The sequence below is a fragment of the Mucilaginibacter rivuli genome, assembly GCF_019391655.1.
GTDB classification, from domain to species: domain Bacteria; phylum Bacteroidota; class Bacteroidia; order Sphingobacteriales; family Sphingobacteriaceae; genus Mucilaginibacter; species Mucilaginibacter rivuli.
The window spans coordinates 115,343-173,013 of record NZ_JAHXPQ010000004.1 but is presented as its reverse complement, the minus strand read 5'-3'; the positions used below and the strand labels follow the sequence as shown (position 1 = coordinate 173,013).

Sequence of the window (57,671 nt, the reverse complement as noted above, 5' to 3'; positions counted from 1 at the left end):
AAAACAGTTTATTAACGATGGTCGCTTTTTAGAAGCCAAGCGTTTGGAAGAGCGGGTGAACTACGATCTGGAAATGATACGCGAATTGGGTTACTGCTCGGGTATTGAAAATTACTCCCGCTTTTTTGATGGGCGTAAACCGGGTGCCAGGCCATTCTGTTTGCTGGATTATTTCCCTGATGATTACCTGATGGTGATTGATGAGAGCCACGTTACAGTGCCGCAAATACGGGCGATGTATGGCGGCGACAGGAGTCGAAAAATATCACTGGTTGATTATGGTTTCCGCTTGCCTGCGGCTTTGGATAACCGCCCGCTCAACTTCCAGGAGTTTGAAAACCTTGCGCCGCAAACCATTTACGTAAGCGCAACCCCCGGTGATTTTGAAATGGAGAAATGTGATGGTGTTTTTGTGGAGCAGGTAATTCGCCCGACAGGATTGTTGGACCCGGTTATCGAAGTCCGCCCGGTAATTAACCAGGTGGATGACCTGCTGGACGAAGTAGACAAAACCATCAAACTGGGCGACCGCGTATTGGTAACCACCCTTACCAAACGCATGGCCGAAGAGTTGGCAAAATATATGGACAGGTTGGGGATCAAGTGCCGCTACATCCACTCGGAAGTAAAAACTTTGGAGCGGGTGGAAATTCTGCGTGGCTTACGTTTAGGCGAGTTTGATGTGTTAATCGGTATCAACTTATTGCGTGAGGGATTGGACTTACCCGAAGTAAGTTTGGTGGCTATTCTGGATGCCGATAAAGAAGGTTTTCTGCGCTCTGAACGTTCGTTGATACAAACTATAGGCCGCGCCGCCCGTAACGATAGGGGCCGGGTAATTATGTATGGCGATAAGGTAACCGATTCGATGCAGATAACGATAGACGAAACCAATCGCCGTCGCGATAAGCAAATAGCTTACAATACCGAACATGGTATTACGCCAAAAACAGTAGGCAAAAGCAAGGAGGGCATTATTGAGCAAACATCAGTAGTCGATTTTAAAGGTGGTGTACAGCGCGAATACATTGAGAGCAATGCCGCGGCAACAATTGCCGCCGACCCGATAGTGCAGTACATGACCAAGCCCGAACTCAAAAAATCTATCGAAAACACAAAAAAACAAATGCTTACCGCAGCCAAGGATATGGACTTTTTACTGGCTGCCAAACTGCGCGATGAAATGTTTGTGCTGGAAAAAATGATGGAGGAAAAATTTTCGTAACAAGTGCGCTATACGTTTAAGTTTAGCGATAGATTGTTTCAATAATTCATGCTATTTTCATTTTGATAAGGGTACTTTACACCAAAACCCGGTAAATGCCCTTATCATGAAAAATTACTTCAAGTACTTTATTACCACTTCGGTAGCTATATTGATTACTGTTGCCTTGCTGTTGCTCCTTATTATGGATACACATGCGCAAGGTAATAACCCGCAAATACAAAAAGCACCTGATAATGTTAGCGTTGATGGTTCGATAAAAGAATGGGGCGATTCGCTGGCTTTATACGATGAAAAAACCAAGCTGAATTATGCGATAGCAGATAATGATTCCGATCTGTATGTGGCCATATCAGCAGCCGACAGGCAAGTGATACATAAAATTATGGCAGGCGGCATTACGGTTTCGGTTAACCCGGATGGTAAAAAAAGCAAAAAGTATAACCTTACATACCCCATTCCCGATAAGAACGCCATATTTACCCGTCCCACAGCAGACAATGATGACAGTCAGGAACTGAACAGGCCGCCATCGCTCATACAATCAACCAGCATAAAGGTATCAGGGTTTAAAGATGTGGAGAGCGATGTGATAACCACAGCTAATACCTATGGCTTTAAAGCCGCTGTTAAGTTTGATGATAAACACAACCTTGGCTATGAGATAGCTATCCCACTCAAATTCTTATACTTAAAGTCCAATAAAGCCAACGAATTAGCCATCAATATATCAATTAATGGTATGGAGAAACCCAAAAAAGATGGCCGGCCGGAGGGCGGTGGCATGGAAGGCATTGGCGGCTCGGGCGGTGGTGGATTTGGTGGTGGCGGCGGACGAATGGGTGGCGGCGGCCGTAGAGGCGGCCGTCTCGGTGGTGGCAGTCAGGATCAGCAAAATAAATCGGATATGAACCAGTCTGAAGATTTTTGGGTGAAACTTACCCTGCCTGCTATTAAGCAATAGTTTACTTTTCGTCATTTTTGTAACTCAATAGCCAACCTCCATAACATAAACAAACAATTATGCCGTTATGCACTTAATAAGTGTGGCATTGTTATGTTCCGCCTGTTTTTACTTGTGGAATTAATTTATGTAATTTTGAGCTTTACAATTTAACAAATGGAATTTATTGAATTTTTAGTAACCGCCATTGTTGTGCTGTATTTTATACGGATGCTTATCCGTTTGTTATTGCCTATGCTTTTTCAGCGTGTGGTTAATAAGGCGCAGCAACAGGCCGGTCAGCAATATCAGCAACAACGCAAACCCGATAATAAAGTGCATGTAGACTATGCGCCAAAGACAAAGGCATCTATACCTGATTCTGAAGGTGATTTTATAGACTACGAAGAAATTAAATAACTATGCTTCCCGAAGAAGTATTTAAACGCCGGCACTTTAATACCCCCGAATCATTCTTTTTGATAACGGCTAACTATGTTACGGTTGCATTAGCCATCCAGTTTTGGGCCATGTGCAGCCATATCGACTGGTTTTTTTGGGTGGTGATAGGCGGCCTCGCGCTATATAACGCCTACCAGGTACACCGCGAGCGCGAAATGTATGATAAGGTACGTACCATTGCGTATTGCATCAGCTTAGCCGGTTTGGTTTTATTGTTTTTTGTGCTCAGGGCAGGTACCCTGAAGTGTTAAGGCTTTAAAACCAATTTAAAATTTGTATTCCCGCTCAATTTCATATTTTTGAACATCATATAATCAACTTAATGAACAATTGGTTTAAAAACAATGGCATTCATTTGGCCATTATCGCGGGTTTCTTTGCAATCTGCTTTTTCTATTTTACCCCTGCTTTCCAGGGCAAGGTACTTGGCCAGGGCGACGTTTTACACGCCCAGGGCACACAGGCCGAAATAAACAAATACAAAGAAAAAGACACCACCATACTTTGGACAAACCAGCTTTTTGGCGGTATGCCTGCCTTCCAGATCTGGGTACCTTATCCCAATAACATTACCAGTTATGTGGTTAAAGCTTTAAAGGCGACTTTCCCGGTACCGGTTGATACGGCTTTGCTGTACCTGCTTGGCGCTTACCTGTTGTTTTGCGTTTTAAAACTGAATCCGTGGCTATCGGCAGCTGGGGCTATCGCTTTCGCGTTTTCATCTTACAACATTATTTTGCTGGGGGCGGGGCATGCCAACCAGGCCTTTGCCATAGCCTTTTTTGCGCCTATACTGGCGGGTATTATACTCACTTTGCGTGGAAGGTATTTGCTGGGGTCGGCATTAACGGCTTTCTTTTTGGCGATGGAGATCCGTGCCAACCACATTCAAATGACCTATTACCTCATGTTTGCCATTTTGATTTTGGTAGGCGTTGAATTGTACCAGGCCTTCAAATCAAAACAATTAAAACCATTTGGTACTGCCATAGGCTATCTTGCCGTGGCTACTTTACTGGCGCTTGCCGTAAACGCATCCATGCTATGGTCAACCTTTGAATACGGACAGGAAACCAACCGTGGTAAATCAAATTTAACACAACATACTACCGAACCAAGCACCGGCTTAGGTAAAGATTATGCTTACCAATGGAGCCAGGGTGTAGGCGAGTGCTTAACCTTTTTAGTGCCTAACATTTATGGCGGAGGCGGTGCTACTACTTTAGACCAGGATGCTAAAACCGTACAGGTATTAACCAGCAAAGGTGTTGACCCAACTCAGGCCCTAAATTTTGCACAGAACATGCCGTTCTATTGGGGAGAAAAGCCATTTACGGGTGGACCATTTTATTTTGGCGCCGTGGTTTGCTTCCTTTTTGTATTTGGTTTGATCATTGTTAAAAACCCGATCAAATGGTGGCTGGTTGGTACTATTGTATTAACCATGCTGTTATCATTCGGTAAAAATTGGCCTTTGGTATCCGACTTTTTCTTCAACCATTTCCCAATGTACAATAAGTTCAGGGCGGTTGAATCTATTCTGGCTGTAGCCCAATTGTGTTTCCCTATATTGGCTTTCTTTGCCGTTGGCGAGATCATCGCTGCGAAAGACAAAGGCCCTATCCTGAAAAAGCTATTACTGGCATTTTATATTGTTGGAGGCTTAACGCTGATATTGGCTGTTATGCCCGATTTGTTCCTGTCGTTCAGGGGCAGCAACCAACAAGGTTTAATAGCGCAGTTAACACAACAGTTTAATAACGATAGTGGTTTAGCTACTGCCTTTGGCAATGCTTTAGTGCAAGACAGGATCTCACTGGCTCGTGCCGATGCCTTCCGTTCGCTGATATTTGTGGTATTGACCTTTGGTTTATTATTTGCCTTTATCAAACAAAAGGTAAATGTTACCGTGGTTTCATTATCGTTATTGGCATTAACACTGGTTGACCTTTGGACCATTGACAAACGCTATGTGCGCGAAGATAATTTTGGCGCCAAAGAAGACATGCAGCAACCTAAACCAAGGGATGTTGACCAGTTTATTATGAACGATAAAGATCCTGATTTCAGGGTATTTGACATGAGTTCGGGCGATCCGTTCACTGATGCCAATGCGTCGTTCTTCCATAAATCTATCGGTGGTTATCATGCTGCCAAACTGAAACGTTTTGACGAATTACAGAGCAGCCAGTTTAGCAAAAGCGTAAACCAGGATGTGTTGGATATGCTGAATACAAAATACATTATTACTGCTGACCCTAAAACACAAGGTGTAACCATGCACCGTAATGCTACAGCCTGCGGCCATGCCTGGTTTGTTAAAAATGTAAAATTCGCGGATAATGCGGATTCGGAGATGCAGGCCATCAGCAGCTTTAGTCCGAAGAATGAGGCCATTGTTGACAAACAATACACCAGCCTGATAGATGAGAAGCAAACCGCTTTAGACACCTCCGGTAAGATAGAGTTAGTAAGCTATAACCCTGATCATTTGGTATACCAAAGTGGTTCTACAACACCACAGGTAGCGGTGTTCTCTGAGATATACTACAACAAGGGATGGAAAATGCTGTTGGATGGTGCAGAAAAACCATATTTCCGTGCAGATTACCTGCTGCGTGCCGCGCAGATACCGGTAGGTAACCATAAGATCGAATTTATATTCCACCCTAACTCATACTACACAGGCGAGAAGATCTCGTTAGCCGGATCGGTATTACTGGTACTGGCTTTAGGCGGGGCTTTCTTTGTAGAGTTGAGAAAGAAACCTGTTAAGGAAGCTAAAGGTTAAAAGTATAAAGTTGGAATATAGAAAGAGCGATGGGAGGTAACCTCATCGCTCTTTTTTTGTTATAAAAAACCGTCATTGCGAGGCACGAAGCAATCCTAAACTATTCATTAACGCCAATGCATATTGCTTACCTGCCTATCGAAGATTGCTTCGTTCCTCGCAATGACGTAAAGGGATAATGTGTGTTAAATTTTAATTGATCAGCTTCCCGGTAATATCCACATCCCTGCCAAAGGGGTTAAAATATTGATTGGCCAGTATGGCAAATTCACGGCGGGTAACAGGTTTGCCCATATCAAAATCGTTAGTGAACTTGTATTTACTTTTCCAGAGTTTTTGCAGGTTAAGCTGCAGGGTATGCGGGTCGGCCAGGGTCATTTCGCTAATGAATGACAATAGGTTGCCGATGGTAAATACATCCCCCGGTTTGTTTTTATTGAACCAGATGAATGAGCGGGAATAGATCTCCAGCATTACCGGCTTGATCTCGCTCGTCATTACCACAGAATCGGGCATAAAGTAAACCGCGGCAGATGATTTGCCTGTTGATTTCTGAATGCCTCTCAGCATCCCTGTTGCACCCACTTGTTGTATGGCACGGAAGTATGGGTCTGTCCAGTTCTCGTCAACAAAGGGCATTAAATAGCCTTTATAATCTAAAAGTTCAGTTTGTATCTTACGTACGTTCAGCTTTTTGGTGGTGGTTTTAAAAAAGGCGCAATATGCGGCTATGGTGCCAACACCTTGGCCCAATGTCATTTGTACTGACGGATAAAAGGTACTCGCATTTACCAGGTGCGTAGTTGATACCGCTTTTTCGGTCACTAACAAATTGTCAATATCCCGTAGAATAACGCTGCCCAACGGAATGCTATATCCCGGGAACGGGGGGTAATTGATGTTAACTGCCTTGCTTCCTGCCTCATAATGCTGCCCCGGCATTGCATCGCCAACAGCAATGGAGGTGCGGTACAATTTCGAAGCACGGTCATACGGGATAAAAATATCATCGACTACCATCCTGATCTGCCCTTGCGCCCGTTTATCCTCACGGATATAGGGTATCATCGGCAAATAATCGTCTGTATTAAACTCCTGGAAATCGGGCGCAAGGTTTTTAAAACCAAGCTCGGTTTGCAAATAATAAACTAAACCTAAAGTATGCAGGCGGCCTTTTTTATAAAACTCGTCGCGGTTTTCGGGTTCAAGGTCTTCGCTGGTGGTTGGTGTTGAGCATTCGGCCCATTTTATCATGTACTTATCGCTGGGCAGTTTTACATCCGCCAGCATTTTTTTAATGTCTTTGCCTTTTAGCCCGGCGTATAGCTTAGGGTCATAGCCTTCTGGTTTGGCAATGGTGCGGTCGGCGGCGCGGCCATAATCTTTCACCACGGCTATCCAGGTAACCTGTTGTATTTGGTTGATGGCATTATCGGGCGCAATTTTTTCGCCGGTATTTTTATTACTGTCAAAACCTATATCAAATTGCGCGCCTGCTTTGGTGGCCACATCGCCGGTTTCGGTGCCATCAATTACTACCTGGGCGCGGATGAGTACATTCTCATTCTTCTCGCGGATGGTTACTATCCAGCCATCACCATCTTTTTTAATGCTGGTCCATGGTGTATTCAGTTTTACCGTGAGGCGTTTTACGGTATCGGTTATGGCTTTTAAAATGGCAGCGCCGGTATAAGGCTCAAAGCGTAATTGGGCATTAACTGTGGTATCATACCCAGGTTCGTTTTTATAAAAATCGCGTACATGTTTACGGAACTCGCCATATATCCCCGATGGTAAATTACGGTTGGCCTCTACTATACAATTACCACCGGCAGTCATGCTGCCACCCAGCCATGGGCCGGGTTCAACCAGTATAGTTTTAACACCGCTGCGTGCGGCCTGTATACCTGCCGCGGTTCCGGCGGCACCACCGCCAATAACAATAACATCGGTTTTAACTGTTTGTGCAACAGATAGTAGTGGGATTGTAATAAAAAACGCGAACAGTACTTTCTTTATCATTCGGGATGTAAACATATATGCAACAATACGCTAAATTAGGGCAAAGGTTTGATGTATTTGACACATCAGCTACAGAAACATAAAAAAACTCATTATATTACATACATAACTGAAATACCTCAAAAATAATTGTCACGTCATGAATAAAATCTTTACTAAAAAACGACTGGGCCTTGCTGCCACCTGCAGCCTGAGCTTTGTATTTGGCGCCTTTGTTTGGCACCAGGTTGATACAAACCTGATCACGACAGACGTAGTGAGAGAAGCGCAGAAAGTGATAGGCATGGAGTTTAGCCCTTCGCAGCAGGATTCGATGCTGACCGCGTTGAACGGCATGGCAAAAACTTACCAGGAGTTGCGCAAGCTTAACCTGCCGAACAGCACCGTACCGGCTTTGAATTTTAACCCCGTGCCGGTTGGCTTTACCAATCCCGATAAGGTGAGCGGGTTTAAGCTATCTAAAATTGAAGCGGTGAAGATGCCAGCCGATAAGAATGAACTTGCTTTTTATACCGTAAGGCAATTAGCCGAATTGATCCGCACGAAGCAGATCACATCAGTTGAGTTGACCACTTTCTTTTTGGACAGGCTGAAGAAGTACAACAGCAAGCTATTATTCGTGGTGAACTTCACTGAAGAGCATGCTTTAAAACAAGCCGCCCAAGCCGATGCGGAGATTGCGGCAGGCAAATACAAAGGCGTATTACATGGTATACCTTTCGGGGTGAAAGATCTGCTTTCATCGGCTGATTCGAAAACTACTTTTGGCGCTACACCATATAAAGAGCAGGCTTTTGGCATTGATGCCACTGTAGTGAAGAAACTGGAAGACGCGGGTGCGGTGCTTATAGCCAAGCTAACTTTAGGCGAACTTGCCCAGGGCGATACCTGGTTCGGCGGCAAAACCCGCAACCCCTGGGATATTACCCGTGGCTCGAGCGGTTCTTCTGCCGGGCCGGCTTCGGCTGTTGCTGCAGGTTGCGTACCTTTCGCTATTGGGTCGGAAACGTTGGGCTCTATTGTATCGCCATCAACCGAGTGTGGGGATACGGGTTTACGCCCGTCATTTGGCAGGGTAAGCAAATATGGTGCGATGGCTTTAAGCTGGAGTATGGATAAGCTTGGCCCGATATGCAGGAGTGTTGAGGATGATGCCATTGTGTTTAACACGATACAAGGCACCGACCCGAACGACCCGAGCACCATTGCCGCCCCATTTAAATATGATGGTACGGTAAAAGACTTGAAAGGCTGGAAAATTGGTTACCTGAAAGCAGCTTTCGACTCGCGCCGCACGCAAAACCATGTGAACGATTCACTTACCTTAGTGAAACTGAAAGAGCTTGGCGCCGAACTTGTACCAGTTGAGCTGCCAAAAATGTCGGCAGGGCCGTTAACATTTGTATTGAATGCTGAGGCAGCGGCGGCTTTCCAGGAGTTGGTATTGAACCATAAAGACGATATGCTGGCACAGCAACGTAAGGGCAGCTGGCCAAACAATTTTAGGTACGGCCAATTTATACCTGCGGTAGAGTACATACAGGCAAACCGGGCACGTACCATACTGATACAGCAATGGTATGAGCAGTTAAAGGGGCTCGACTTGTATGTAGCACCTTCATTCAGCCAGAATTTGCAACTTACTAATTTAACAGGAAACCCTTGCGTGGTATTGCCAAACGGATTGAACGTAAGAGGCTTGCCGGCAAGTATTACTTTTATGGGCCAGCTTTTTGGTGAGGGCAAAACGCTGATGGCAGCCAAAATTTACCAGGACGCTACAGACTTTAATAAAAAACATCCAACCTTAAACTTTTAATTATATGAGCACAGCAGAATTAGATGCCCTACGTTTCCCGATAGGTAAATTTACGCCGCCATCATCTTATACAGAACAGCAAATGCAGCAATGGATTGCTGATATAAAGGAGCTGCCTGCAAAACTACGGGTAGCTACCATGTCGCTTAGCGAAGCACAACTGGATACACCCTACCGCCCCGGTGGATGGACTATAAGGCAGGTTGTTCACCATGTTTCCGACAGCCATATTAACGCGCTGGTGCGTTTTAAGCTTGCGCTGACGGAAGACAACCCTACCATTAAACCTTACGAAGAAGCCGACTGGGCCTTACTGGCCGATTCAAAACTACCCATTGAACCATCTTTACAATTGATAGACGCTTTACACAACAAATGGGTAGCGTTATTAGAGAGCCTGAACGAAGAGCAATGGGATCGCACGTTTGTACATCCCGAAAGCGGTGCAACAACGCCATTGCGCCGAAACCTTGGTATGTATGCATGGCACGGCAACCACCATTTGGCCCATATTACAGGGGTTAAGTTTTAAGTATTACAGGGAGCGAAATATTACCTGCACTGTGTTCTTTTTTAAGGATGGGTGCAGGTTTTTTATTTTAAACTAAATTAACATTACATTTATAAATTCTTTTTAGCTGTAGCAACCTAAATGCAGCTATAATACGTAAATGTGGATATACCCCTGATATAATGTACGGCAGACGGGCTAAACTATGGTTGAGGTTTTTTTTATTGAGTTTTGGAGCTATGATAGCTGCATTGACTGTAATAAGTATGGCCTTGTATCATAATACCGTATGGGATGGTTTGCAGGGAAGTTTTATCCCAAGTATTGGTTCGGCACTTATTTTTTCGATGGTGGTTTTTTTACGGCCACAAACCTGAAGCAATTTGGGCTATTGATAACGGGCTTCAATATAAGCCAGCGCTTTCTGCATAATTTCAAGATCGGTAGCACTGCGGAATCCGCTGAAACCTACAAACAATTTTTTTCCGTTTTTTAGGTGTAGGGCTTGTCCGCCCTCCCAACCAATAAGGTCAGGCGCTTTAATGCCAAAGCTGTTTACATTGCCGAGGTCGTTAAAATACATTTTTTCAAAATTGCCGGTGTTAACACCTGTTATATGTACCTGGCTGGCTTTGGTCCATGCTATGCGGTATAATTCGCGGGTACGTATTTTATCGGGGCCCATAAACTTTCCGGATACATTGCCATCTTCATCAATAATACAAAAAGCCACATTTCCTTTTGATCGCTCCTGGTCTTCAGTGTTTTGCATGTAAACCGGTATCAGGTTTTCAACAGCGGCTATCAGGTCGGTAATTATATTTCGGGTAGTTAAGGTATCCATATTTTGTTTTGCAATTATATTAACTATTATACGTAGTAGATAAGCAAATGGCTTGGTTTTTGTATTTTTTTTCGAAACAAAAATTATGCCCGAAGGACCGTCCATCAGGATATTAAGAGAATTACTTGATCCCTTTACAGGCGATACCGTAATGAAGGCATCGGCAATTGCCAAAGGTATTGATGCGAAATGTTTGGAAGGGCAAAAAATAACTGCTTTTAAAACCTGGGGCAAAAACCTGCTGATCTGTTTTCCTGAATTTACGATCAGGATACACCTGATGATGTTTGGAATGTACCGGGTAAACGAGCATCGCGATAAGCCGGCAAAACTGGGATTGTATTTTGACGATGGCGAGATCAACTTTTATGCCTGTGTAGTTGAGTTGCTTGAGCGGCCACTTGATGAACTGTATGATTGGCAGGCCGATGTAATGAACCCGCATTGGAGTACGGCTAAGGCGATAAAAAAACTACGCGCCAAACCCGAAATGCTTGCATGCGATGCCCTTATGGACCAGCATATATTTGCAGGCGTTGGTAATATTATTAAAAACGAGGCACTGTTTAGGGCAAGGGTACACCCTGAAAGCAAGGTAGGTGATATGCCGCCCGCAAAACTAAAGCAATTGATAGCCGAAGCGGTACATTACAGTTTTGATTTTTTGAAGTGGAAAAAAGCAGGCATATTAAAAAGGCATTGGGAGGCTTACGATAAAAAAACCTGCCCGCGCGACCATGTGGCTTTACATGAGGAGGTGCTTGGCAAAAGTAAACGCCGTACTTTTTATTGTGATGTTTGCCAGAAATTGTATGCGTAACTGTTACTTACAATTAAGCAATTACCAGGTATGGCGGGCGCTGGTTACGTTATAATTATTATTTAAGAGTATACCTATCATCAACTCGTGGCTGCCGTTACTCACATTGTTAAGGTTTGATGTAGTATAATCATATGCATAACCTACGGTTAAAAAAGCGCCCAGGTTAAAGCCAAAACTACCCGAAACGGCATCGTTTTTACGGTAAGCGCCACCTATCCAAAAATTATCACGGAAAGCTACTTTTATGTTCGCGTCAAAATTTAGCGGGCCAATATCATTGGGTTTAAAAACCAGCGAGGGCAGTAGGGTAACATCATCACTGGGGTAAAGCTTAAGCCCTGCCGATAAAAAATATTGTGCATACGTTTTACTTTGCGATGAGTAGGACGTGTTGGAGCTAAAGCTTATAGTTTGCGGTATAAGTTGTTGTGCCGATGCGCCTATAAAAAATGATTGCCCGTAAGCATATAAACCCAAGCCTGCTTCGGGTTTTAGCTGGCTGCCCGCACCCTGTGTTATGGCCGGATCGAGCGGATTAGAAAAGTTCAGTTCGGCAGTGTTAAGGCTGATGTTGTTGATACCAAAAGAAGCACCCAGGGCAAGGTTAAATGATTCGCTCATGCGGATATGATAGGCATAATCAATATCGAGGTGGGTTTGTTTAAACGCACCGGCTTTATCGCTTACCAGGTTAAGGCCAATGCCGCTGTGGCTTGCCGGTGCCGAATAGCCATTGCTGTTGCCCATGGGGTTATCGGCATTGCTTAGGATCTGGGAGTAATCATACAGTGAAAAGTTTTTATTAAGCGGGATGCTCATGGTTAGATAGGCAGTTGTTGGCGCGCCTTGCAGGCCTGTCCACTGGCTGCGGTAGCCGGCTTTAAAATCCCAATAGCTTTCAACGCCGGTAACCGCGGGGTTAATTAGTAATTGGTTAAAGGTGTATTGCGTGTATTGCGGGAGTTGTTGAGCGCTTGCACCAAAGGCAGTTATAATTAAAATGAATGATATAAATTTCTTCATTGCAATGTGCTCAGACAGTAATAAGGGGTTTTCAAATATAGGAAAGACCCCTGCGCCAAAATTAAGGACTTGTTAACACCCTGTTTAAAACCCAACGCAAGTACAAACTTATCAAAGTAGCGTAAATAAAGGAATAGGGAGGGGAGATTTACAATAATGCTTCCGCCAATACTTCAGCCGGTTTGCTTTTAACTACCGAACTGTAAATATTCAGTAACATCTCCCGGTTTTTTTCAGGAGTATAATTATCGGCATAAGAGCTTTTGCAGTTATCATAAAAGCGTGCTTTTTCCGCTTCGGGTAAGGCGGTCCAGGCATCCAGTTTCTCTTTAAGGTCGGTTGAGTTATGAGGCTCAACCAGTAAGCCATTGTATCCGTTAGTAATAATGGAGGTCATTACCCCTAACCGGGTAGCTATAACCGGGGTACCCGCAGAGAGCGATTCGAGCAAGGTCATGGGCATGCACTCATACCAAATGGAAGGGAATATCAAAGCCGCGCAGGTGGTCATTTCTTTTTCCACCGCCTCTTTTTGCAAGGGGCCCATGTACTGAATGTTTGCAGCATGGCTGCAGGCTTCCAGCACATCCTTTTTCATGGGGCCGTCACCGGCTATTTTAAGTACATGGCCGGAATTGCTAAATGTATCCAGCAAAAAGCGTATTCCTTTTTCTTCGGCCAACCTCCCTATAAACAGAAAGTGCTTTTCACGAAATGCAGCACCGCTTGTACTTACAGGCTTTACAAAATTGGGCTTTACTGTAAACTGTTGTGCGGGGAGGCCAAATGAAGAATTGGCATAAGTTTCTTTTGCAAAAGAGGTGTGCACGGTATACTGATCGATCATTTTCCAGGTGCCTGCCTTTTTATGAAAGTAATTGATAACAGACAACCAAAAGGTAAGTATTGCCGAATTACGGAATACCTTATTTCTTACCGCAGCCCATGGAAAACCTGCGTGTATACTGTTGGTAAAAAGCTCCTTTTTGTTAAGCAACGTACCCGAAGGGCATAACAAACGATAGTTATGCAAGGTATAAACCATAGGTACGTTCAATTTTTTTACCGCCCTTATCACCGCAGGGCCGGCCGCATAATGCAAATTATGGATATGGATAACATCGGGGTTAAATTGGCGGATGAAATTTTTAGCCCTGCGAACAGAAAAAGGATTCCAGATAGAGATAATGAATTGCAGGAGGCCCATAGCCCCGCCTGCGTTTCTGAATATCAGGCTTTGAACGGCGCACTCTTTTGAAATAAGGGCCGATTCCATTTCGAACACAGCATCTTCTCCGCCTTTATCCTGGTAATAAGTATGTATGATCCCAACTTTAAGCGCCATGTTTTACTGCATAGGTAATGATATACGTTATTTAACACACTTTAGATGTTAAATAAATTAATTATAACCCACTGTTAATGAGTTGCTTTTAAAGATACTTCAAAAATTTCAAAATCGATGCTATTCCGCGCAAAACAGCAGTAAATGTGCTTGTTTATTGGTCACATACTAACAAACATGCTGTTTTAACTGTATTTGCCTCAACGGATTATCGCTCAATTATATGAGGCTATTAGCCACCGCATCTTCTATGCCCTTTGCAGCATTTGCGGGATTATATTGCTGCACGGATATTACTGCATTAACCGAAAATTGCTGTAACAGCTTTTCATCAGTTAGCAACTGTAATGCAGCGTTTGCCCAAATTTCGGTCTCTAATGGTAAAACATAGCCATTGTACCCATTAATGATGAGGTCATCTGCGGCGCCCGAATTTTTGCATGTAATTACCGGTACCCCCGAAGCACAGGCCTCGTTGGCTACAATACCCCACGGATCACTTTGGGTTGGGAAAAGGAAAATTTTTGACCGGTTATAAAATACAGGGATGGTATCTGGCTGTACAAATCCGGGGTAATCATAATCTATCTTATCTTCTTCCAATTTGGCCAGCACTTCATTGCGTAAAGGGCCATCGCCCAAAATCAGTACTTTGCAAGTGCCGAGTTTTTGCTTTACCTGCTTAGCAACATCAATAAAAAAAAATGGCATTTTACGGTCTATCAACTGGCCCGAAAACATCAGGTCATACTGTTTAGGAGGCGGATCGCTTAGTTTATACAGGCTGTTCTCCACGCATAAATGGCTGATGAATATCCTGTCTTTGGATATTCCATAACTTTCGTACAGGTCAACCCCTCCAATCCCTGTGGTGATAAATGCCGCCGAAAACCTGAAAACAATAGTACGTACTAACTTATGTATAACAGAGAATGTAGACTCAGAAAATAAGGTACCATCATTAAAAGGGATAAATTTTTTGCCCTTAAATATACACCATACAAAAGCATACAACATTGTGGGGTTAAAGCCGGTACTTATTACCACATCGGGTTTATACCCTGCCAGGTGTTTAATAACTGAGCGGTTGTTATGTATCAGCGATGTGGCCTCTTCTTCCATGTAAACCTTATCGTAATTACCCTCTTTCAATTTCCATTGCCTGTTGGGTTCGGTTTTAGCACAGTACACCACACGGTAGGTTATTATACCATGTTTTGATGCCAGTATCTCATGCATCTTTTCCCGGTACGGAACCGGTATATTGGTGAGGTATAAAACCTTAGGTTGTTGCATGCCTTTTAGTTTTTAAATCTGTCCCACAAAAATGGAAATAATGTTTTGGCCCACAATTTTACAAAAGCAACCGGGTAATGCTGTGGCAGGTGCTTTTTAATAAGATAAAGATACTCGTTATAAGCAAGGCCTTTAGGGCTTTTCAAATATTTTATCCGCTCCTTCAACGTCGTATTTGCCGATTTCCAGTTGTTGCCATGGTCGTCAGAGCAGGTGCCGAGTATGCCTGGCGCCACCATTACATTTATCCCGGCCTCAACGGCGGTAAGGGTATAATCATAATCGGCAATACCGTGGGTATACTTGTCCGACAGGATACCTATCTTGTCAACCACACCTTTGGGCACCAGCATAATATTGGCATTGCCCAGGTCGCAGTTTAAAAATTCGGTATTACTAAATACCATCTCCTTTTTAAAGTTCAGTTTGGATGTTATTACCCGCCCTCCGTATGATAGTTTGCCATCCTCAGCAGTACTGCCTACCACTATGCCGGTGGCCTTGTTTTTATAGTATGACAATAATACCTCCAACACGTTCGATGTTAAAATGGTATCGTCATTCAACAAAAAATAATAATCGTAATTTCCCTTTACCGCTTCGCCCCATGATTTGCGCATGCCGCCTGCCCAAAACAACGAGCCGCTCCCGATAAAGACATTCGCTTCAGGATAAATTACCTTTATGGCTTCGGGCGTACCATCTGCCGAGGCGTCATCGGTAACATAAATATCTATGGCAACGGGTACAGTGGTTACCTGCCCTTTCAAGCTTTTTAAACAGGCAATGGTTTTATCCCGCCTGTTAAAGGTTGTCAGTAATACGGCAATGGCTACCTGCTGCATTTTATTGATTATATATTGCTATGATCTGATCGATATTGTTAACACTATGCTTATCAAAAACGTATTGTTTGGCTTGCTGCGTCATGCTGCTATAACTCTCAGGATCTTTACAAATTTGCAAAATCCTGTCGGCAATGGTTGCTGTGTCTAAAAAATCGCCTACAAAACCACTTTTGCCATCCTGTATCAAGTTGTTCAGGCCTGGGGCATCGTTTACAAAACAAAACAGCCCCGCTGCCATGGCTTCTAAACAGGCTATGCTAACCCCCTCAAAAGTAGAGGGCATTAAAAAGAAATTGGATGCGGCAAGGTATTTTTCAACCTCATTGGTACTGCTGATAAAGTTGACCATGTGCATGATGCCGTTATCGTCGGCCCATTTCCTTTCTTCAGCTTCCAAAGGGCCGCTGCCTATTTGTATGTGCCGGCATGCAATACCTTTATCATCCAGGTGTTTTACCAGTTTCAACACATCAATATGCCTTTTCTCGGCCAGGCATTTACCAACGGTAATAAACCTGAGTTCGATGGTATTATCGGCAGCGAGGTGTGGTAACTTTTCTTCGCTGAACTTGTTAACGTCTATCCAGTTATGAACCAGCGTTGTTTTGGTATTATATATATCGCGCTCTGTTTTTTCTACACTATCGCCAATGGATATAAACTGAACACCCAATAATTTATCGGCCAACTTGTGATGAAACCTTCGCCTTTTGGTCAGGTACTCATCAAACAGGAAATTATTATGGATGTGGCCGAGTATCTTTTTTGCTCCTGCAAGGCGGGCTATGGTAGCAATATAAATAAACGAACCTTCGGTGTGTACATGTACAACATCAAAGCCATTAATTTTTATAAACCGGTATAACTTTTTAAAAAAATCGAGGTTTTTCCTTAAGGGGATATGGGCTATCTGCCAGCCGGGTTCTTTAAGGTATTTGGCAAATATACCTTCGTTCTCACCTGTCGCTAAAACTGTGGTTTGAAGGCCTGCATTGTTCAACCTGCCCGACGCGGTATACAACATCAGTTCGGCACCCGAAAACTGGAGTTCTGATAAGATGTGCAATACCTTCATAAATCAATTAGGATGACTAAAGTAAAAAATTAGTTACAAATAATAATTATAAATAACCATACGGACACTTAAACACCGTATCAGGAATTTTCAGAAAGAATGCGTTCATAAAATTTCAAATACTTGTTGATCACTACTTCTTTCGAAAAACGCTCCAACGCCACCCTTCTCGCATCTGCAGATGCTTTGGCATATTGCCCGGGCTTTACTATTTCCAACAGCGAGCTGTTTATCTTTTGTGCTGATGTAATATCTGTTAGTGCCCCGCCACCATCTTCAAGCATCCAGGGGATGCCACCTGCTTTTTCGCCTGCCACCACCGGTATACCCATTGCCATGGCTTCTATAAGCACCATTGGGCAGGATTCTTCGAGCGATGTATGCAAAAAAATATCAGCCTGCGATAACGCGTTTATCACATCGGCAAATGGCATTTCGCCATGAAAATTAATATTTCCGCTGATGTTATTGTCCCTGCACCATTTTCCCGCATCGCCGTTCTCCGTATTATCGGCACCATAAAGGTTGAGCACTGCGGTAGGATGGCTTTTTTTAAACTCGTTAAATGCCAGTATACCTTTGGCTACATTTTTACGACCATGAAAACCATTATTTATCATGGCGATGTTGATGTTATCGCTGATAACCCTTCCCGGCTTATATAAGGCAAAGATATTATCCGGCTCAAAGTTGGGAATGACAGTGACAGGTACCTTTGTAAAAAAACGCTGCCCAATGGCTGTGTATGGCGATACCCCGGTTAAATATTTCGCTTTTTTTAAGGTGATGGCAGCAACTACCAAACGTATGGCACGGTACAGATCGGTTTGAGCGCCAAGTACTTTTAAAGGCGCATCATGGCAGGTAAGTAAAGTAGGTATCTTTGAATCGAGAGCGGCCCAGCCAAACTCGTACTGCCAGTGGGCATGTATAATATCCGGCATTATCTCCAGCATTTTCGCCTTCAAAAACTCACGTTCGTTTTTGTAAAGATCGGGCGTACGGTGGCGTGCCCTGCGCCTGAAGGGCCCGGCATATATGTGCAGTTTATCGCCATGCCATGTGCGGCTGTCGCCGGGCAGTATTTCGGGTGTTACGGTAAATAAATGTACCTCGTAGCCCCGCTCCAATAAAGCGATGATCTGGTGATTTACTGGTGTGCCGCCTGTGCCTTTTACATCTACCTTTTGGTCCGGATGCAACCAGGGCTGCAACATCGGGAAAAAAGCGGGGCCGCTGATGCCAATTTTCATATGCTGAATTATATGCTTTTAGTGTTTTATTATACTCTTGCCGCGATAGCTGATTGGAATATACGATGTATTTCGTAATTCAGTTTAACTATCACTCAATGGCTTCCTGTTTTATCTCGTGTATTAAACTACTGTACATGATCAGCAAAATAAATATCATAACTGCGTAGTTTGATTCGCGTAAAAAAATGATCTTATATTGATTGATCAAAAAGAAGATAAAAAGAATATTGAAACCCAATAACAGATCCACTTTAAACGGCGAAGCTTTGTTTTTATACTTTCGGTAAGTGGTAAACCCCCAAAACAGGGTAACTATAAAAAGCAGGGTAAAACTTACAGCACCGCCATACCCCCAAAAAACAACCATCCCCAGATACAGGTTGTGGTAATCGCCTATGATAGGGTGCGGTATATCAAAGTGAACGGTACTATAGTCGGGCTGGTTGGTAAAATACCCTTCGCCAATTACGCCTTTTGTACGCGCTATTTTTTTAAAGGCGAACGCGAAGATGTCGCCGCGATTGATCTCGCTGCCCGATGTAATATCTGACAGGTGGCTGATCTGCATTTCTTTACTCCGCTCAATAAAGGTGCTGAAATCAATAACAGGCACAACCATATTTAACGCTATACCAATGGCCAATACACCCAAAAAAGGCATAACCGATTTTGCTTTTATACGACCAAATTGACTAATCACAATAAAAATGACAGCTAAGGGCAGCAGGAAGAACGATGACCTTGTTACCGAAAGCACAATGGCAAAAACCGACATAAATATAATGCCTACAGCAAGGCTGTAAAACCATGTGCCTATCTTTTTGAATGATCCCGAAAGAATACCCGGCAGTAGTAAGATGATCATGGAAAGAGAATATTCGGCATAGGCCTCAAAATTGAAAAAGGTGCCCGTACACCTGAAAATATCGTATTGAAACTCCGCGTCCCTGTCCCACGTAGGTACTAATGCCAGTTGGATGGGCATAAAGCTGTATTTTTGATTGAGGGAAACAATGAGATTAAATGCGGTGAACAAAAACAGCACCTGGAAAAACCGGATAAAATCAATTTCCCTAATCCTGATCTTCGACATCTGGAACAAGAGCGTTGTTAAAGCCAGGAAGATACACATGGAGGCTATTTTGGATGATGTTTCGGCCCTGAAATTGTTGAGCAGGCTAAGCATCTGGCAATAGATGAGCACCATTATTAAAAAAGTGATCAACTTACCGAAAGTAGATTTGCCTTTAAACAGCGGCGCTTTTTTCCAGAACCAATTGTAGCCCAACATGGCTAAAAGTGCAGCTAAATTGAATAAGCCCCCTTTATCATTACCAAAAATGTAGTGATTGCTGAAAAACACAATGATAACAAAGGCAAAATAATCTTCGTTAATGAGCAGGTTAAGAAAGATTAGCGCGATACAGCCCAGTGCCGCCATATTTACAACGGATGGGTAAACGGCCAAACATAAGGTGCCTAATGACATCACCAGCAAAAGCTTGCCCACAATTAACAACAAGGCATTTTTGCCATCAGGATCATAAACGGTATTTAAACCAAATATCTTCATCTGAATTGTGTTGTTAATTAAACGCCGCTTAAATAAAGCTTTTGATAAAAAATTTTAAACGCTGCTTAAAGGTAGTATCGCGCAAAAAGAAATTGCGGATATGGTATTTTTCATAAGCAATGTTAGGCTCAACTTTAACTGCTATGCTTTCGTCTTCGGCCCAGGTACCTGTTTTGCGGTTAAACGATGATACATCGGTGTCATCCACCTTGGTATGGGCGCCCAACTCGCCAATGTTGGTGATGAGGTTTTCTTTCGGAACAGTAGAAAGGCCTTTGTTTTTAAACAGGGTGTATTGCCACTGGTAATCCCAGGTATGGTTGGTTGAGGCTATGTTTTTAAAAGTATCAACAAAGCAATCCACCCAAAACTGGTACAATATCCTGTCGTGGTAAATATCGCGTACCATTTTACGGTCGTGTTTTTTTACCCAGGTGCTCATGCGGTAATCGTACAGTTTCCAGGCGCGTTTCCAGGTGGCCCAGCCCCAAACATGGCCCACGGTGCAAAAAAAGTGGTCGCCTTTGCCTGCATCAAATTCTTCGTTCCAGCGCGTGCCGGCAACATGCATCACTTTTGGGTCGTTCTCATATTTGGCCAGCATGGTTTCGCAATAATCAAAAAACGAAAGATCGGGCACACAGTCATCCTCTAAAATTATCAGCTTTTCAACGCTTTCAAAAGCCCAGGTTATGGCGGTTTTTACGCCCGGCCCACAACCCATGTTAGCGGTAGCAAAGTGCTTATGCACTTCGCAATCCCAGGTAAAATTGGCATCATCAAACAGGGCCCGGCATTCGGCAACTTTTTCGGCTTCTCCCGCTTTTCCAGCCCTCGGCGCATCCGAAAAAATAAAGAGTTGCTTTGGCTTTAACCGTTTTATTTTATCAAAAACCTGCTGCGCGTAAGCGGGCCGGTTAAAGGTGACCATTAAAACAGGGATATCGAATTTAGCTTCCATGAGATTAATATTAAACAAAGCTACAATGCCTGTAAGGCACGCTCACGCTCCCTGCGGTGTGCCTTTAATTTTGAATAAACAAATAATAACTGCAATATAAGCAATAAGGCCCAGTTGATATCGCACGCTACGGCTATACCCATAGCACTGAAATATTTACTGGCTATGGTATATATAATTATGCTTAGCGTAGCCACTACAATGTTGATGTACAAATGTACTTTGGTTTCTTGCCAGGCCATAATTACGGCATCAAAATAGGCGAAGAAAATATTGAGGCAATATGAAATAGCCAATACGTTAGAGTATTTTAACGCGGCGGTGTATTTACCGGCTGTTAAGTATTGGATAAGATATGGCGATACCAGCCAAAACGACACCAGTGCCAAAGCGGTAATGCCAAAGATGAGGAAGCCTATCCGTTTTAAACTTTTATGATCTTTTAGCGTGGCATGCTTATAAATATCAGGCTCAAAAGCCTGGAAAAATGGGTATAAGGCCGTATATAAAAACTGTGATATGTTTTTACCGATATTATACAAACCTAATTGCTTAGGCTGGTTCATCCGCTCGAGCGCGATATTATCAAAGCTGAATATGGTGATGAAAAGTAAAGAAGCAGGAAGTAGCGGCGCAATCTTTTTTAAAGCTACCCGCATTACAGCCATATCAATCCTTATCTTTTGATTTTTGCAGGTGAGGTAAAGGGTAACTACAAAGAAAAATACCTCTACCAGCAGTATCCCGATAAGCCTCCCCATCAGGTGCATTTGTGGGCCGATAACAAAATAGAGCGATACTAAAATGGAAGCCACCCTAAACCCGGATACCCAGATCAGAAAAAGCACCGGCTTTTGTTCCATCCGGAAGTTTACCTGTACAAAGCCCTTTGCTATACCCAGCACAGTGCCACTTAAAAGCAGCAGCGCGTAAGGGTAAAAAGGCGTAATGGAATGCGAGTATTTGAAATACAGGTATAGGCCCGCATACGCTATGGGGAAGAAAAGCAGGTTCCAGGCCATAGTGAACAGGATGAGCGAAACCAGCGTTGACTTACGCTCGCTCTCCGACTCCCTGAAGTAAACCGACATATAATAGGTTTGGAACGAGAGGCTATAAAAAACCAGTAAATAGCCTGATAAGGTATTGTAATAGCCAAAGTATCCAAACTCCTCAACTGTAAGGTACTTTGCAAATATGGGCGATGTAAATACCGAGAACGAAAAATTGATGATAGGCACTAATAAATAAAGCCCTGTAGTTTTTACCTTGGCTAACAAATTGGCTTTGTTGGCGATAAGTGTATCTACAAGTTTATTATTAAGTAACGATATCTTCATGCCTTATCAAAAAGTTATATTATGGTAACGTTAATAAACGGGCTGGTACACCTATTTGCTGCCTATGGCCTTGCAGTCGTTTATGATCACGTTTATTTTTGGCAAAATACCCTCACGGTAGGCATTATCAAGGTTTTTTAGTTTTGCTTTTGATGAATAGTTTTGGCGAACAATATATAGCGTAAAGCTTGCATAAGCGGCCAATATTTCGGCATCGGTAACCAGCCCCACCGGCGACGAATCGACAACGATATAATCATAAACTTCCTGAAGTTGCCCCATTAGTATCTTCAACACAGGTAACTGTAAAAGCATGGTTGGATTAGCAGGTGCTTCGCCTGCGCAAAACACATCGAAAAAATAATCAATGCCGGCTTGCTGAATGTAGGGTTCCCAGGTATTTGCTTCTTCGGCAATGTAATTGGTAAAGCCAATATTTTGCAGCCCCAGGGCGGTGCTCAGGTTAGGGGAGCGCAGATCCAGCTCCAGCAGCAATACTTTTTTATGAGATAAAGCCAGTGTTTGCGCTAAATTGATGGCTATAAATGATTTGCCTTCGCCATGCCCCGATGAGGTTACTAATATGGTTTTATTATCATCGCCGGGGAAGGCGTAGCGCAGGTGGGTAACAAGCCCCCTCAACTTTTCGGCGGTGAGGGTTTTAGACTCAGCACTGATGGCAAAAATACTGTGCTTAGGTTTGCGGCCAACGTGCGCTATAATAGGCGCGATGGTATCGTCATAAATATCATCCACCGTATTTACCCGGTTTTTAACCTGCGATATGCCAAAACTGAAGCCGAACGGTAATACTAAACCAACCAAAAGCCCGGTAAATAAAATTATGGTTTTACTCGGTTTAAAAGGGCCATGTTCAGAATGGGCGTAATCTATAATGCGGGTGGTGGCAATGTTTGATGCTTTAGATACTGCCGACTCTTCACGTTTAGTTAACAAATAAATATACAGTTCCTGTTTTATCGATTGCTGGCGGGCATAATCTTGCAGGCGCCTTTCTTTTTCCGGAACACTGCTTATCTGCGACTCATAATTTGTTGAATACCTGCCCAGTTTATCAATGCTTGTTCTGAGCCCTCTTACTATTGATTCGATACTGCTCAGTAAGTTTAACCTCAGGTTACGTAATTGCTGGTCTATCGTAATAATAGCTGGGTTATCGGTTGTTTGCGTCATCAGCTTTTTATCCCGTTCCAGTTGCAGGTCGTTATAACTTTTTACCAGTGCAATAAAGTTCGGGTCGCTCATGGCCAGCGATGATGGTACGGTTTTGCGGTCATTCACATTATCTTTTAAAAACGACTGCAGGTTTTGCATTACCGAAAGCTGTACCTCTAATTGTGTTGCCCTTTCAGAGTTCCGGCTGTCGCTCTCTATCAATAAATTAGACTGTTGCTTTAAATCGGCAAGGTTATTTGAGCGTTTAAAGTTCTCAATATTGCTCTCGCTGCCCGACAGCTCTTTTGATACCAAAGCAAGCCTTTCATCAATAAAAGCTATGGTACCATCGGCAATACGGTTTTTGTCTTCCAGGTTCTCTTTTAAATATTGCGTAATAAATTCGTTCAGTATGGTTTCGCCCTTGTCGGGAAGGCTTTCAACTATGGTAAGGTTAATGATACTTGTTTGTTTATTAGGGAGCTCGGTTGTTAGCACGCCCATGTATTTTTCAACTGTAGCCTCAAAATCGCTCATGGAGATAAAAAGCGAGTTTTGCGAATCCCAACTTGCAAATCCGGGTCCCCTTGTAATTCTTACCAATCCTTCGGGTAACAACAGGCTGTCGCCTAAACTCCCTTTATACGTTTTGCCCGGTTTAAATAAGCTAAAGGTTTTAGCTGCTGTATCTACCTTAACTTCATAACTGCCATTATTGGCAGCGGTTATCAGCGGGTACCCGGTAAACTGTACGTTTATTGGCCTGGTACTATAAATTTCGGTTTTTTTGAGTTTGGCTTTTTCAAAGTAGCTTATAAACAGTTGCAATTGTGCTACCGTTTTAGCCATAGGTGTACGGCTTTTTAATACCAGTAATTCGTTATCGGCATTGTTTTGAACACCAACACCGCCCAGGTCTTGCAGCGCGCTGGCTCTGCCTATCCTATCCGAGGCACGTTTCTCATCCTGAACCAATACCGTAGCGTGGATTTTATATTGCGGCGTTTGCTTCAGGAAATAAAGGTAAGCCAGGCCTGTACAAAAAGTTACTGAGAGAATGATCCAATACCAAAGCTTAAGTAATTTGATAAACAGATCTTTTATCGAAAACGAGCTTCCCGAGGTGTTAACCACGCGCGATTCGATATGCTGATTTTTATTGTACTCCATCTAATAAATTATGCTGCCCTGTTGTTTTCTATTTTATAAAAATCAAACTAATTCCTTGTTAATATCAATGTTATAATGGTGGCTAAAACAGAAATTGCGGTAGTAACAATGGTAAGGTTTCTTGATTTAACTGCATCGTTGCCGCTTGGTTTGGTCTTTTTGGCCTCAACATAAACCACATCGCCCTGGTGCAGGTAAAAATACCGCGAAGCCAGTAAATTTGAACTTGTTAAATTGAAACGGGCAAAAACTTTGATATTTGATGAGTCGCGCATCAGCAATACGTTTTCTCTTTTGGCATCAACGGTAAGATCACCAGCCATAGTAATAGCATCTACAATGCTCAGCTTTTCGGTGGGCGCCGTAAATGGCCCGGGTTTGTTAACCTCACCCAATACCGACACTGTAAAATTGGCGAACCGAACATTTACTACGGGTTTTTTATAATATTTTTCCATACGGTTATGTATGGTGTCCCTGGCGGCAAATGTGGTAAGGCCAGCTACTTTTACCTTGCCAATGGCCGGTAACTCTATAGTGCCCTGCTCATCAACCAATAAGCCCGATATAGCGGGGTTTGAGCTGCTGAAGTTATTCCCTGATGGGTTTGCCATACGCGTACCGGCGGCAAGTATATCGTTAACATCCCTATCGAGTGTAATTACCGATACCTGTAATACATCATTAGATTGTATGAGCGGGTTTTTAAAAGGTGCAGCTTTGGTTAGCACCGTTTTGGTAAGCGAATCGGGAACGTTGCGGAAGTAGGCTACATTGGGCTGCTGTGTTTTACAACCCTGCATGGAAATAGCAACCATCCATAAAATAAAACTGTAGCAGGCAAATTTTACGAATTTTGTAACCATTAAATTATGAATGTTAAAGCCAATAGTAAACAAGTATAAAGAATACCCAAATCATTGCTCCGTGTAAAAATTTGACGGGCACATCAACCACAATTTACGCAAATAATGTGTGTTTAGATGTTGAATATGAAACATTATCAGACGCAATGCAAATATAACAGATTTTAGTAAAAGCCGAAATTGATGGATGATGTAGTATCGGACTGAAAATTAGAGAAAATCGATGAGCCGGGGATTCGAACCCACAACATCTGCACACCATTCTTGTGGGGCATTATAAGCCATTATTGTGATTGCATAAAATTAATTTCATCAAAAAAATCATATAATGAACAATGTTCATTATATTTGTTGTGTAATTTATTATGGCAATAGCAGACCGTAAAGCAAAAGAAAAGGAGCAGTTAAAAACGCTGATATTAAATAGCGCCCGAAAGCTGTTTGTGCAAAATGGCGTGGAGCAGACCACCATACGCAGCATTGCTAAAAATATTGATTACAGTGTAGGCACAGTTTACCTTTATTTTAAAGATAAAAATGCAATATTAAACGAACTACACAGTTTGGGATTTGCGCAGTTAGGCGAGCAGTTTAAAGTGCTGGCGAATGTAGAAAAACCTATGGAACGCCTTATGGCGATGGGCCGCCTGTATATTAACTTTGCTATGGAAAATCCTGATATGTATGAACTTATGTTTACATTGAAAGCGCCAATGGCAGTTTTAAACGAAAGTAAGAAAGAAGAATGGGATGAGGGTAAGTCGGCCTTCGGCGTTTTAAAGACAACGGTTGAGCAGTGTATAAATCAACACCATTTTGAAGGGCATAAAGCAGAACCTTTAACTTTTATGATATGGGGCCTTGTTCATGGCATGTGCAGTTTGCAAATCAGCGATCGTGCTAAAGCCGTTCACTTTGAAAATGAGGACCAAATTGTTTCAGCGGGTTACGAGGAGTTTTTAAAGATATTGAAGAAATTATAGTTATTTTTTTCTTAAATTATGAACAATGTTCAATTAATAAACATAGATTATTTAATTTTTATGATATGAAAGATCTTGTATTGATTACCGGGGCATCTACCGGTATTGGTTATGAAATGGCTAAAATACTTGCGGAAAGAAAATTTGACCTGGTATTGGTTGCCCGAACCGCCGATAAGCTGGAATATTTAAAACAAGAGTTTACCGCTGCACATGCTATAAATGTAAGAATCATTGTTAAAGACCTATCTAAACCGGAAAATGCTGTACAACTTTATGAGCATATTAAAAGTGAGGGACTGGAAGTTACCATGCTGGTTAATAACGCCGGCATGGGGGTTTACGGAGATTTTGTAGAAACCCCATTATCAACTGAATTACAAATGATTGGCCTTAATATATCCTCGCTTGTAACGCTAACTAAGCTTTTTGGTCACGATATGAGGCAGAAAGGTTATGGTCGTATTATGAATGTCGCATCTTTATTATCGTTTCTGCCTTTCCCTTATTATTCTGTATACTCCGCCACCAAAGCATTTGTGCTGGCGTTTTCTGAAACCGTTGCCGCAGAATTGGAAGGTACCGGTGTAATTGTTACCGCACTGTGTCCCGGTCCTGTGGATACACAGTTTACCACAACAGAAATGCTTAAAACCAACGCTTACAAAACCAATAAACCAATACATCCTTCCATTGTAGCAAAAGCCGGAGTTGATCTTTTAACAAAAGGAAAGGGTAAGAAGATCGTTGGCTTCACCAACTGGATTATTTCAAACCTGCCACGCGTTATGCCCGATTTTTTTATGATGAAAATTAAAAAGAAACTCGCAAAGCCAACGAATTAAAGCTATTAATTTTTAACCCCGATATTATGAACAATTTCATACTCACGATCAAGTACAGAAATGAACCCTTATTTTATTTTGGATTGGTTTGCTTTGCGGCCTCAATGCTTTTTCTTGTTGCCTCCAGGTTGACGAGGGTACAAGTTATGGGAGTTAATGCATGGTATAAACCCATTAAATTCGCCGTTTCTATAGGCATATATTCGTGGACCATGGCCTGGTTTACATTTTACCTTGGGTTACCTACGCAAATCAACTGGTATAATTGGGTTACTGTTGCACTGCTTGGCTTTGAATTATTATACATTGCCCTGCAGGCCGCACGCGGGCAATTATCGCATTTTAATCAAACCACATATATTTATTCGGCGCTTTACACCCTAATGGGGCTGGCCGCTACGTGTGTTACATTATATACCGGGTATATCGGCATATTATTTTGTACCCAACAATTTCCGGAATTGCCGGGCTACTACCTTTGGAGTATTCGCTTAGGCATTTTTTTGTTTGTAATATTTGCTATGGAAGGAGCGGTAATGGGCGGACGGCTTACACATACCATCGGCGGCCCCGACGAGGAGAAGGGCCTGCCATTTTTGAACTGGAGCCGTAAATATGGCGATCTGCGTATAGCGCACTTTATTGGTATGCACGCATTACAGGTACTACCGTTGTTTGCTTTTTATATATTAAAAAATGATACGTGGGTTATCGTTCTTGGAATATGCTATGGCATGCTGGCATTATGGCTTCTTGTGCACGCATTAAATGGCCGACCATTAGTAAGATGACAACATATAGATAATTAAACAAAAGGCTCATCATCAGCTCATGAACCTTTTGCTCTGTCGGGATGGCGGGATTCGAACCCACGACCTCCAGCACCCCATGAGTGCGGTATTCTGTCTGAATTTGTTGTTAAATCTGTGAATAAATGATGTATTTGATAATTGCTTTATTTAAGGGTTAAACAAGGGAGTAAACATTTATGGTTCCCCTATATCTAATCCTAAAATCAGAGTAAATTTAAATGAAGTTTTGCAGTTTTTCCATGTTGATTTGAGTTAAGTGAATAAATAATTATGACGCCAATAAACGCTTATAGCGATCAAGTGCAAGAAGCAAACGAATAAATAACGAAGTGGTTTATGCGGGAAGTTCTTGCACGCTACAGAAGCTATGAGCGTAACTTTGCTCAATAATTGTATATCACTCCTCCCTCAAACTTAATTCACAAAATCTTAAAATTTAGTTTTTATAGGGGAAGTTAAATTCTTGAATTGGTTTGATCTGTTGAAATAAATCATTGAACTCAATTCACAAATTATGAAATTTTACTGTTTATAGAGGGTACAAAAATTGTGAATTAAGAAGTTAGATTTTTGTTTTCAAATGATAGTTTATCCTGACTTATTAAAAGGTAAGATTTTCAAATAATAGTCCTAAAAACTTAATTCAAGAATATTGAAAATTTATGTTTTATAGAGGGTGTATAATTTCTGAATTGAAATTCCTACAGTTACTCTATTGAAATGGGTTTTATATACCCTGTCTAATCAAGTGTAGGAAAGTATTTAATGATTTTTTCAATGGGATTAACCTGTATTCCTTAAAAGGTAGATTATCTAAGAACCAAAATCTGTTACCTTGTAAAAAAGCAGGCTAAAAACTATCATAAATTGCCTCATGTATTCCATTGATGGACTCATCCAACATGCTAAAACAAGATTAGCTTATAAGAAGTAACTAAACAACAAAGCCCAGTTGTGGCTGGGCTGTTGTAATTACTTATTTCAGCACCAGCATTTTGGTACACCACCCATTCTTCACTCTGGATAATTAATAGGATACTTCTTTCCTTTTAGAAGTTCAACGATGCCATTAGGATTGATAACTAATCCCATGTATGCTTTTCGAAATTCTCCCTCTAATTTACCAATACGTAAAAAATTTTCATTTATCCTCCATACATACCATTTATCTGAGACCTTGATAGGCTCTTCTCCAACTTTTTTACCATAATCATTGGTATCCTTAAATAAGATATCGAACGGATTACCGATTTCTTGCACATTGCCTACTTTTTCCCACAATCCCATTTTAACGCCCAGTTTCGTTATGCAGTGCGCATAAAATAATATCTCATCTTGAATTATTTCAGAAAGATTTGGTATTGAGTCAATCGGATAATGTTTACTAAACCCTCTAATTACATCACTATTTAGCTGGCTCCTATCATTTGCGATATATTGAAAATACCTCTTATTATTAGTACCCAAGTTAACTGAGAATATATCTCCTATTTTCGTATTTACTCTTGTCATTATTCTTTCTAAATTATGGTGGCGTAACCCCAAATTGTGCCCAGTTCTTTGGTGCGATTGAATTAATTTTATTTAATAAATTACCCAAACCATTCGAGTTAATCATATTTTGTTCTATTACGCGCGCCGCATCCTTAGTTAAACCAGTTGCTCCTTCAACTACTCGATATTCTAAGTTCGCCCTTTCAGTTCCGGATGCCAAATGTTCACCAAACCTTATTGCTGCGTCTCTACTTGTAATTCCTACATATCTTACATCCCCTGCTGCATCTAATCCTTGATAAACACTGTGTGTACCTGCCTCCATAGTTTCAGCGGTAGCTGTTTCAGCCACTCCACCACTTTCCCTAATAATTCCTTGAGCGATAGCTGCCGTACCCGATTCAACTGCCCCAAGTAGCCCGGTCGCTAAATTAGCAGTCACTATTCCTACACCTTCTGCCATATTAAGACCCGGCAAGTTAATCCCCATCCCTAAACCCGCCGGAGTAAACTGTGGTGCCAAATAATGACTTGGGTCTAAGAGCGCCGTATAAGTCCAATGGCCACTCTGTCCATTTAACGTTATACTATTGCCATTTTCATCATTATAGACTTTATTTACTCCACCCGGTGTAGCATCTGTAGCCCCTTTTCCATGAAGCCTTTCTGCATCTGCATCATTATGAACATTTGCATCCCACTTGTAATTAACATCGCCGTTTGCTGATTTTATCGCCACAAAGTCATTAACCCCCATGCCATCAGGATCAATGTATCTCAATGGGTTATCTACTCCATAATTATATGGCGACCACCTCCTAAACTTCTCCGCCAACGGATCCACACTCGTCCACCTCGCTATTACTGGGTCATAAAACCTTGCGCCGTAATCGTATTGGCCAAGTTCTTCTTGCAATTCTTTAGCGTTATAAAGATATAGATTTTTCGGACTAACAACACTGCCTGCAGTAATCTCCATACCAAACGGCATGTAATCGGTTTGCTGCGTGGTGCTTGTTACATTGCTATGCGTATCAAATGACAATCTAGTATTGCCTAAGTGATCTGACAGATTATATTCGTAATTATAGTTGCTGCCACTTTTTAGTGCACGGCCTTCTTCTGTTTGTATAAAATCAATATTACCATTTGTATATTGTATACCGGCTATATAATCCGTCGATGTTCCAGAACCTATCGTACTCGCCTTTCTCAATTTCCTGCCACCTGCATCATACGTATACGTTATTATTCCTGAGGATAGCGTATCCGTTTGCGGTAGGTTCAGCAGATTATACGCCACGGTTAGGCCTTTACTATCATCTGTCAGCATATTGCCATTGGCATCGTAGGTATAACTATGCGTACCTGTTTTATATCCCTTAGTTCCGGCATCTGATGATACATCCGCCACGCTTTGTAACTGGTTGGTTAGGTTGCTGCTGTTGGTATAATTATAAGTCAACTGATCGATCAGCGTGCTATCGTAATAGCGGTTCAGATGGCTGATGTTACCCATCTTGTCATAATCGATACCACTTTCAATATTACCCGTGTTTCCTATACCACTGCTCAGTCTGTTTAGCGCATCGTAACTGTAGGTAAAGCTGTTGGTCAAACTGCCCGGCGTTCCCCAGTTTTGATTAGCAATGTTACCATTGTATTGTGGTGTTGTGCCGTCATTATATTTCAATTCCATTGCGAATAATGGAGCGTTGGCTGTTTTCAGCCAACCACGTTCGTTATAGCTGTATGTTATATCCTGCAAAAAGTTCGAACCATTATCCGTACTGTGCAGGTGTTTTTGATAAGCCTGCCCTGTTTCGTTCAGGTCAACCTGGCTTATCAGTGTTGCGTTCGCCGTGCTGTTAATGTTCTCAAAGCTCTGGCGTTTCTGGCCCACATGGTCGTAAACAAATGTGTTGGCAATGGTTACTGCAGGGCTGCTGCCTGCCGTTGCTGTGTAATGGTTTCGTGTACTGGCTGTAACAGCATTAGTGAAATCGTAGGTGTTTACTATCTTATCATAATTACCTGTGTTAGCCGTGCCACCCAGGTAATGCTGCGCATAGGTACTGGTTACCCTGCCCTTGTCATCATAATAGTTTACCGTCCACAGCATATCGGTTGTGCCCAGTACGTTTATTTTTGATGCTGTAAGCAGGCCACGTGTCATTTGGCTATTTTCGGTATGGTGGTCATACGGCAGGCCCGGTATATCGTAATTGTCGTAATAGCTTACTGATAATTTGCTGATCATAGCTGTGGGCCATGCCACATTGGTATAATCGCTTCCCGCAGGGCGGCCTTCCCATAAGGTAGTCGCCGCGTTTACTGCAGTTTGCAGGATGTTTTGGTTGTCCGTTGTTGACAATATCCCGCTGATCACCCTTCTGCCAAAAGTATCATATTTGGTCACTATCCATTGGTTGTTGGCCATCTGGTTGGCATCCTGTGTGGCTACTACCTGGTCGAGCTTGTTGTACACCATGTACTCCCAACCTTTGCCCGGTATCTTCTTTTGTACCAAGCGATTCCGTTCATCATAATGATATCCGTAGATCAGGTTATTGAAGACTGCTTCACTTTCAGTAAAGGTCGTGGCTGTTACCAGCGGCGGCACTACGTAGCTCAGGTTGTTCAGGTCATCGTAGATATAATAGGTAGACAGTGTTTCGGGGGTGCCGTTATTATCGTTATAGATACGTTTCAGCACGACATGCCCGTCAATATCCTTGAACTCTTCCGTCGTATGTAGCTGCCCGCTTGTCCAGTTCTCATCTTTAACAGTGGTTTTATAAAGGGTATTAGCTGCGTATGATGTCGTTGCTGTTGCTCCGGCGCTGTTCACCACCCATAGCAATACTTCGCCGGCAACATTGGTCCCATACTCCATCACCACTGTTCTGCCTGCTGTCGCCGTCCTGCTGCCGGCTGGTTGCCATACATCACCCGGCGAGCCCTGCTCCAACGGCCTGTTCAATGGCGAGGACTCAAACACTGTTACCGCGTAGGGGCTGGTGTTAGTACCGTAGTTTTGGGCAGTTGATGGGTTATAAAAATTATATTGTGCGCTGTTACTGTAGCCAAGGGTTCCTGTTAAGGCATCGGCCCTATAATTTCCGGATGTGCCTGCCGCCGTGGTATAGGGCAGGTACTTGATAGGTTCACGTCCAAAAGCATCGTATGCCACGGGCTGTATTAGATCCTTTGTACCATCGGGATTGGCTTTTACCTGCACGGCTTGTATCGGCCTGCCCAGGCCATCAAAGTATTGTATGGTTTGGTTAACCTCGCATATGGTATGCGAACCTATAGTGCTCGCATCGCTGATGGCTGTCCTGGGTACATAGGTGGCCACGTAGTTCATCGTGCTGCTCGGTATGCCTAATGCGCCACAGTTAAACAAGGATGGTGGGATGATCGTCGCGCTGAATGATCCCACAGACCCGTTGGCTGAAAAGCCATTATCGAGTGTAATGCTATGTGTGGCCGTATAATTACCTGTGGTATTGGCAGAATTGAGGGTAATGTTGGCTTGGGCATGCAGCCTACCGGTTCCAGCAAAAAATGAGGCAATCAATAAAATTGCTTTTAATTTTCGCCAGAAACTACAGGCATCCCTTTTTACCGGTACCAATAAGGTAGTATTTTCTTTTTTCATCTATTAGCCTTGCGTAATGATAATCTTTGTGTTGAAAAACCTTAGTTATTATCTTGATATTTATTAATCTAACGTTAGGGGTTTGCGGGTACTGGTGCATTCCCCAAACGTGGTAATTGAGGGCGGGCGGCACCCACGTTTGAAGGCCTGATATTGAAAGGACGCAGTTGTTCAGGCGTTAAAATAACTTTTAGGCTGGCAATGCGAAGGCTGTCCAGTTCATCATGGCGCTTGTTTTGTAAATGCCCATTCGTATTATTTTCAAGGTAGATGTTCTTTAGCCCTTGCTGGTATGTTTCCATTATTTGCAGCACCTTAGCAGCCGTGGATGAATCTGTTTGTAACATGTGCTGATAATATTTGTAAGATAGGGGCATCTTTTTTCGTGAACCGTCCGGCTGCTGCTGTGCGCTGCTTTTAAAACCAAACAGCAGGATGATGGATGAAATTAATATCGCTTTTCTCATGGTTTTATGTGATAATCGTTGGCCTTTAAAATTTTTCCATCCTGATCTTTGATCATTTTCAGTCGCTGGTAATCATCATAAATATAGGTGATGGTTTGCCCCTTAGGGTCTGTTGAACTGGATACCCCCGTTCCCGGAAGGTAAGTATATGTTGTCACCTGTGCACCGGGAAGGCTGTTTCGCAAGCTGTTCAACTGGGCCTGTATGCTTGCCTCGCTTGTAGTCAGGTCGTCCAGCACGGTCTTGTTGACTTGGGCGATTACGCTCGCGTAATCTGCTCCTTTTATAACAGCTATCAGTTGCGTGTTTTGATAGCCATACAGAAAGCTGGTCACGAGTCCGTCTTTCGCAGTCTGCTGTAGAACCTGGCCGCGTCCGTCATATTGATTGACTGTTGCTCTGATTTCGAGGGCATTACCTCCAGCTGAACTTTCTATTGATTGTAACCGAATTGCTTGGTCACTGGTTCCGGGAATAGGAAAAAAGCCGTAATTGCTTTTCATATGGCTAATTTCCTTACTCAAAGTGGTGTTAGTTTGGGTCTGCTCAATAACGGGAGCCACCCTATTCGCACCCGCCATTTCTGTGTATGGCGACGTTGTAAAATCATAAGGGTATTTTAGATTAGTTGCGATAGAATCACCTTTGCTGTTGGTAGTGGTTTGCTTACTGACCTGCATCGGGTAGGTGGGATTATTGTATTCAAGATTCGTCATTCTCGACACGGATTGTCCATCGGCTCCGGCAGTTAAGCTATATTGGGTAATCGGCCGCTTTACCCCCTGGCTAAACCATCGGTTGGCATAGCTGAATAAGTCATAGCCGTATATTTCAAATGTCTCTTGCTCTGAAAAGCCCTGAGAGCTTATTTTCCGTCCGAAAATTGTTTGCTCAATTAAAAAATCATGTACCGGGTTCTTTTCAATCGTTTCATAATCAGTAGTTTCCCAGCGTTCAAATTGTTTTTGATATATGTTATTATCGGCGAATCCGACGATATGTTTAGCCGTAAGTGAACCATAATTCCAAGGCTTATATTCGTCAGCGTATAGTTTGTTATAGGCCATATTGAAACCAGGGTAATCGAGATATCGATAAACGTAAGCCGGACCGTCATCATAAAAATAGGTGGTTTTGATATTGCCGGTAGTTTCAGTGACTTGTGAATAGCCAATGGGTGCTCCCTTAGGCGACATACTCACCGGCCCATGCTCACTTAGAATCAGCTTGCTAACTACAATATGTGGGCCATCTACCAGTTCGCTAATATCGCTGCGGTAAAAGTCAGGATTATTGATCCATTGGTCCACCTCCGAACTGCCAGCTATATATGAATATTCTTTTTTAAGAGCCAGAACACCGTATGAAGTATAACTCTCAACATTTTTTACCCGCAAGCCGCCCACTGGTTTATTACTTCCGGTTGACCAGTTACCTTCATAGTCATAGGTTGTATATCCCCCGGTAGGGTAGGTGATTTTGTTGAGCACCCATTTCTTGGTTGCATCAACGTTCGGTGTGAGCACGGCATCCCCGCCAATGTAATGGTAGGTGTATGGAGCACCGGAAATATTTGTTATCCCATTTATTCTCATACGTACCAATGCAGTTCCTGGTGTTCCATTGCAAAACCCCCACTGATCTACTCCAGTAGATAAAATTCCATTTTCGTCATTGTAGTTAAAACTATAATGCTCCTCCTGACCTCCTCCTGCGTTTTTAAAATTCACGGATGCTAATTTGGCTCTGTTAGCAAAAGGAGCACAGTTAAACATTCCATATTGTAAGGATATGGTTTTTAGAAGTTCGCCCTTGATGTTGCGTATCTCAATATGGTCCAGTTGGAGCGTTGTATTTAGGAAAAACTCAAGCGTTCCACCGGGATAGCTGATTTTTTTTGGCACATAAGTGTGATAATTTACATTGATATTATTATTACTGAAGTTATCCGTTCCCCAGGATGGGTTTTGCACCCAATAATAATCCTCATACCTAGGCTCTCCCCCCTCAAAAGGAAATTCGTAATCCTCCCGGTATTGGTAATTGGTCGTAGAACTATGGAAATCCTCACCAGGCTGATATTCATATAATACATAAGATTGGTTAGACGAGATTGTAGCCAAATGCCATGTGGATGGAGCTGAATTTTCTATTATCGTACCAACGCGGTTATATTTATAATCCTGGGTTTCTGTCGCTCCCAAAGTCCCTGCAGAACCGAATGCGTAACGCGTGCCGTTTGCATCGACTATCGCTGTAACGCCGCCATTATCTCCTGAATACACCTGTAAGCCATCTTCCGTCAATTTATATGCGTGTTGATTTGCGAAGTCAGGTACAGTTAAATGTTCGTAGGCGCGCCGGTCAAGAAACTTACCTGAGTAATTAAGAAAATTATAACTGTACATGTCAAATTCGTGTTCCGTCTGCTTGTTTTCAGTAAGATCTTTTAAGAGATCGTATGGAGTGGCACCATAGTAAGGCGCGCGTGGAATGGTACTCGGACTTAAAATATTCAGCCAGTTTAATTCGTCCGGAACACCATTAATGTTCCTGGAAACCATACCGCCTGTATTCAACGTCCAACCTAAACCAACCATACCTGCCTGATCATCGGGCCGAAAACCTCCTGCATGATAACTGAGGTAAATAGGTACTGTAATGTCACCATCATGAATGGTAAAGACTGGTACCTTAATATCCGGAACACCGGTATAAGTGTTTGTGGGGCAATCTCCATACCGTTGAAATTGCATGGCAGTTGGCGACGGAGGGATATGGTTTGGCAACTCCATTTGGGCAAAACTGTAATATGGAGTGCTTAACAGAATCAATACTATCGTTCTTTTTAATATTTTTTTCATGAAAATTAATGTGTCGCTATTGCAACGAATTTACTTTAGTTGGCAATTGCGCTAAGCAATACTGCAATGATATTTAATATGCTGTTATTTCTTCTTCAATTGATCAACTTGTTTTTGAAGATCAATCATATAAAGCGTTAATTCCTCAACTTTTTTCATCAAGACTTTATTCATCTCCCCCAAATCTAATCCATCTTTCTCAATTTTTTCCGCTGATGGCATGTCGGGTAAATGGTGGTTTTGATCGATATAGGTTTTAATTTCTGAGAGTGGTTTCAAGTTGTAGGAAGGTTGGAAAACATAATCAGGCCAGTTTAACAAGTCCACAACAACTTTTTTCGTATGGATATCGCCATTAACTGCGAGTTTGTAACCATGTGTGTCACCTGTACCGATACCTACATTGCCCCCTTCCGCATTAAGCGCTAATGTAGACCATGCATTCAATGTGTTATTATGGCTTCCGATAGTAGCAACTCCGTTAAGTAAGCCGATAACAACCTTGTCACCTGTACCGGCACCGAAAACGCCCGCTATCCACGAGTTGCTATTATCAGAGTTGACCTGGAATTTCGTACCAGGATTCGTTACACCGATGCCTACGTTACCACCATTGGGTTGCAAAGATAAATTGGTCCATTGATGCTGATACCAACCTGCTTTAATATATCCAAAACCTGGGCCATTTACATCGTATCCAAATACTAATCGTTTAGCGTTATCGCTGCTTCCCGATATTCCAAATTGAGCAATATCAATATCCGTATTCATCGAAACGTCTTGTGAAACATTGAGTTTGTACGAAGGTAATGTTGTACCGATGCCAACACTAGCCGCAAAATATCCTTGTCCATTTGCATTTACAAAATAGGTCCTAAGGTAAGATGATATTCCATCGTACTTTAAACCATCAAAAATATATTAGCATCCCCATTCGCCTGATCTGTTATCGCCCTATATATTCCATCAGGATACGAATAGCTTCCACCTAGTTGATGGCCTATGAAATAAGATTGACCTCCCGCTGATTGGATGACCAATTTATTGTGGCTGACTAGCACATCGTTGACATCTGCTTGCATATTTGTTTGAGCAGTGGAATTTAAATTTAGTACGTTAATGCACAAAAGGAAAAGATAAAATTGTTTCATATTTTTAATATAAGATTATATATAATTTGAGTATGGGGATTTTATTTCGAGGGTTTTAATGCATCAATTTGTTGCTGAAGCGATTGATTGATCTTTTGTTGTTCAATCAAATACAGTGTTAATTCTTCTACTTTCTTGGTAAGTAATTTATTCATTTCACCAACATCTAATCCATCTTTCTCAATTTTTTCAGCCGACGGCATATCGGGAAGGTGGTGATTTTGGTCGATATAGGTCTTAACATCTGAAAGCGGTTTCAGCACATATTTTGGATGGAACACATAATCCGGCCAGTCGGTAAGTTCAACTTTGATTTTTTTAGCATAGGTAATCCCATCAGCAGCTACCCGAAATGTAATTTTGCTTTTGATATCTGCATCAGATAAGGTTTGATCGGTAGTACCGGTCGATGTGATTGGGGCAAAGTATATATCACCCATTATATTGCTATAAATAACGCCGGCACCGTTATGCTGACTATCGTTACTGATATTCCAGATATTTGAACTGTTTCTAGTTGCATTAAACCCTAAATAACTGGTACCATAATTTAAGCCCGGACCACTGGCATCTCCAATTGATGCTTTTGTGCAACCATCATCTACCTGGAAAAGTGATTGAGGATTACTTGCACCGATACCGAAATTTCCATTATATAAAATATTAAACAGATCTATTCCGCTTGCGTTTCCAACTCTTAATGCTTGGTCAGTCGCACTACTGCCTCCGGAAGTATAAAAATGCGTAGCATATGAACCGTTTGCTTTTGTTGCTGTTAAAAACTCCCCTTCATTTGTTTCTCCCGCCAAATAGAGTGGAGATAATCCAGCACTGCTTAAAACCTGTAATTTACCTCCAAATAAATTTGCCGTACCGATACCCACATTACCATTGGCATCCTGAAATAAGCCCTGGTTCGTGCCGAAACTAACGAATGAAAATGTTTGTGCACCGAAAAGGAAGGGTTTCCAGGAAACGGTGGGTTGGATAGAGAATAGTACTGACTTGTCATTTGTGGCGTCATAATAGAGGTTGACAGAGGGCGTTGCGCTGAAGATCGGGCTACCATTGGTGCTGGTGATACCTCCGTTGACGTGCAGGGTGTTTTGGGGACTTGTCGTTCCGATACCAATATTGCCGCTTGAAGGCCAAGGATAGGTATTTTGCGCTTTTAAAAAATTAACCATTGTGCACAGCGCAACAATGAGGAGGTTTTTTTTCATTATTTCAAATTATGTAAGGAACTCTTCAAAGGCAACATGGGGGAAATAGTCGCCAATTCATAAACGATCCTATCGTTTATGTCTGCTAAAGTATGATTATTTTTATATCAAAAAAATGATGTGGAATATTATTACTATTTACTTTTAATGGTAATAATTATTTAACAATACCACCTATCTGGGGATCAAAAACAAACGAACATCCATCAAGATACCCAGCTTGCCCATGCCAGCCCAAAAGCTCCGCAACGAACCACGGCATAAACCGGCCTATCCACCGCGCTACCCATTTATTCCGCTCCTCCTGAGGGAGTCATCCGCGCGGGTGTAAGGCTTTTAGAAATTACAGGTAAAAAATATACAAGATGATACATAATGTATATAAAAAAAGAATAATTCATAATAAAATAAAGCAACGGATCAAATTAAACAGGTCTTACATAATTATTTTCATAACATCTATCCTGATTTACACAGGCAAAAACCCTCAAAATCAATTTGTATCTTATCGCATTGAGAACCGACATTTTACTCTTCCCTTCATTGATCGTTTTCCGTTCAAAGTAGTCCCTTATCTCCGGGATTGATTTTTTTGCTGTCGCGGCGCAGAGGTGCAGAAGCGCCTTCATTTTTTTATTGGCAAAATGAGATACCCTACCCTTAGACTTTGACTTTCCAGATTCGTCCTTGAAAGGAGCGACACCTGCATAACATGCAAATTTTTTAGGGTTGTTAATGTTCCTAAACTCATTGGTATAGATGAGAATATTTAGTGCAGTAATAGGACCTATTGCTTTGACCGAAGTAATAATCTCCATCAATCGTTTTAGTCGGGTATCCGAATTGAGAAGTTTGGTTATAGCTGCTTCAATCTCTGTGATATCCAATTTAATTGCTAGGGAACTACGTTTACATAAACCAATATTTGCTTTGACATTCCCTTTCTAATAAACCCTGCCTGTTCTTTTAAGGGAATGCGCAGGGACATCTGTAAACTTATCATACGATTCCTTAAGGTGTTTAACGATCTCAGTTGTTCTATAACGGGCCGCTTTGGAGTAAAGAAGCGCAAGATGTCCCTTTGCGTGTAGGCATATTCTGAAATTCGTATAGCATCAATTTTATCATTCTTTCCTCGTACTTTGCCGATGGACTGACGAATGTGTTCGGAAGCAGTGCATACGATATTAGCCTTTACTTTTTTAAGGCAACTAATAAGGTGATTGCAATAGATACCTGTCTGCTCCATGCAAAATATTGATTTTGCCAATGTAAAATTGGGGAGTTTCTTTAGGTCGTGAATAAATAAATTTATTTCGCTAACCTGGTTTTTTATTTCTTTATGAAACTCCAATTCTCTCCCTCTTCTCACTGCAAAATCCAATTCATCTTTTGACACATCTATACCTATGAAATAGACATATTTTTTAGTTTTTTCATGTTCCATTACTCGTCAAATTTTAAGGATAAACAGCGGGGATTAGTACTGTAGAAAGGTTTTTTCTGGTAACCTTGCTAATGCGCCCCGCTGTTTAAATAGGGCAACAAGGTATTAACTCGATCAATAGATATAAAAATCTTATAATAATAATTCGCCTTGATTGCTTTCTTGTCTTAAAGTTTTTCCACCTACATCATCACAATACACATAACTCTTTAAACTACATTTTGTAATTAAATAAACAGCAAGAGATTAGCACAACAATTAGGTCTTTACCTTGTCCAATACTTAATACGCTCTGCTGCTTAGTATAAAGCAACCAGGGATTAGCACGACCAACAGACATGAAAATCTTATAATAGTAATAATTCGCCCTGACTGCTTATTCCAATTAAGTATTTTATAAATACCGAAAACCCAGTTTAAAGAAAACTTAAATGAATAACAAAATAGATTTTAGATAGTTGGGTATAACTTATCAAGTATTGTGGAATAAGTTTTTATATGCATTATTTTTTTATCTCGAAACATACCTGTAAGGTCAAACTTTTTTTCTTTTGCGTTCCGGACACTTTATCTGCGGTTTTCCAAGTTACCGTTCTCGGGATTCCTATACCAACTGTCACCTCAAATGTGCGCAACATCCTCGTCAAATCGAAATAATCTCCCTCAAAATCCAATCGTTGAATGATAAAATGCTCGTTGCGATATAGAAGATCTTGATCAGGCACCTCTGACAGCTTCACATGCTCCTTATCCGCTATCTGTGAGATCAAAGCGAGGGTGTTACCCCTAAGCGATAAGGAATCCATTTTGTACTTATTTATGATCGCATCAAGGTTCTTAGTTTTTCTCTCCAAATAGCCTGGCTGGTACGACAAATCGGATGCTGATGCTATTGATAACGTGAGATCGTTATGAGCTTGCATCGCATCAACAGTTTTTTTGAAAGCTAACTGATAACTGATATACAGTAAGATTACCGTGCCTGCAATGAGCAAGTATTCTTTTTTGAGCTTTGCCAATCTTTCCATCTTTAATAAGTTATATTAACGATAAATTGGCCGGTATTCAACTCATTGTTGAAACTGTAGTTTTGTAACTGCACTCCTTTCACCCAACGCTTTGATTTTATTCTGGCCATCCACTCATTGACAGGAAGGATCTTCTGCGAAACGCCCGTAATCGTTATCTGCCTGTCTTTAAATATCAACGTCCTTTGAGTACGGCTAGAATTAACATCAATAGGGTTGATCTCCACCTGTTTCCAGGTGATATCTGCGGGCATTTCGGCAGCCAACTGGTCTGTTAGCTGCGCTTTGCTTATCCCCCCGTCCCATCCCAGATATTGTAATTGCTGCTCTTTGCCTTTTATCCTGTCTGCAGCATCCTTTATCTGGCTGACATTTTGTGACGAGCGACTAACCTGGTACGCTAAACCTGTATTTTCGGATTGATAGTAAGAAAAGAGGATAAAGTTAGCGAGCAACAAAATGAAAAGACCAACCAAGATTACTGCACCATAGGATTTTACCCTCTTAACAGAAACGGCATTATTATATCCATGGTTTACGGTTTCAATATCGGGGGAAATGACATCCAATTGCTCGGCCATCATCAGCTGAAAAGCGGACGCGTAGGCCAAAACCAATAGCTCATCAATTGGCTCATTTTCAATTTTTAATGGAAAAGATGAGGTGTAAGCAGTGCCATAAGTGTATTTGCTCCATTGCTTTTGCCCATCCTGCACGATGATGTGCCCGTCAAACGCCACTTCATTTGCATACAAATTTAGTTGCGGTAGGACATGATTGACAATAAAAGGCCCCAGGCTTAGCATTACAGGCGTAAGTCCTACATCCCGGAATTGGTCAAGTAATTTATCCGCTTCCGCTTTTCGCATGACTGCAATAAAAGAGTACTCACCCGACACGAAGTTCTGTATGTAAAAATCTTCAAAATTAGCATTAGGCAGTATTTGACCAAAGTTTGATGGCGTTACCGGATCTATTTTTTCAATCTGCTTATATAGTACCCCTTTCCCCGTAATATTTAATGAGATGACACTTTTTGAAGGGATATGCTTTATGAGGTCATTTATTTCATTTAATCCTGCGATCTTCTTCTCTAAAGTGAGCGAGCTGTTACTTCGTGACACCTGGCATAGGCTAAGCGACATGGAGCCATCCGATGCTATCACTAGGCCTACGCCAATGGTATTACTGAAAGCGGTAAGCCTGTTCATCATAACTATTGCTAATGTATGATCGTAGGTTTAATAAAAACCAGCGTAACGATCTTAGCATTCGTCTTGCTCCTGCTGCTAAAAAGCCATTTAATGATCGGTATGCGGGACAGCAAAGGTATACCTGAAGAACTGGTGCCTTCTTCCGTCCGTTCTATTCCTCCTAATACCAGCATATCACCATCGTGAGCCCTGATAATTGATTCGTACTTACTGTTTGACGTAGGCGCAGGAGCGTTAGCCGGAGGCGTTCCAATAAAGTCAGTAATATCTATCTTAATGCCTAAGGTAACCTGATCGTCTCCTGATACAACTGGCTTGATATTGATCACCATATTGGCTTCTATCTTATTGTACTGTTGCGTAAAAATACTGGTAGGAGTAGTAATTGATGGTAAAACATTCTGTGTCTGGACAAGGTAATAGCGGGTAGAACCGATACTTAATGAAGCGGTATGCCCGTTCAGTGTTGTTAGTTTAGGTACCGAATGCACTTCGATATCATCATGAGATTCAAGGGCGTTGATAGTGGCATAAAAGTTTGGAGCAACGTGACCCAAATTTAAATGCGTAACGCCACCCAATTGATTTAGAAAATCATTAATGGCACCAGAGCCCATTGTGTAATTGATGCCCGGCAATACGCTTCCCCCTGTTTTAACACTATCGGCAATTCCCGCCTTAATACCAGTAGTAACCGTTTTGCTTTTATTGATATCGACCATAGTTACTTCGATCATTACCATTGGGACTAATTGATCGAGTTGTTTAATGTAGTTTTCTAATTCAGCTATCTGTGGTCCGGACCCGGAAAGTAATAATGTGTTTTGTTCGCGAAATTCTTTTATCTCCACACCCTTTTTCCATTCAACGGGAATCATAGCCTGCACTGTATCAATAGATCGATTTTGCAATACAACTACTTTATTGTTTCTTAACCCCTCCAGCTTCCTGTCACCAATCATGTAAATACCATTTTCAGTTCTATAGGTATAATCCGTTCCCTGGAATATAGCGGTCATGAAGGCATCATAGGGCACATCGGTAATATGCATCGATATGGTTCCCTTGATGTCCGAATACAGGAAGTAGTTTTTGCCCAACTCCTGTGAGGCTGTTTTAACCAGGTCCAATATCGAAGCGTTTGTCGCATCACATGATATCACCTTCTGTCCGCTGGCATTGGTTTTTACGAACAAGCCCAAATTGCCACCGCCCGTCGAAGTTATGGGTTTGAAGTTTTTTCTTACGGCGATGTTTTTATCCCCGGTCACATAGTTTTCCTCCCCGTCACCCAGTGCCTGGAACAGGTAGAAGTTATCATTGGTTTTCACCAGCTTGATCTCATTAGCGAAGGCGATCTTTTCCAAAGCATTATCGAACGGCGCGGCTGCGATAAAAACAGTCACTTTTTTACCCATCAGTGCGGGCGCCACCAGTATGTTTTTACCTGATAACTGGGTGATTTTTCTCGTTACAGAAAACAGGCTGTCGTTATTTAGCTCTACTGATAGCGTATTATCAGGCGCGTTGTACTTAACTTTTATTTCCTTAGGGACAATGATGCTTTGGGCGGGATCAACATAGGGATCAACACTAATAATTGTACCGATAAAGGAGATGTCCAAGTTATAGGTTTTAGCCAGAAATACCAGGACATTTTGCGCGGTCACGTTATTGAAATTGTCCGCGATCCTGATATTCAACTTCGGGTCAACGCTGATACTCAGATTGCTTGACTTGGACAATGCGCTTAGAAAGTCCTGTATGCTCACCCCGTTTACCGAAAGCTGTACCTTGTCATGAAGCTGCGGTAAGGTGGCCGAGAATTGTTCGAGTTTATCCTGAATGGCCTGTATACGATCCTGTTTTTGTGCTTTTACGCTCACTGCGCCACATACCAGCAATACCCCAATAACATAAGTAAACAATTTCTGCATCGAATATCAATAATTAAATAATAGCGGATAAATTTCCTCCAGGCTCGTTAAACCCTGGCTGAACAAGTCAAAAGCATTTTCCGCTAAAGTATGTATTCCGCGCTCCTTTAAAAGGTCCTGAATATACATATTCCCGTTCTTAATTTCCAATGCTAAATCCTGATCTATAGGAATAACCTCATATACCGCTTTACGCCCTTTATAACCCGTGTAATAGCATTGTTCGCAACCGTTAGGGGTGTGATGGTGCAGTACTTCGCTGTAGGGTTTGAATTGCTTAGGATACAAATCCTTTTTAAATTCCTGTTCTTGCTTACAGTGGGGGCACAATAAACGAATCAGGCGTTGGGCAACGGTTGTATTGAGCGTGTTGGCGACTAAAAAAGATGGTATGCCCATATCTATCAATCTTGATACCGTTCCCCAAGCGGAGTTGGTGTGAATGGTTGATAGCACCAGGTGGCCTGTTAGTGCGGCCCTGATTGCCATATTTGCGGTATCGGTATCGCGTATCTCACCTACCATAATAACGTCGGGATCCTGTCTTAAAAATGTCCGCAGTGCTTCCGCGAAACCAAGGCCAATGGATTCCTTGAGTTGAACCTGGTTTACACCTTCCAGCGTGTATTCTACCGGATCTTCTACGGTCAGGATGTTGCGGGTTTCTTTATTGAGGAATTTAAGCGTACCGTAAAGGGTAGTGGTCTTTCCGGAACCGGTAGGGCCACTGATGAGCAATATGCCGTTGGGCCTTTTTACACCCTGTATGTAATTATCCAGGTCGAATGCAGAAAAACCCAGGCTGTTCAGATCAATATTGGTTGCATCATTGTTCAGCAAACGCAGTACAATTTTTTCACCAAACAAGGTTGGCAATATCGATACACGGATATCAAACTGCTGTTCCTTATGTTTGAAATTGATCCGGCCATCCTGCGGCAGACGCTTCTCGGAAATGTCGAGATTAGAGAGGATCTTGATCTTATTTATCAGCGCGGGATATTCTTCCCGCTTCAACAGATACCGCTCCACCATCATGCCGTCTATGCGGATACGTACCCTGCACTTGTTCTCATAGCTTTCGATGTGGATATCGCTGCTCTTCAAGTTCTTTGCTTCGCTGATGAGGTTGTGCAGGAAATCATCGGCATTATGCATTTGCAAATGAACAGCGCTTTGGGCCGCGTTATCCTTGATGTAGTATTTGGATAGGAGCCTCGCAATCTGCGTTGGAGAGATGGCCTCCAACCTTACAGTTACATCCAATAATATCTCCAGTTCGTCAGTCAGGCTATTTTCATCAGCGCCATCTTCACAATACAAAAAGAATGTATCTGCCGTTTTATGCTTGGGCAGGATACGATAATGCCAAGCCTGATCTTTGGTTAAAAGATGGATATTGTCCGTTGATAAAGTAATTTCTTCCTTCTGCTCCATCAATGTATCAATTATTGTATCCATTCATCATTGGCAATATTTATTTTATAGTACCAACTTACTCCCAAACATACACATAAAATACAGGCTTGTAAGCCTGCGAGAGGTATTTGCTCGTATCTCCTGTTAATCAATGCCCGTATAATGATAATACAAACCACTGCGATTAGGCTAAACACATAGAAAAAAATATAATTCAAGATAGAAAAATAGCAGGTAATGCTCAGTAACAGTAAGATATCGCCCCAGCCTAACAGTTCATTGGTGATGTTTATCCATCGCTTGTTTTTTACCGAAAAATAAACCGATACCAGCAATAATTGCAGTATAAGGAAACCGGCATTCATTAACGTGATTTCACCAGTCTGCATGAAGCTTTGATGATTGGCTAGCTTTAAGTCAGCAACTAAAAACACCGTCAATAACGGGAACCAAAACCAATAAACCGACCGGCTCTTAAAGTCCTGTAAAGCAATTGCTACTAACATCAATAATATGCACAGGCGGATAACCCACACCATCAATCAGGCGTTACTTCGTGGATATTTTTATCCTGATCGACTTCCCACACGTTAAACGTGCCATTGCCGTTAAAATCCACCACAGATACCGCTCTTGCCGTAAAACTGGTATTGGTTGCATTGGTGATTTCAATTCGGTAGTTGGCACGGCCATCCTTACCATCGGTGCTGAGTTTCTCTTGAATATAACCCAATTCTTTTAGGTCCGTTGAGTATTTGGAGTGCTCGTAGTAATAGTTTTTCTCCAATGTATGGATATGTTCTAATTGTACTTTAGCCTCGGTAGTTTTAGCTTTTGTAATAAGAGGCAATAGGTTAGGTAATACCAATAAAACCAATATACCAATAATAACTAAAACTACTAATATTTCGGTTAATGTATAGGCCTTGAAGCGCTTTTTTAAAATGGGGCGTATTGGGTTCATTCAGGTAATAATAATATGCCTAAACTACATTTTTATATGAAACTGAGCAAATTTTATTGTTAAAGCCAGATATGTTTGCTAAATTTTTCAATCAGAGATTTTTACAAAATCAACCCAAAGAAATACATACTTTGGATTAGTTTTTCTTTAGCTCGTTGATTTGCCGTTGAAGTGATTGATTGATCTTTTGTTGCTCGATCAGGTACAACGTCAATTCCTCAATTTTCTTTAATAATAGCGCTTCTGTTTCGCCAACATTAATCCCGTTCTGTCTTACTTCCGCCGCCGAGGGTACTTCGGGCAGGTGTTTGTTTTTATCAATATATTGTGCCACATTTTTTAAAGGCCTTAGCTTATAGTCTTTATCAAATACATAATCAGCCCATCCGGTTTCAACTTTAATTTCTTTTGACCTGATTGACCCGTTAACCGACAACTTATAAGCCTGATTGGGAATGTTGGTATTTATACCAATATTACCTTGATCATCCGTAATCAATACCGGGTTGATGGTTAAAGGAGTAATTTCTGTAACACCTGTTGGCGCGCTTGTTGAGGTAGTATTAGTAATTAATTGTGTAGGATTACCACCAACCATGCACGATTTAACAGCGATGGCGGTGTAGTAGTATGTTAATAAATAAAAATCGATACCACCTGTTGAATTAGTATAACCATGCAGTGTATAATTGCCCCCGTTTGTACTTCCTAAAGTCACCTGGTCTATTTTAAGGCTATTGCGATTAGAGATATAAAAAGTGGTTTCACCTGTTGCATAGGATTCCCACGCCCCACCCAAAATATCAACCTTTAACTTGTGAAGGTTGTTCGCATTTGTTACAGGCAGACTGCCTAAGTAAACATATACCGGCGCGGAGGGGGTAGCAATAACCTCAGTACCGTATTGAGCTTTCAAGCTTGCTGTAACAGCGCATAGCAAAATGATAATTATGATCTTTTTCATTATTGATTTATAAAATATTTTTCATTCCCATACCAACTTTCAGTGACAGGAGAATTTTTTATATACAATTATTTCCTTTATGAAACAGCAGTATTCAAAGAAACAATATTTTCTGAAAATATGTCCAATTTAATTTTATTCGGTATCAAAAACTATTGCTCATTTGAAACAATGGAAGATACATCGAAACTAAAATAACGCCGACTATTAACCCCAAAAATATAATAATAAGCGGCTCCATCGCACTGCTTAGTGTGGTGGTTTTGTATTCAACCTCTTCGACATACTGCTCTGATATGATACCGAAGAAATAATCCAACTGATTTGTTTCCTCTCCGACTTTAACTAATTGAACCATTTTAGCCGGGTAGACGCTAAACTGCTGCAGACTTTGATGCAATGATTTACCATTCATTATATCCGATTCAATTGTGGCTAATGAGGAATCTATAGGATAATACCGGATCATTTGCCGGATCAAAGCGATGGCGCGTAACAAAGGTAACTTGGCATTGATCAACAAGCGCATGGAATTGCAAAAGCGTGCCAGGTATATTTTTTGTACGAGGTTCCCTATTACGGGTATTTTTAATACTGACAATGAGAATATTTTCCGGAACTGTTCTGTCTTCCGAGAGCTAAATATAAATACGGCAACAGACAAGATTAACAACAGTCCTATTACAAAATTATCCTGCAAAGCTTGCGAAATGCCAATGATCTTCTCCGTGATCCAGGGTAGTTTTCCCCCAAATCTTTTGAACACATCGCCAAACATTGGTACTACAAATTTGAGCATAAAGAATACTGCCCCCAGCGAAGTGGATAATACGATAATCGGGTAGGTTAACGCGCCCACGATCTTGCGCCTCTGTTTGATCTTGCTTTGATAATACTTGGCCAAATCGCTCAATACTTCGATCAGCTTCCCCGTTTCTTCACCTATCTGTAAACTGTAAACTTCATATAAAGAAAACTTTTGTGTATCCTTTAAAGCCTGTGAAAATGTAGAACCTGCGAGCACGGCCTTTTGAATACCAGCAAATAACTCTTTGTCTTTCTCTTTTTGCTGGTCGGCTGTGATGAGTTCAAAACTACTTTTCAGGTCAATACCTGCCTTTAACAAAGAACTTAGTTCAAGGTACAGATACTCTTTCTTTTTATCAGGCAACTCGGTACTACCAAATGAAATATCCTTATTTAACAGTTCGCCCAAACTGCTCTTTGAAGACTTTTCTATTTTTTTTGAAGTCTTCTTTTTTTCGTACCTGCTAATATCAATTGACGGCATCCGGATTTCTTTGTATCAGGTTCAAGGAGCTATACATCTTTTGGTAATGGCATGGGATGTTCAAATCCTTAAAATTGATCGTGAATGACAATTCATCTATCCGTGCCGATTCGCTGGTTGTGTTTGCTTCAGTTTGATTATTATTCAGGTTACCTTCAAACGCAGTTTTTAAATCAGTCATACTTACTTTAAAAGTATCAATTACCCCCGACTTTCTAATGATTGTTCCACGATTAAATTCATAATGCACATCTGTCATATTATCTTTATTGATCAATAACCCATTACCCGAATCAGCGATCATATTAGCTTGTTCAAAATCCCTTTTAAGTAATTCATCCACTCTGTTCAGAACCGCGATGTCGTCGTTTCTTGTTTTAAAGCTAAGATATGATTTACCGATGATGTTATACGAAGTATAAGTAATGCCGATAACAATAGCCGCGATCAGCATGGATATAGTGACTTCCATAATGGTAAAAGCTTTAACGCGGTGTTTATTTGTTGGCATTGACCACCTCCTTTACTTCTGCTATTTTTTCTTGGTTCTGATCGTACGCAATTAATGTAACTAAATGCAAGTTAGTTACATTATTGTACTCGCTAATCTCTTCATCTACCCGCACATCGTCAATCACAAACGACTGCTTTGAAATATCCGACATTTTTTCGGCAACAAGCAAAGCATCCTGTAACACTCTTTGGGCCTTGATTTTCTTAACGGATAGTGACGACCTTTGCACATTGGTAAATATCATCATCGCAATGGTAAATACCGTTACAATAACCACCATGGCGATCACAACCTCCAGTATACTGGAAGCCTTTAACTTTGCCTTAAATTTCAGTTTCCTTCCAGCCATTGTAAAACTTTTTGTTTTTTTGCTGCGACCGGAAAAAGAGGGCTGCTTAAATAGTATCGGGATAAGCCTTTGGTATCCAAACTGGTATTGATCAGGTAATTCTCATACGTGGTATAGGCTGACTGATAAAGAAATCTGTTGGTAAACAAACTGCCTTTAATATCTCCTCCTTTGTTAAACCTTACCAGTCCCTGCGCATAGATCTGTCCGTATATTTTTACGCCCTTACCGATATCGATCAAAGTTTGCAAAGTGCTTTTTTCCTTTTCGTAGGTAAATATAGAGCCTGTTATGGTACAGTTTTCGCCTGCGGTGATTTTGCCTTGGGTGCGTTTATCATTTTGATATCGCAATATTCCTAAGCAAGAAGGATAATTCAGGTTGCAGTTCTTATCTACCGTAATGGAATCTGTCGCGAATAACTGGCATGTACCGTTAAAGCCTTCATTGATATGTATAGACTTAGCGTAAACAATAACGTTTTTTAATGTGCAGGTGTTGTCAATAGTGATAGCCGTGTCCGAATATAAAACAACATTGCCGCTTAGTTTAATATTGGAGACCTCCATCACTTTCCTCTTAAAATTAAAGACTCTGCAAGGAGAGAAATAGGATAGATTTAGCGAGTCTGTTTTTGGTAAGACGGTATCAGTAAAGGGTGTTTTAAACTGGTTCAGATAGGCCAATTTTTCAATTTGAAACTTAGGTAATGTTTTTTCACTATTGCGTTTTTGCCCTATCACCAAACGTTTATCCCCCTGATAGGCTTTACCATCTACATACGCCTCTTTAATTCCGGCTTTAGGAACATAGGCGGTGCCTCTTATTTGTGTATTTCCACTAACGGATAGTGGCCGGTCTTCATCGATGATATACAGTGCTGCCCACTTCATTGAATCTATTGTGTTGGCAATGGAAAATGCTTTATATAGTGTATCATTTTGTTTGAAAGATTTACAAATGCCGATAGTGTACATGCCCCACGGAATCGTTTTAAGGCTTACCGAGTCTTCCTGATCCTGATACAAATCGATTTTTTTTTCACTGTTGTAAATAGCAGCATCGCTTCCCAGCAGGATATGGGTTGCGGAGTTTAGATTAGTTTGCAGCCGGTCATACCTAAACTTTCGCTGGTATTGCAATTTGTAGTAATAGGCGGTAAATATTAGCGCGGAACAGATTACCCCGATCATCAGGGCAATCACGATGACGATATATAGCGCTGATGCTTTAACCATAAACCTTGTTAATTGACATCAGTGGTATCGGCCTTGTCTTTCTTTTTAAAGATATTGATCTTGTTCCAAAAACTCTTGTGTTTCGTTTCAGGCGCTATCACGTTGTTCTTGTAATCGCCCTTTTGCTTTAGGTTTCCTTTTTCATCATACAACACAAACGGCCCACTTTTTACACCATTTTCCCAATTTACCTGTTGCAGCAAAACACCATCTAAACTCCAGTTCTTCCAAAGCCCAGTCTTTAAACCTTTTTTAAATAGGCCCTCCTCTTTCAAATTTTTGTTCAGGTAAAATTCTTTGTAAGGGCCATTAAGCAAATGCCCGCTGAAGCTCCCCTGTGTTTGTTTGATGCTGTTGGAACTGAACCAATAATATATCTTATCTGTCCGAGGCGTAGGTGCAGTTCCAACGGGATTGATCTCTGCAATGATACTTTTATCAGGCGTATTCAAATGAACCTTGTATATCCCCAAGTTAGGGGTTTGCTGTGCAAAACCCGCAACGGAAAAAAGACTAAAAAATATAACGATCAATCTCTTCATTGGCCCTTGGTGTTCATAGTGATAAATTTAGTATTTCCCTGGTATAAAACCTTGATGGAGTCTTTCATGTTTTTGATGAGTTTTACCTGATCGGCAGTTTCACCTTCGGAAAGCATTTGCTGCTTGCCATTGATACTTACAATAGCGATGATCCTTTTTGAACCCGGGTTATAAACAAACCCGGAATATCTAATAAACCCCCAATTTAAAGCAGGTTTCTGAGTGATGGGATGGGGGGCAGTTGAATGCACCAGTTTGTTGATTGGTATCTCAACAGTGTCTTTTTGTTTCCCTTCTGAAAACGGGTCGCGATAATTGAGTAACAGCTTCGTGGTGTCTTTGGGTACTTCATAATCGTTGTATTCTTCCTTTTTTTCAACAAGTCGGGGCTGAAAATCATGATTGTCCTCGGCACTAACCGCCTGGAAAACCCGATAAATGATCATTCCCCAAACGGCAACAACCAACAGGCCTAAAAAGTATGTTACCTTTTTGTTCTTCATGTTCCGTTTGCTTATTGAACAAAGAAATTACGCATCACGCTGGCTGTTCCTTCGTTGCCAGCGGCATCTACCGCGCTCACTTTCCAATAAAAATGATCACCGCTTTTACCGAGGTTGAAATTATAAGTAGTGCTTGTCACTGGTGCAGGAAAACTTGAATTGTACAATGTGGTGGAATCACTTTTTAATACATAGAGTTTGTATTTAGTTGCTTTGGCTACCGCGTTCCATTGTAAAACTACTGGTAAAGCTGTTGTTTGGCGATTGCTCGGTGCGACTAAGGTAACTATACCCGGCGGCGTATGATTGTAAGTAATGATATTAACAGTTGACCATTTTGCTTGCGCCGTATCATTCTCTGCCCTTACGCGCCACTGGTATGTTTGGTCTTTCGGGAAAGCGTAATTTGCCTGTAAGCCCGGAATTACTTGGTTATAGATCACATTAGCCTCATTCACAAAATTATTGGTATCAACTTGTAAACGGTATTTTGTAGCGCCATACATGCTTTGCCATTGAAACGTATAAGGGTTTTGATTGGTAAATGTATTGTTGGATGGTGAAACCAGTTGCGTAATTTGTTGTTTTATAGATGAATACAATACCGTAAAACTATAAACAGTTGAATAAGGTGTTGCGCTGCTGCCATTCTCAGCACGTACCCGCCATTGGTATTTGCCCGGCGGTAACGTAAACGTATAGGTATTCCTTTTAACAACAGTATCCAATACCAGATTAGCGACGGAATCAAATTTTGGGGTGACAATCTGCAAGTGGTAATCCAAAGCGTTATCTACCTTGTCCCACCAGAAGTTGAGGGTATAGCTGCTGCTTTGATAGTTATTGCCGGGGGTCTGTAAAATCACTTGGCTGCCACTTATTGACTTCTCTATGAGATCGCTGCAAGCGCTAACAGCTAAAACACCTATAAATACTATAAACCAGTATATGTTTTTCATTTTCATACTGGTTTAAAATTATGAAATAATCAATAAAATTTTACTCGGAATTAATTAATCTTTTTATTTGTTACGTATTACTGCATTTTTAATTATTTTCAAAAGTTTGTTGCTTGAAGCATTCACGATAAGCTAACATACTACATAGCCGCATGCTTTCTCTATACAACAGGTTGGCTCCATCGCGGTACAATTCGAGAAATACTGCAACATTTACATTTTTCCGTGGCAAGTTATTTGCTAATAATAACAGGCCTTACCAATATGAATTAGTTGATATAACACGTTAAACCCTAATGCAAAAGAGGAATAAGTAAGAACTATATAGAGGGGTGTAAATTCCTGTAAATGTTATGACTATTACATAATTTACTTTTCTCTAAGTTTGCAGATTACTCTTTTATTGTCATTGGCTTTAATTAAAACAATGTCATAATCCTTGGAATCTTTATAAACAGAATCGCCAACTCTTATTTTTTTTTGCAATTCGGGCCAATAATGTGCTAAATCATGTTCTTTATTCGATACGGTGATGTACATTCTTTCTTTTATATCCACTCGAATATTTTCAACCTTTCCATTTAAAGAAAGTAAATAAATATCATTATGACGAAAACGATTTCCCGAAACTATGACATAAACTAAAATTCCTAATAAACCTAATATGATAATTGTTTTTTTCATAACTATTGATTGAATTTTTGCCCGCTGATTGGATATGTATAAGACGTGCCAGCAAAACTTCCGATAGCCAAACCTACACTATAGGAACCAGTGATCCAAGTAGGGGTCCAGCCTGTATGTGATATGGAGCCGGAGTACCCATACAAAAATTTCCCCCCCGATTCTTTACCATCACCGAGATAATCCGCATATCTAATATCGGCTACTGGACCATTGTATCTACTTAAGGAAACACCTCCAGACAGATCAACATATAAAACCCCCGTCTTTATTGATGTTGTATATGAGTTATATAAGCCTGCATCAGGACCACGTGTAACTAAGTGTGCTCCGTGGGAAATACCAGCACCTCCACCAAAAAAAACGAACCCGACACTAACGTTTACACTTATCATATCTGGTATAATTGTTCTCATTATATCGCTATTCCAAATCTCACTCCAAGTACCAGGGGCATGATATGGATCCGAGTATGGATTATATGGCTCAGCAGAGTTATCATCATTCCTTTCTGTATTAGGAATTGTATAAGTTGCAATGAGTTCTTTTTTTCTTACCGTACCATCAGGATCGGCAGGACGTAAAGCGTATGTATTAATTTCATTAGTGTTGTTCATCACAGTAAACATCACTTTCCCATTTAAACCTAAATATATGTCTTGACCGCTTCCCAAATCGACACCACTGCCCCATAGTCCTCCACTGTCAAACTTTAAATGCTCATCAGAACTTGGTGTAAAGCCGTCACCACGGGTCCATGTTCCTAACTGAAAATTATTGGTATGCGAGCCCGCAAAATCTACAAGCTCGTCATAGGTCATATCGCCCAAGGGGTCGTTGTAACGTAAGGGGTTATTCATGCCATATTGATAAGGCGTCATACTTTCATACAACTCCGCTTTAGGATCAACCCCGATCCACCTACCTAAGGCCGCATCATAATTCCGGTAAAATGTTTGGCTATAATCAGGCATATCGGCAAAATCATTTTGCCATTCGCTCCCTCCATTATACAGGTTTTTATTTGGCTGGCTGGGCGTAGCTGTATTGCTGCCATTCATTACCATGCCAAAAGGGTAATAACTATTTTCTTGCCTAACTACAGCTACGCCGCTTTGCTCTTCAAAACTAACACGTGCATTACCCATGTTATCGGTAATTACATATTCTGGCTTTAACGTGCCGCTGCTATTGCGCACACGCCCTTCCGGTATGGAAAAAGTGACCAGGCTGCTATTTTCATAAACAAAACCATCAATATAATCGGTGGTTTTTTGCAGTGTGCCGCTATCAAATACCTGCTTACGTAAAAGTACCGCAGTAGCATCATAGGTATAAGTGATATACCTTCCCGTTGAAGTATTTATGGTGATTTTGTCTGTCCTGTTTAGTGAGTTATACGTTAATGTCAAACCCTTTTTATAATCATTAGTTAGGTTGCCATTATCATCATAGGTGTATGCCTGGGTTGAGTTAGTTACATTTTTAAAGCCTAAAGCCGTGTAGTTTCCTCCACTTCCATCAATAACATTATCCAATTGGTTTCCGTTGTACGTATAATTTAGATCATCAATAGCTGTGATTGAACCGGCTACAATTGCGTTACGTTGCAAAGTCAATATGTTGCCATTTTGATCGTACTTAATATTCTTTTCGTCGAACCCACCCAAGTTGCTCCATGTTGTGTTTACTACCCTATCGGCGTAAATAGCATTTTTTAAACGATCAAGGTTGTCATATTCATATTTATAGCTTCGCTCTTTACCCACAATACCGTTATTGTCTTTTTCTATCCATTTTACGGCAGATACATTGCCATTAAAATACGCTGTATTACCTAAACTGTTGTCAATTTGGTTGTACAAAATCTCCATCCCGAATACGTCATTACTTTCGTCATTTTTTACACCATCATTTGTTAAGGTGCTGTTATTAATGCTAACTAATCTGCCCTGTATGTTATAACGGTAGTCTAAAGACTGTAAGTAAGTTGCACCGGCATCGGTTGAGTGCAGTTTTTTATCAACCATTTGGCCAAGTTCATTATAGGTATATCCTGCAATGCGGGTAACGCTACTTGAGCTATTATATGATTGATCGATAGATAGTAATCGATCAGCATGATCATACGTATGCGTACTAACAACGGTAGTGGTCCCTGATGGAACAACCTTAACCACTTTGGTCAGTTGCGGTTTGCCGGTAAAATCAACCACTATTGTCTTTACATCATTTATACTTGCATTAAGCTGATTATTATTTTGCGTTTGTATGGCCACCCCGTTGTCATTGTAAAATATTGCTTTAGTGAGCCACAATGGTGTTCCAAAACCCTGCCCAATAGTTTTGGTACGTGTGGCGGTAAGCATTCCCCTAACATTAAATAGAGTAGCAGTTTCACTACCTAATGGGTTGTATGCAAAATCGGGATTGCCATCATTGTCAATATCGTAGTCATCATAATAAACGTAAGATAGTTCGTCCAAATTATTTGATGGAAAAAGATTATTTGTATAGTATCCCGTTGCGCTTGCTCCGGAAACACGTTCTTCGTAGTAAAGAGTAGTATAATCTAAACCGCTTACATACTGCTGCATTGCTGCCGGGGTTGTATATGTTGTTGCATCTGTGTATATCCCTTGGCTGATGGCTCTCCCTTTTGCATCATATTTAATATAATTCCATTTGTGTTGCGCACGGAGGTTTGCATCCTGTATTAATAAGGGCCTGTTAAGTGGGTCATAAACTATATTAACAGTAATATTGCCAGGAGTGACTTTTTCCACCACTCTGCCTAAATTATCGTAACTATATTTAAACAATAATTTAGCTACTCCGGGTTGTGTTAAATCGTAGTCATTTGCTGTAACCATAGCTGAGAACGCCTTAGGCGGAATCACATAGCTCAGTGAGCCGGCGCGATTATAAATATAATAAGTGTCAAAATATGCTTGATTTGTACCATTAATTATCTCGTTAGCTAATTGCCTCTTTAACACAGTCTGTCCACTCAAATTAGCAAATACTATTATTTTCCGCCCTTGTTCATCTGTTACTTCCTGAACATTCAATTTATTAGCATTATATGTGCCGGTATTTGCACCAGCATCCGACCAGCAAATCACATTATCGCCAGTAGTATTAGAACGGTAGTTTATGCTTTTATAATGTTGCCCGGGTTGGTATGCGGCACCTACAGACCCAGTCTGAAGTATCCGTTGCAATGGGCTATTTTCAAATACTTGCTGGGCAAACGGCGATTGGTCATCGGCTACTTTATCACTGGTTCCATTATTGTAAAAAGCAGCCTGCTCACTGGTCGCGTTCAACCTGAAAGCGCCGCTTCCGTCGTTTGCCGTATATGGAAGGTAATTGATGGCCTGCCTACCCAAATCATCGTATTTTGTATTTTGAACAATATCATGCAACAAAGGGCTTGAGTTTACAGATATGGCTTGTACTTGTCTGCCCAAACCATCAATGTAAATTTTTGATGTTTGCTTTTGTGCTGGCGTTAAGCCGCTAAGTTGGCTATCTGTCGTTATACCTGCAACCTTAACGACATCCGTTTGGACATAACTGCGTAACATTGGTGTTCCAATTGTTCCCGGAGGATTTGCAATACTTATAGAGACGTTTGAGCCGAAATCCAATTGAACGCCGGGCAATAGAGTTACAGATTGACTGCTGGTAATATTAACACTATATCCGTTATATACACGAAATGAGTTACCATTAAGCTGAGG

At 41.4% G+C, this 57,671-nt stretch carries 50 protein-coding genes (2 of these 50 running past the window's edge); 12 read left to right on the top strand and 38 right to left on the bottom strand.

Going from position 1 to position 57,671, the window contains the following annotated elements; all coding sequences use genetic code 11:
• The 5 genes from uvrB to KXQ82_RS10610 all read left to right on the top strand — a co-directional run.
• Nucleotides 1-1,225, top strand: the 3' portion of a protein-coding gene (gene uvrB, locus KXQ82_RS10630) for an excinuclease ABC subunit UvrB (RefSeq protein ID WP_219488309.1). 806 nt of this gene lie to the left of the window's left edge; only the last 1,225 of its 2,031 coding nucleotides appear in the window; its start codon lies beyond the left edge, outside the window; it ends in the stop codon at nucleotides 1,223-1,225.
• Nucleotides 1,226-1,331: 106 nt separating this feature from the next.
• Nucleotides 1,332-2,189: a hypothetical protein gene (locus KXQ82_RS10625; protein WP_219488307.1), complete on the top strand. Its 858-nt coding sequence runs from the start codon at nucleotides 1,332-1,334 to the stop codon at nucleotides 2,187-2,189.
• Between the two features lie 156 nt (nucleotides 2,190-2,345).
• Nucleotides 2,346-2,588 (top strand): DUF4834 domain-containing protein, encoded by a 243-nt coding sequence (locus KXQ82_RS10620; protein ID WP_219488305.1) that lies wholly within the window; start codon nucleotides 2,346-2,348, stop codon nucleotides 2,586-2,588.
• A gap of 2 nt (nucleotides 2,589-2,590) precedes the next feature.
• Nucleotides 2,591-2,881, top strand: coding sequence for a hypothetical protein (locus KXQ82_RS10615; protein ID WP_219488303.1), 291 nt, complete (start codon nucleotides 2,591-2,593; stop codon nucleotides 2,879-2,881).
• A gap of 71 nt (nucleotides 2,882-2,952) precedes the next feature.
• Nucleotides 2,953-5,421, top strand: coding sequence for a putative glycosyltransferase family protein (locus KXQ82_RS10610; protein WP_219488301.1), 2,469 nt, complete (start codon nucleotides 2,953-2,955; stop codon nucleotides 5,419-5,421).
• A gap of 192 nt (nucleotides 5,422-5,613) precedes the next feature.
• Here the strand turns inward: KXQ82_RS10610 and KXQ82_RS10605 are convergent, their stop codons facing one another.
• On the bottom strand, nucleotides 5,614-7,443 hold the full coding sequence (locus KXQ82_RS10605; RefSeq protein ID WP_219488300.1) for an FAD-dependent oxidoreductase: 1,830 nt from the start codon (nucleotides 7,441-7,443) through the stop codon (nucleotides 5,614-5,616).
• 139 nt (nucleotides 7,444-7,582) lie between these two features.
• Between KXQ82_RS10605 and KXQ82_RS10600 the strand changes: the two genes are divergently transcribed.
• The 3 genes from KXQ82_RS10600 to KXQ82_RS10590 all read left to right on the top strand — a co-directional run bounded on the left by KXQ82_RS10600 (nucleotide 7,583) and on the right by KXQ82_RS10590 (nucleotide 10,150).
• Complete coding sequence (locus tag KXQ82_RS10600) at nucleotides 7,583-9,262, top strand: amidase (protein WP_219488299.1); 1,680 nt, start codon at nucleotides 7,583-7,585, stop codon at nucleotides 9,260-9,262.
• A 4-nt stretch (nucleotides 9,263-9,266) separates the two neighbouring features.
• Nucleotides 9,267-9,794: a YfiT family bacillithiol transferase gene (locus KXQ82_RS10595; RefSeq protein ID WP_219488297.1), complete on the top strand. Its 528-nt coding sequence runs from the start codon at nucleotides 9,267-9,269 to the stop codon at nucleotides 9,792-9,794.
• 161 nt (nucleotides 9,795-9,955) lie between these two features.
• The gene (locus KXQ82_RS10590; RefSeq protein WP_219488295.1) at nucleotides 9,956-10,150 is read left to right on the top strand and encodes a hypothetical protein; all 195 of its coding nucleotides are present in this window, start codon (nucleotides 9,956-9,958) and stop codon (nucleotides 10,148-10,150) included.
• A gap of 11 nt (nucleotides 10,151-10,161) precedes the next feature.
• Here the strand turns inward: KXQ82_RS10590 and KXQ82_RS10585 are convergent, their stop codons facing one another.
• On the bottom strand, nucleotides 10,162-10,617 hold the full coding sequence (locus tag KXQ82_RS10585) for a hypothetical protein (protein ID WP_219488294.1): 456 nt from the start codon (nucleotides 10,615-10,617) through the stop codon (nucleotides 10,162-10,164).
• An 85-nt stretch (nucleotides 10,618-10,702) separates the two neighbouring features.
• Between KXQ82_RS10585 and KXQ82_RS10580 the strand changes: the two genes are divergently transcribed.
• The gene (locus tag KXQ82_RS10580) at nucleotides 10,703-11,437 is read left to right on the top strand and encodes a DNA-formamidopyrimidine glycosylase family protein (RefSeq protein ID WP_219488292.1); all 735 of its coding nucleotides are present in this window, start codon (nucleotides 10,703-10,705) and stop codon (nucleotides 11,435-11,437) included.
• 21 nt (nucleotides 11,438-11,458) lie between these two features.
• Here the strand turns inward: KXQ82_RS10580 and KXQ82_RS10575 are convergent, their stop codons facing one another.
• The 11 genes from KXQ82_RS10575 to KXQ82_RS10525 all read right to left on the bottom strand — a co-directional run bounded on the left by KXQ82_RS10575 (nucleotide 11,459) and on the right by KXQ82_RS10525 (nucleotide 25,369).
• Nucleotides 11,459-12,463, bottom strand: coding sequence for a PorP/SprF family type IX secretion system membrane protein (locus KXQ82_RS10575; RefSeq protein ID WP_219488290.1), 1,005 nt, complete (start codon nucleotides 12,461-12,463; stop codon nucleotides 11,459-11,461).
• Between the two features lie 148 nt (nucleotides 12,464-12,611).
• The gene (locus KXQ82_RS10570; RefSeq protein WP_219488288.1) at nucleotides 12,612-13,808 is read right to left on the bottom strand and encodes a glycosyltransferase family 4 protein; all 1,197 of its coding nucleotides are present in this window, start codon (nucleotides 13,806-13,808) and stop codon (nucleotides 12,612-12,614) included.
• Between the two features lie 219 nt (nucleotides 13,809-14,027).
• The gene (locus KXQ82_RS10565; protein ID WP_219488287.1) at nucleotides 14,028-15,104 is read right to left on the bottom strand and encodes a glycosyltransferase family 4 protein; all 1,077 of its coding nucleotides are present in this window, start codon (nucleotides 15,102-15,104) and stop codon (nucleotides 14,028-14,030) included.
• A gap of 5 nt (nucleotides 15,105-15,109) precedes the next feature.
• The gene (locus KXQ82_RS10560) at nucleotides 15,110-15,949 is read right to left on the bottom strand and encodes a glycosyltransferase family 2 protein (RefSeq protein WP_219488285.1); all 840 of its coding nucleotides are present in this window, start codon (nucleotides 15,947-15,949) and stop codon (nucleotides 15,110-15,112) included.
• A 1-nt stretch (nucleotide 15,950) separates the two neighbouring features.
• Nucleotides 15,951-17,027 carry a glycosyltransferase family 4 protein gene (locus KXQ82_RS10555; RefSeq protein WP_219488283.1) on the bottom strand — a complete coding sequence of 359 codons (1,077 nt, stop codon included), beginning with the start codon at nucleotides 17,025-17,027 and terminating at the stop codon, nucleotides 15,951-15,953.
• Nucleotides 17,028-17,107: 80 nt separating this feature from the next.
• Nucleotides 17,108-18,280 carry a glycosyltransferase family 4 protein gene (locus KXQ82_RS10550; RefSeq protein WP_219488280.1) on the bottom strand — a complete coding sequence of 391 codons (1,173 nt, stop codon included), beginning with the start codon at nucleotides 18,278-18,280 and terminating at the stop codon, nucleotides 17,108-17,110.
• Between the two features lie 91 nt (nucleotides 18,281-18,371).
• A complete protein-coding gene (locus KXQ82_RS10545) occupies nucleotides 18,372-19,856 on the bottom strand; it encodes an O-antigen ligase family protein (RefSeq protein ID WP_219488279.1) in 1,485 nt (494 codons plus the stop codon).
• A gap of 28 nt (nucleotides 19,857-19,884) precedes the next feature.
• Complete coding sequence (locus tag KXQ82_RS10540) at nucleotides 19,885-20,817, bottom strand: glycosyltransferase family protein (RefSeq protein ID WP_219488277.1); 933 nt, start codon at nucleotides 20,815-20,817, stop codon at nucleotides 19,885-19,887.
• Between the two features lie 20 nt (nucleotides 20,818-20,837).
• Nucleotides 20,838-22,157, bottom strand: coding sequence for a lipopolysaccharide biosynthesis protein (locus tag KXQ82_RS10535; RefSeq protein ID WP_219488274.1), 1,320 nt, complete (start codon nucleotides 22,155-22,157; stop codon nucleotides 20,838-20,840).
• 51 nt (nucleotides 22,158-22,208) lie between these two features.
• The gene (locus KXQ82_RS10530) at nucleotides 22,209-24,503 is read right to left on the bottom strand and encodes a GumC family protein (RefSeq protein ID WP_219488273.1); all 2,295 of its coding nucleotides are present in this window, start codon (nucleotides 24,501-24,503) and stop codon (nucleotides 22,209-22,211) included.
• A gap of 47 nt (nucleotides 24,504-24,550) precedes the next feature.
• Nucleotides 24,551-25,369: a polysaccharide biosynthesis/export family protein gene (locus tag KXQ82_RS10525; protein WP_219488272.1), complete on the bottom strand. Its 819-nt coding sequence runs from the start codon at nucleotides 25,367-25,369 to the stop codon at nucleotides 24,551-24,553.
• A gap of 365 nt (nucleotides 25,370-25,734) precedes the next feature.
• Between KXQ82_RS10525 and KXQ82_RS10520 the strand changes: the two genes are divergently transcribed.
• The 3 genes from KXQ82_RS10520 to KXQ82_RS10510 all read left to right on the top strand — a co-directional run bounded on the left by KXQ82_RS10520 (nucleotide 25,735) and on the right by KXQ82_RS10510 (nucleotide 27,988).
• Entirely contained in the window at nucleotides 25,735-26,352 is a 618-nt protein-coding gene (locus KXQ82_RS10520; protein ID WP_219488271.1) for a TetR/AcrR family transcriptional regulator, read from the top strand.
• Nucleotides 26,353-26,417: 65 nt separating this feature from the next.
• Nucleotides 26,418-27,197 carry an SDR family NAD(P)-dependent oxidoreductase gene (locus tag KXQ82_RS10515; protein ID WP_219488270.1) on the top strand — a complete coding sequence of 260 codons (780 nt, stop codon included), beginning with the start codon at nucleotides 26,418-26,420 and terminating at the stop codon, nucleotides 27,195-27,197.
• A 146-nt stretch (nucleotides 27,198-27,343) separates the two neighbouring features.
• Nucleotides 27,344-27,988: a hypothetical protein gene (locus tag KXQ82_RS10510; protein WP_255563604.1), complete on the top strand. Its 645-nt coding sequence runs from the start codon at nucleotides 27,344-27,346 to the stop codon at nucleotides 27,986-27,988.
• A 1,035-nt stretch (nucleotides 27,989-29,023) separates the two neighbouring features.
• On the opposite strand, the gene KXQ82_RS10505 is transcribed toward KXQ82_RS10510, so the two are convergent.
• The 25 genes from KXQ82_RS10505 to KXQ82_RS10385 form a co-directional block, all read right to left on the bottom strand.
• A complete protein-coding gene (locus KXQ82_RS10505; RefSeq protein WP_219488267.1) occupies nucleotides 29,024-29,521 on the bottom strand; it encodes an Imm26 family immunity protein in 498 nt (165 codons plus the stop codon).
• Nucleotides 29,522-29,534: 13 nt separating this feature from the next.
• The gene (locus KXQ82_RS10500; protein WP_219488265.1) at nucleotides 29,535-33,167 is read right to left on the bottom strand and encodes a DUF6443 domain-containing protein; all 3,633 of its coding nucleotides are present in this window, start codon (nucleotides 33,165-33,167) and stop codon (nucleotides 29,535-29,537) included.
• Nucleotides 33,168-33,241: 74 nt separating this feature from the next.
• Entirely contained in the window at nucleotides 33,242-33,634 is a 393-nt protein-coding gene (locus KXQ82_RS10495; protein WP_219488264.1) for a hypothetical protein, read from the bottom strand.
• On the bottom strand, nucleotides 33,631-36,498 hold the full coding sequence (locus tag KXQ82_RS10490) for a hypothetical protein (protein ID WP_219488262.1): 2,868 nt from the start codon (nucleotides 36,496-36,498) through the stop codon (nucleotides 33,631-33,633). Before KXQ82_RS10490 ends, KXQ82_RS10495 begins: the two co-directional genes overlap by 4 nt.
• 84 nt (nucleotides 36,499-36,582) lie before the next feature.
• Nucleotides 36,583-37,269 (bottom strand): hypothetical protein, encoded by a 687-nt coding sequence (locus tag KXQ82_RS10485; RefSeq protein WP_219488260.1) that lies wholly within the window; start codon nucleotides 37,267-37,269, stop codon nucleotides 36,583-36,585.
• 131 nt (nucleotides 37,270-37,400) lie between these two features.
• Nucleotides 37,401-37,649, bottom strand: coding sequence for a hypothetical protein (locus KXQ82_RS10480; protein WP_219488258.1), 249 nt, complete (start codon nucleotides 37,647-37,649; stop codon nucleotides 37,401-37,403).
• 41 nt (nucleotides 37,650-37,690) lie between these two features.
• Nucleotides 37,691-38,872, bottom strand: coding sequence for a hypothetical protein (locus KXQ82_RS10475; protein ID WP_219488257.1), 1,182 nt, complete (start codon nucleotides 38,870-38,872; stop codon nucleotides 37,691-37,693).
• A gap of 425 nt (nucleotides 38,873-39,297) precedes the next feature.
• Nucleotides 39,298-39,690, bottom strand: a complete 393-nt coding sequence (locus tag KXQ82_RS10470) for a transposase (protein ID WP_219488255.1) — start codon at nucleotides 39,688-39,690, stop codon at nucleotides 39,298-39,300.
• Nucleotides 39,691-39,767: 77 nt separating this feature from the next.
• Nucleotides 39,768-40,319, bottom strand: a complete 552-nt coding sequence (locus KXQ82_RS10465) for an IS110 family transposase (protein ID WP_219488253.1) — start codon at nucleotides 40,317-40,319, stop codon at nucleotides 39,768-39,770.
• 503 nt (nucleotides 40,320-40,822) lie between these two features.
• The gene (locus KXQ82_RS10460; RefSeq protein ID WP_219488251.1) at nucleotides 40,823-41,347 is read right to left on the bottom strand and encodes a hypothetical protein; all 525 of its coding nucleotides are present in this window, start codon (nucleotides 41,345-41,347) and stop codon (nucleotides 40,823-40,825) included.
• Nucleotides 41,348-41,349: 2 nt separating this feature from the next.
• The gene (locus KXQ82_RS10455) at nucleotides 41,350-42,561 is read right to left on the bottom strand and encodes a hypothetical protein (protein WP_219488249.1); all 1,212 of its coding nucleotides are present in this window, start codon (nucleotides 42,559-42,561) and stop codon (nucleotides 41,350-41,352) included.
• 8 nt (nucleotides 42,562-42,569) lie between these two features.
• Nucleotides 42,570-44,498 (bottom strand): type II secretion system protein GspD, encoded by a 1,929-nt coding sequence (locus KXQ82_RS10450; RefSeq protein ID WP_219488248.1) that lies wholly within the window; start codon nucleotides 44,496-44,498, stop codon nucleotides 42,570-42,572.
• Between the two features lie 6 nt (nucleotides 44,499-44,504).
• A complete protein-coding gene (locus tag KXQ82_RS10445) occupies nucleotides 44,505-45,959 on the bottom strand; it encodes a GspE/PulE family protein (RefSeq protein ID WP_255563600.1) in 1,455 nt (484 codons plus the stop codon).
• Nucleotides 45,947-46,306 (bottom strand): hypothetical protein, encoded by a 360-nt coding sequence (locus KXQ82_RS10440; RefSeq protein WP_219488247.1) that lies wholly within the window; start codon nucleotides 46,304-46,306, stop codon nucleotides 45,947-45,949. Before KXQ82_RS10440 ends, KXQ82_RS10445 begins: the two co-directional genes overlap by 13 nt.
• A gap of 149 nt (nucleotides 46,307-46,455) precedes the next feature.
• Nucleotides 46,456-46,881: a type IV pilin protein gene (locus tag KXQ82_RS10435; RefSeq protein ID WP_219488245.1), complete on the bottom strand. Its 426-nt coding sequence runs from the start codon at nucleotides 46,879-46,881 to the stop codon at nucleotides 46,456-46,458.
• Nucleotides 46,882-47,017: 136 nt separating this feature from the next.
• Nucleotides 47,018-47,845, bottom strand: a complete 828-nt coding sequence (locus KXQ82_RS10430; RefSeq protein WP_219488243.1) for a hypothetical protein — start codon at nucleotides 47,843-47,845, stop codon at nucleotides 47,018-47,020.
• A 145-nt stretch (nucleotides 47,846-47,990) separates the two neighbouring features.
• Nucleotides 47,991-49,136, bottom strand: coding sequence for a type II secretion system F family protein (locus KXQ82_RS10425; RefSeq protein WP_219488242.1), 1,146 nt, complete (start codon nucleotides 49,134-49,136; stop codon nucleotides 47,991-47,993).
• Nucleotides 49,123-49,647 (bottom strand): PulJ/GspJ family protein, encoded by a 525-nt coding sequence (locus tag KXQ82_RS10420; protein WP_219488240.1) that lies wholly within the window; start codon nucleotides 49,645-49,647, stop codon nucleotides 49,123-49,125. The genes KXQ82_RS10425 and KXQ82_RS10420 overlap by 14 nt, the downstream gene beginning before the upstream one ends.
• Nucleotides 49,634-49,999 (bottom strand): hypothetical protein, encoded by a 366-nt coding sequence (locus tag KXQ82_RS10415; RefSeq protein WP_219488238.1) that lies wholly within the window; start codon nucleotides 49,997-49,999, stop codon nucleotides 49,634-49,636. The genes KXQ82_RS10420 and KXQ82_RS10415 overlap by 14 nt, the downstream gene beginning before the upstream one ends.
• Nucleotides 49,981-51,237 (bottom strand): hypothetical protein, encoded by a 1,257-nt coding sequence (locus KXQ82_RS10410; RefSeq protein WP_219488237.1) that lies wholly within the window; start codon nucleotides 51,235-51,237, stop codon nucleotides 49,981-49,983. The genes KXQ82_RS10415 and KXQ82_RS10410 overlap by 19 nt, the downstream gene beginning before the upstream one ends.
• Nucleotides 51,238-51,245: 8 nt before the next feature.
• Nucleotides 51,246-51,779, bottom strand: a complete 534-nt coding sequence (locus KXQ82_RS10405; protein ID WP_219488235.1) for a toxin-antitoxin system YwqK family antitoxin — start codon at nucleotides 51,777-51,779, stop codon at nucleotides 51,246-51,248.
• Entirely contained in the window at nucleotides 51,776-52,282 is a 507-nt protein-coding gene (locus KXQ82_RS10400) for a hypothetical protein (protein ID WP_219488234.1), read from the bottom strand. Before KXQ82_RS10400 ends, KXQ82_RS10405 begins: the two co-directional genes overlap by 4 nt.
• Before the next feature lie 11 nt (nucleotides 52,283-52,293).
• A complete protein-coding gene (locus KXQ82_RS10395) occupies nucleotides 52,294-53,241 on the bottom strand; it encodes a fibronectin type III domain-containing protein (protein WP_219488233.1) in 948 nt (315 codons plus the stop codon).
• Nucleotides 53,242-53,610: 369 nt separating this feature from the next.
• On the bottom strand, nucleotides 53,611-53,925 hold the full coding sequence (locus KXQ82_RS10390; protein WP_219488232.1) for a hypothetical protein: 315 nt from the start codon (nucleotides 53,923-53,925) through the stop codon (nucleotides 53,611-53,613).
• A gap of 2 nt (nucleotides 53,926-53,927) precedes the next feature.
• Nucleotides 53,928-57,671 carry the 3' portion of a DUF6443 domain-containing protein gene (locus KXQ82_RS10385; protein WP_219488230.1) on the bottom strand. 63 nt of this gene lie beyond the right edge of the window, so only the last 3,744 of its 3,807 coding nucleotides appear in the window; its start codon lies off the right edge, out of view — the gene reads right to left on this strand; the stop codon is at nucleotides 53,928-53,930.

Coding starts and splice junctions, on each gene's coding strand:
- KXQ82_RS10435 (WP_219488245.1), bottom strand. CDS start 46,881: ATGAACCCAATACGCCCCATTTTAAAAAAGCGCTTCAAGGCCTATACA.
- KXQ82_RS10545 (WP_219488279.1), bottom strand. CDS start 19,856: ATGAAGATATTTGGTTTAAATACCGTTTATGATCCTGATGGCAAAAAT.
- KXQ82_RS10495 (WP_219488264.1), bottom strand. CDS start 33,634: ATGAGAAAAGCGATATTAATTTCATCCATCATCCTGCTGTTTGGTTTT.
- KXQ82_RS10425 (WP_219488242.1), bottom strand. CDS start 49,136: ATGCCGTCAATTGATATTAGCAGGTACGAAAAAAAGAAGACTTCAAAA.
- KXQ82_RS10540 (WP_219488277.1), bottom strand. CDS start 20,817: ATGGAAGCTAAATTCGATATCCCTGTTTTAATGGTCACCTTTAACCGG.
- KXQ82_RS10420 (WP_219488240.1), bottom strand. CDS start 49,647: ATGCCAACAAATAAACACCGCGTTAAAGCTTTTACCATTATGGAAGTC.
- KXQ82_RS10625 (WP_219488307.1), top strand. CDS start 1,332: ATGAAAAATTACTTCAAGTACTTTATTACCACTTCGGTAGCTATATTG.
- KXQ82_RS10555 (WP_219488283.1), bottom strand. CDS start 17,027: ATGAAGGTATTGCACATCTTATCAGAACTCCAGTTTTCGGGTGCCGAA.
- KXQ82_RS10560 (WP_219488285.1), bottom strand. CDS start 15,949: ATGCAGCAGGTAGCCATTGCCGTATTACTGACAACCTTTAACAGGCGG.
- KXQ82_RS10600 (WP_219488299.1), top strand. CDS start 7,583: ATGAATAAAATCTTTACTAAAAAACGACTGGGCCTTGCTGCCACCTGC.
- KXQ82_RS10570 (WP_219488288.1), bottom strand. CDS start 13,808: ATGGCGCTTAAAGTTGGGATCATACATACTTATTACCAGGATAAAGGC.
- KXQ82_RS10510 (WP_255563604.1), top strand. CDS start 27,344: ATGGGAGTTAATGCATGGTATAAACCCATTAAATTCGCCGTTTCTATA.
- KXQ82_RS10615 (WP_219488303.1), top strand. CDS start 2,591: ATGCTTCCCGAAGAAGTATTTAAACGCCGGCACTTTAATACCCCCGAA.
- KXQ82_RS10390 (WP_219488232.1), bottom strand. CDS start 53,925: ATGAAAAAAACAATTATCATATTAGGTTTATTAGGAATTTTAGTTTAT.
- KXQ82_RS10400 (WP_219488234.1), bottom strand. CDS start 52,282: ATGAAGAACAAAAAGGTAACATACTTTTTAGGCCTGTTGGTTGTTGCC.
- KXQ82_RS10410 (WP_219488237.1), bottom strand. CDS start 51,237: ATGGTTAAAGCATCAGCGCTATATATCGTCATCGTGATTGCCCTGATG.
- KXQ82_RS10415 (WP_219488238.1), bottom strand. CDS start 49,999: ATGGCTGGAAGGAAACTGAAATTTAAGGCAAAGTTAAAGGCTTCCAGT.
- KXQ82_RS10460 (WP_219488251.1), bottom strand. CDS start 41,347: ATGGAAAGATTGGCAAAGCTCAAAAAAGAATACTTGCTCATTGCAGGC.
- KXQ82_RS10455 (WP_219488249.1), bottom strand. CDS start 42,561: ATGATGAACAGGCTTACCGCTTTCAGTAATACCATTGGCGTAGGCCTA.
- KXQ82_RS10405 (WP_219488235.1), bottom strand. CDS start 51,779: ATGAAGAGATTGATCGTTATATTTTTTAGTCTTTTTTCCGTTGCGGGT.
- KXQ82_RS10580 (WP_219488292.1), top strand. CDS start 10,703: ATGCCCGAAGGACCGTCCATCAGGATATTAAGAGAATTACTTGATCCC.
- KXQ82_RS10450 (WP_219488248.1), bottom strand. CDS start 44,498: ATGCAGAAATTGTTTACTTATGTTATTGGGGTATTGCTGGTATGTGGC.
- KXQ82_RS10605 (WP_219488300.1), bottom strand. CDS start 7,443: ATGATAAAGAAAGTACTGTTCGCGTTTTTTATTACAATCCCACTACTA.
- KXQ82_RS10550 (WP_219488280.1), bottom strand. CDS start 18,280: ATGAAAATTGGCATCAGCGGCCCCGCTTTTTTCCCGATGTTGCAGCCC.
- KXQ82_RS10430 (WP_219488243.1), bottom strand. CDS start 47,845: ATGAAAAAGATCATAATTATCATTTTGCTATGCGCTGTTACAGCAAGC.
- KXQ82_RS10465 (WP_219488253.1), bottom strand. CDS start 40,319: ATGGAACATGAAAAAACTAAAAAATATGTCTATTTCATAGGTATAGAT.
- KXQ82_RS10485 (WP_219488260.1), bottom strand. CDS start 37,269: ATGAATACGGATATTGATATTGCTCAATTTGGAATATCGGGAAGCAGC.
- KXQ82_RS10575 (WP_219488290.1), bottom strand. CDS start 12,463: ATGAAGAAATTTATATCATTCATTTTAATTATAACTGCCTTTGGTGCA.
- KXQ82_RS10565 (WP_219488287.1), bottom strand. CDS start 15,104: ATGCAACAACCTAAGGTTTTATACCTCACCAATATACCGGTTCCGTAC.
- KXQ82_RS10530 (WP_219488273.1), bottom strand. CDS start 24,503: ATGGAGTACAATAAAAATCAGCATATCGAATCGCGCGTGGTTAACACC.
- KXQ82_RS10620 (WP_219488305.1), top strand. CDS start 2,346: ATGGAATTTATTGAATTTTTAGTAACCGCCATTGTTGTGCTGTATTTT.
- KXQ82_RS10505 (WP_219488267.1), bottom strand. CDS start 29,521: ATGACAAGAGTAAATACGAAAATAGGAGATATATTCTCAGTTAACTTG.
- KXQ82_RS10610 (WP_219488301.1), top strand. CDS start 2,953: ATGAACAATTGGTTTAAAAACAATGGCATTCATTTGGCCATTATCGCG.
- KXQ82_RS10595 (WP_219488297.1), top strand. CDS start 9,267: ATGAGCACAGCAGAATTAGATGCCCTACGTTTCCCGATAGGTAAATTT.
- KXQ82_RS10395 (WP_219488233.1), bottom strand. CDS start 53,241: ATGAAAAACATATACTGGTTTATAGTATTTATAGGTGTTTTAGCTGTT.
- KXQ82_RS10585 (WP_219488294.1), bottom strand. CDS start 10,617: ATGGATACCTTAACTACCCGAAATATAATTACCGACCTGATAGCCGCT.
- KXQ82_RS10520 (WP_219488271.1), top strand. CDS start 25,735: ATGGCAATAGCAGACCGTAAAGCAAAAGAAAAGGAGCAGTTAAAAACG.
- KXQ82_RS10445 (WP_255563600.1), bottom strand. CDS start 45,959: ATGGATACAATAATTGATACATTGATGGAGCAGAAGGAAGAAATTACT.
- KXQ82_RS10590 (WP_219488295.1), top strand. CDS start 9,956: ATGTACGGCAGACGGGCTAAACTATGGTTGAGGTTTTTTTTATTGAGT.
- KXQ82_RS10515 (WP_219488270.1), top strand. CDS start 26,418: ATGAAAGATCTTGTATTGATTACCGGGGCATCTACCGGTATTGGTTAT.
- KXQ82_RS10525 (WP_219488272.1), bottom strand. CDS start 25,369: ATGGTTACAAAATTCGTAAAATTTGCCTGCTACAGTTTTATTTTATGG.
- KXQ82_RS10490 (WP_219488262.1), bottom strand. CDS start 36,498: ATGAAAAAAATATTAAAAAGAACGATAGTATTGATTCTGTTAAGCACT.
- KXQ82_RS10440 (WP_219488247.1), bottom strand. CDS start 46,306: ATGCAGACTGGTGAAATCACGTTAATGAATGCCGGTTTCCTTATACTG.
- KXQ82_RS10535 (WP_219488274.1), bottom strand. CDS start 22,157: ATGAAGATATCGTTACTTAATAATAAACTTGTAGATACACTTATCGCC.
- KXQ82_RS10475 (WP_219488257.1), bottom strand. CDS start 38,872: ATGAAAAAAAACCTCCTCATTGTTGCGCTGTGCACAATGGTTAATTTT.
- KXQ82_RS10480 (WP_219488258.1), bottom strand. CDS start 37,649: ATGAAACAATTTTATCTTTTCCTTTTGTGCATTAACGTACTAAATTTA.
- KXQ82_RS10500 (WP_219488265.1), bottom strand. CDS start 33,167: ATGAAAAAAGAAAATACTACCTTATTGGTACCGGTAAAAAGGGATGCC.
- KXQ82_RS10470 (WP_219488255.1), bottom strand. CDS start 39,690: ATGGAGATTATTACTTCGGTCAAAGCAATAGGTCCTATTACTGCACTA.